This window comes from Moraxella nasovis, assembly GCF_022701215.1.
Classification (GTDB): Bacteria; Pseudomonadota; Gammaproteobacteria; order Pseudomonadales; family Moraxellaceae; genus Moraxella; species Moraxella nasovis.
Genome location: NZ_CP089976.1, coordinates 1,383,110 through 1,440,780, shown reverse-complemented (window position 1 = coordinate 1,440,780; position 57,671 = coordinate 1,383,110). Strand labels below are relative to the sequence as shown.

The 57,671-nt window shown below is 43.1% G+C and carries 48 protein-coding genes, 3 tRNA genes, 3 rRNA genes and 1 pseudogene (2 of these 55 running past the window's edge); 27 read left to right on the top strand and 28 right to left on the bottom strand.

All coding sequences use genetic code 11. The features are described from left to right. The 5 genes from ileS to LU293_RS06995 form a co-directional block, all read left to right on the top strand. Positions 1–2,327, top strand: the 3' portion of a protein-coding gene (ileS, locus tag LU293_RS07015) for an isoleucine--tRNA ligase, N-acetyltransferase domain-containing (protein ID WP_242746743.1). It extends 976 nt beyond the left edge of the window; the window shows 2,327 of its 3,303 coding nt (coding positions 977–3,303); its start codon lies beyond the left edge, outside the window; the stop codon is at positions 2,325–2,327. Continuing rightward, complete coding sequence (gene lspA, locus LU293_RS07010; RefSeq protein WP_242746741.1) at positions 2,320–2,838, top strand: signal peptidase II; 519 nt, start codon at positions 2,320–2,322, stop codon at positions 2,836–2,838. Before ileS ends, lspA begins: the two co-directional genes overlap by 8 nt. A gap of 4 nt (positions 2,839–2,842) precedes the next feature. Continuing rightward, the gene (locus LU293_RS07005) at positions 2,843–3,676 is read left to right on the top strand and encodes an HpcH/HpaI aldolase/citrate lyase family protein (RefSeq protein ID WP_242746738.1); all 834 of its coding nucleotides are present in this window, start codon (positions 2,843–2,845) and stop codon (positions 3,674–3,676) included. A 162-nt stretch (positions 3,677–3,838) separates the two neighbouring features. Then, entirely contained in the window at positions 3,839–4,327 is a 489-nt protein-coding gene (locus LU293_RS07000; RefSeq protein ID WP_242746735.1) for an FKBP-type peptidyl-prolyl cis-trans isomerase, read from the top strand. A gap of 147 nt (positions 4,328–4,474) precedes the next feature. Then, positions 4,475–4,906 (top strand): MliC family protein, encoded by a 432-nt coding sequence (locus tag LU293_RS06995; RefSeq protein ID WP_242746732.1) that lies wholly within the window; start codon positions 4,475–4,477, stop codon positions 4,904–4,906. A gap of 97 nt (positions 4,907–5,003) precedes the next feature. On the opposite strand, the gene LU293_RS06990 is transcribed toward LU293_RS06995, so the two are convergent. The 5 genes from LU293_RS06990 to LU293_RS06970 form a co-directional block, all read right to left on the bottom strand. After that, positions 5,004–5,777, bottom strand: coding sequence for a lysophospholipid acyltransferase family protein (locus LU293_RS06990; RefSeq protein WP_242746729.1), 774 nt, complete (start codon positions 5,775–5,777; stop codon positions 5,004–5,006). 95 nt (positions 5,778–5,872) lie between these two features. Beyond that, positions 5,873–7,717, bottom strand: a complete 1,845-nt coding sequence (gene uvrC, locus LU293_RS06985; RefSeq protein WP_375540325.1) for an excinuclease ABC subunit UvrC — start codon at positions 7,715–7,717, stop codon at positions 5,873–5,875. A 102-nt stretch (positions 7,718–7,819) separates the two neighbouring features. Next, complete coding sequence (rplS, locus tag LU293_RS06980) at positions 7,820–8,188, bottom strand: 50S ribosomal protein L19 (RefSeq protein WP_242746727.1); 369 nt, start codon at positions 8,186–8,188, stop codon at positions 7,820–7,822. 255 nt (positions 8,189–8,443) lie between these two features. Next, positions 8,444–10,078, bottom strand: a complete 1,635-nt coding sequence (groL, locus tag LU293_RS06975; RefSeq protein WP_242749710.1) for a chaperonin GroEL — start codon at positions 10,076–10,078, stop codon at positions 8,444–8,446. A gap of 122 nt (positions 10,079–10,200) precedes the next feature. After that, the gene (locus tag LU293_RS06970) at positions 10,201–10,491 is read right to left on the bottom strand and encodes a co-chaperone GroES (protein ID WP_242749708.1); all 291 of its coding nucleotides are present in this window, start codon (positions 10,489–10,491) and stop codon (positions 10,201–10,203) included. 223 nt (positions 10,492–10,714) lie between these two features. On the opposite strand from LU293_RS06970, the gene LU293_RS06965 reads away from it, so the two are divergent. Continuing rightward, complete coding sequence (locus tag LU293_RS06965; protein ID WP_242746725.1) at positions 10,715–11,392, top strand: DUF3108 domain-containing protein; 678 nt, start codon at positions 10,715–10,717, stop codon at positions 11,390–11,392. A 13-nt stretch (positions 11,393–11,405) separates the two neighbouring features. On the opposite strand, the gene LU293_RS06960 is transcribed toward LU293_RS06965, so the two are convergent. Continuing rightward, positions 11,406–11,843 (bottom strand): hypothetical protein, encoded by a 438-nt coding sequence (locus LU293_RS06960; RefSeq protein ID WP_242746723.1) that lies wholly within the window; start codon positions 11,841–11,843, stop codon positions 11,406–11,408. 172 nt (positions 11,844–12,015) lie between these two features. Here LU293_RS06960 and LU293_RS06955 point away from each other — a divergent pair, with 172 nt between their 5' ends. Then, a complete protein-coding gene (locus LU293_RS06955; protein ID WP_242746721.1) occupies positions 12,016–13,518 on the top strand; it encodes a YihY family inner membrane protein in 1,503 nt (500 codons plus the stop codon). A gap of 61 nt (positions 13,519–13,579) precedes the next feature. On the opposite strand, the gene LU293_RS06950 is transcribed toward LU293_RS06955, so the two are convergent. The 3 genes from LU293_RS06950 to LU293_RS06940 form a co-directional block, all read right to left on the bottom strand. Next, positions 13,580–14,722 (bottom strand): dihydroorotase, encoded by a 1,143-nt coding sequence (locus tag LU293_RS06950; protein ID WP_242746719.1) that lies wholly within the window; start codon positions 14,720–14,722, stop codon positions 13,580–13,582. A gap of 27 nt (positions 14,723–14,749) precedes the next feature. Then, on the bottom strand, positions 14,750–15,724 hold the full coding sequence (locus LU293_RS06945) for an aspartate carbamoyltransferase catalytic subunit (RefSeq protein WP_375540363.1): 975 nt from the start codon (positions 15,722–15,724) through the stop codon (positions 14,750–14,752). A 151-nt stretch (positions 15,725–15,875) separates the two neighbouring features. After that, positions 15,876–16,928, bottom strand: coding sequence for an enoyl-CoA hydratase/isomerase family protein (locus LU293_RS06940; RefSeq protein WP_242746713.1), 1,053 nt, complete (start codon positions 16,926–16,928; stop codon positions 15,876–15,878). 160 nt (positions 16,929–17,088) lie between these two features. On the opposite strand from LU293_RS06940, the gene yaaA reads away from it, so the two are divergent. Next, positions 17,089–17,865 (top strand): peroxide stress protein YaaA, encoded by a 777-nt coding sequence (gene yaaA / locus LU293_RS06935; protein WP_242746711.1) that lies wholly within the window; start codon positions 17,089–17,091, stop codon positions 17,863–17,865. Between the two features lie 65 nt (positions 17,866–17,930). Here yaaA and pta read toward each other — a convergent pair. Both pta and LU293_RS06925 read right to left on the bottom strand, forming a co-directional pair. After that, a pseudogene (gene pta / locus LU293_RS06930) lies at positions 17,931–19,115 on the bottom strand (phosphate acetyltransferase); the annotation flags it as partial. Positions 19,116–19,401: 286 nt separating this feature from the next. Continuing rightward, on the bottom strand, positions 19,402–20,589 hold the full coding sequence (locus LU293_RS06925; protein WP_242746708.1) for an acetate/propionate family kinase: 1,188 nt from the start codon (positions 20,587–20,589) through the stop codon (positions 19,402–19,404). A gap of 181 nt (positions 20,590–20,770) precedes the next feature. Between LU293_RS06925 and lptM the strand changes: the two genes are divergently transcribed. The 4 genes from lptM (at position 20,771) to LU293_RS06905 (ending at position 24,406) form a co-directional block, all read left to right on the top strand. Continuing rightward, positions 20,771–20,971 carry an LPS translocon maturation chaperone LptM gene (gene lptM / locus LU293_RS06920; protein ID WP_242746703.1) on the top strand — a complete coding sequence of 67 codons (201 nt, stop codon included), beginning with the start codon at positions 20,771–20,773 and terminating at the stop codon, positions 20,969–20,971. Positions 20,972–20,975: 4 nt separating this feature from the next. After that, a complete protein-coding gene (gene lysA / locus LU293_RS06915; protein ID WP_375540362.1) occupies positions 20,976–22,277 on the top strand; it encodes a diaminopimelate decarboxylase in 1,302 nt (433 codons plus the stop codon). Between the two features lie 177 nt (positions 22,278–22,454). Next, complete coding sequence (gene dapF, locus LU293_RS06910) at positions 22,455–23,363, top strand: diaminopimelate epimerase (RefSeq protein WP_242746698.1); 909 nt, start codon at positions 22,455–22,457, stop codon at positions 23,361–23,363. 38 nt (positions 23,364–23,401) lie between these two features. Then, a complete protein-coding gene (locus tag LU293_RS06905) occupies positions 23,402–24,406 on the top strand; it encodes a tyrosine recombinase XerC (protein WP_311195305.1) in 1,005 nt (334 codons plus the stop codon). A gap of 91 nt (positions 24,407–24,497) precedes the next feature. Here the strand turns inward: LU293_RS06905 and LU293_RS06900 are convergent, their stop codons facing one another. The 4 genes from LU293_RS06900 to epmB form a co-directional block, all read right to left on the bottom strand. After that, entirely contained in the window at positions 24,498–26,642 is a 2,145-nt protein-coding gene (locus LU293_RS06900; protein WP_242746694.1) for a TonB-dependent siderophore receptor, read from the bottom strand. Between the two features lie 164 nt (positions 26,643–26,806). After that, positions 26,807–27,064 carry a YfhL family 4Fe-4S dicluster ferredoxin gene (locus LU293_RS06895; protein ID WP_242746693.1) on the bottom strand — a complete coding sequence of 86 codons (258 nt, stop codon included), beginning with the start codon at positions 27,062–27,064 and terminating at the stop codon, positions 26,807–26,809. 334 nt (positions 27,065–27,398) lie between these two features. Then, positions 27,399–27,475, bottom strand: a tRNA-Val gene (locus LU293_RS06890). A 50-nt stretch (positions 27,476–27,525) separates the two neighbouring features. Then, positions 27,526–28,569 (bottom strand): EF-P beta-lysylation protein EpmB, encoded by a 1,044-nt coding sequence (epmB, locus tag LU293_RS06885; protein WP_242746690.1) that lies wholly within the window; start codon positions 28,567–28,569, stop codon positions 27,526–27,528. 110 nt (positions 28,570–28,679) lie between these two features. Between epmB and efp the strand changes: the two genes are divergently transcribed. Continuing rightward, on the top strand, positions 28,680–29,249 hold the full coding sequence (gene efp / locus LU293_RS06880; RefSeq protein ID WP_242746688.1) for an elongation factor P: 570 nt from the start codon (positions 28,680–28,682) through the stop codon (positions 29,247–29,249). Between the two features lie 70 nt (positions 29,250–29,319). On the opposite strand, the gene LU293_RS06875 is transcribed toward efp, so the two are convergent. From LU293_RS06875 to LU293_RS06830, 10 genes are all read right to left on the bottom strand, one after another. Continuing rightward, positions 29,320–30,111, bottom strand: coding sequence for a tRNA threonylcarbamoyladenosine dehydratase (locus LU293_RS06875; RefSeq protein WP_242746686.1), 792 nt, complete (start codon positions 30,109–30,111; stop codon positions 29,320–29,322). A 7-nt stretch (positions 30,112–30,118) separates the two neighbouring features. Continuing rightward, a complete protein-coding gene (locus LU293_RS06870) occupies positions 30,119–30,961 on the bottom strand; it encodes a TatD family hydrolase (RefSeq protein WP_242749706.1) in 843 nt (280 codons plus the stop codon). A 4-nt stretch (positions 30,962–30,965) separates the two neighbouring features. Beyond that, positions 30,966–31,490 carry a GspH/FimT family pseudopilin gene (locus tag LU293_RS06865; RefSeq protein WP_242746684.1) on the bottom strand — a complete coding sequence of 175 codons (525 nt, stop codon included), beginning with the start codon at positions 31,488–31,490 and terminating at the stop codon, positions 30,966–30,968. A 94-nt stretch (positions 31,491–31,584) separates the two neighbouring features. Further along, positions 31,585–31,698: ribosomal RNA gene (gene rrf, locus LU293_RS06860) — 5S ribosomal RNA — on the bottom strand. A 157-nt stretch (positions 31,699–31,855) separates the two neighbouring features. Continuing rightward, a 23S ribosomal RNA gene (locus LU293_RS06855) occupies positions 31,856–35,024 on the bottom strand. Positions 35,025–35,290: 266 nt separating this feature from the next. After that, positions 35,291–35,366: transfer RNA gene (locus LU293_RS06850), tRNA-Ala, on the bottom strand. A 9-nt stretch (positions 35,367–35,375) separates the two neighbouring features. Further along, positions 35,376–35,452, bottom strand: a tRNA-Ile gene (locus LU293_RS06845). A 62-nt stretch (positions 35,453–35,514) separates the two neighbouring features. Continuing rightward, a 16S ribosomal RNA gene (locus LU293_RS06840) occupies positions 35,515–37,046 on the bottom strand. Together the 16S, 23S and 5S rRNA genes with 2 tRNA genes alongside form the textbook arrangement of a ribosomal RNA operon. 442 nt (positions 37,047–37,488) lie before the next feature. Next, the gene (gene pssA, locus LU293_RS06835; RefSeq protein ID WP_242746681.1) at positions 37,489–38,331 is read right to left on the bottom strand and encodes a CDP-diacylglycerol--serine O-phosphatidyltransferase; all 843 of its coding nucleotides are present in this window, start codon (positions 38,329–38,331) and stop codon (positions 37,489–37,491) included. Between the two features lie 189 nt (positions 38,332–38,520). Further along, positions 38,521–39,399, bottom strand: a complete 879-nt coding sequence (locus LU293_RS06830) for a 23S rRNA (adenine(2030)-N(6))-methyltransferase RlmJ (protein WP_242746677.1) — start codon at positions 39,397–39,399, stop codon at positions 38,521–38,523. A 70-nt stretch (positions 39,400–39,469) separates the two neighbouring features. On the opposite strand from LU293_RS06830, the gene LU293_RS06825 reads away from it, so the two are divergent. From LU293_RS06825 to dapE, 4 genes are read left to right on the top strand one after another with little or no spacing between them, the layout of a single operon-like run. Continuing rightward, positions 39,470–40,069 carry a 2OG-Fe(II) oxygenase gene (locus LU293_RS06825; RefSeq protein WP_242746675.1) on the top strand — a complete coding sequence of 200 codons (600 nt, stop codon included), beginning with the start codon at positions 39,470–39,472 and terminating at the stop codon, positions 40,067–40,069. Beyond that, positions 40,069–40,215: a type II toxin -antitoxin system TacA 1-like antitoxin gene (locus LU293_RS06820; protein ID WP_242746674.1), complete on the top strand. Its 147-nt coding sequence runs from the start codon at positions 40,069–40,071 to the stop codon at positions 40,213–40,215. The genes LU293_RS06825 and LU293_RS06820 overlap by 1 nt, the downstream gene beginning before the upstream one ends. Continuing rightward, positions 40,215–40,682, top strand: coding sequence for a GNAT family N-acetyltransferase (locus tag LU293_RS06815; RefSeq protein ID WP_242746673.1), 468 nt, complete (start codon positions 40,215–40,217; stop codon positions 40,680–40,682). Before LU293_RS06820 ends, LU293_RS06815 begins: the two co-directional genes overlap by 1 nt. A gap of 48 nt (positions 40,683–40,730) precedes the next feature. Further along, a complete protein-coding gene (gene dapE / locus LU293_RS06810; RefSeq protein ID WP_242746672.1) occupies positions 40,731–41,909 on the top strand; it encodes a succinyl-diaminopimelate desuccinylase in 1,179 nt (392 codons plus the stop codon). 162 nt (positions 41,910–42,071) lie between these two features. Here dapE and iscX read toward each other — a convergent pair whose 3' ends face one another. Further along, a complete protein-coding gene (gene iscX / locus LU293_RS06805) occupies positions 42,072–42,272 on the bottom strand; it encodes a Fe-S cluster assembly protein IscX (protein ID WP_242746671.1) in 201 nt (66 codons plus the stop codon). Positions 42,273–42,563: 291 nt separating this feature from the next. Between iscX and LU293_RS06800 the strand changes: the two genes are divergently transcribed. The 10 genes from LU293_RS06800 to LU293_RS06755 all read left to right on the top strand — a co-directional run bounded on the left by LU293_RS06800 (position 42,564) and on the right by LU293_RS06755 (position 56,135). Next, complete coding sequence (locus LU293_RS06800) at positions 42,564–43,199, top strand: hypothetical protein (RefSeq protein ID WP_242746669.1); 636 nt, start codon at positions 42,564–42,566, stop codon at positions 43,197–43,199. Positions 43,200–43,362: 163 nt separating this feature from the next. Continuing rightward, a complete protein-coding gene (locus LU293_RS06795; protein ID WP_242746666.1) occupies positions 43,363–43,935 on the top strand; it encodes a cellulose biosynthesis cyclic di-GMP-binding regulatory protein BcsB in 573 nt (190 codons plus the stop codon). A 20-nt stretch (positions 43,936–43,955) separates the two neighbouring features. Then, positions 43,956–46,547, top strand: a complete 2,592-nt coding sequence (locus tag LU293_RS06790) for a hypothetical protein (protein WP_242746663.1) — start codon at positions 43,956–43,958, stop codon at positions 46,545–46,547. Between the two features lie 42 nt (positions 46,548–46,589). Then, positions 46,590–47,420 carry a hypothetical protein gene (locus LU293_RS06785; RefSeq protein WP_242746662.1) on the top strand — a complete coding sequence of 277 codons (831 nt, stop codon included), beginning with the start codon at positions 46,590–46,592 and terminating at the stop codon, positions 47,418–47,420. Between the two features lie 338 nt (positions 47,421–47,758). Next, entirely contained in the window at positions 47,759–50,002 is a 2,244-nt protein-coding gene (katG, locus tag LU293_RS06780; protein WP_256462102.1) for a catalase/peroxidase HPI, read from the top strand. A 310-nt stretch (positions 50,003–50,312) separates the two neighbouring features. After that, positions 50,313–51,851 carry a catalase gene (locus LU293_RS06775; RefSeq protein ID WP_242746660.1) on the top strand — a complete coding sequence of 513 codons (1,539 nt, stop codon included), beginning with the start codon at positions 50,313–50,315 and terminating at the stop codon, positions 51,849–51,851. 262 nt (positions 51,852–52,113) lie between these two features. Then, positions 52,114–53,220: a cytochrome-c peroxidase gene (locus LU293_RS06770; protein WP_242746658.1), complete on the top strand. Its 1,107-nt coding sequence runs from the start codon at positions 52,114–52,116 to the stop codon at positions 53,218–53,220. Between the two features lie 542 nt (positions 53,221–53,762). Continuing rightward, the gene (locus LU293_RS06765; protein ID WP_242746656.1) at positions 53,763–54,761 is read left to right on the top strand and encodes a class 1 fructose-bisphosphatase; all 999 of its coding nucleotides are present in this window, start codon (positions 53,763–53,765) and stop codon (positions 54,759–54,761) included. Beyond that, complete coding sequence (locus LU293_RS06760; RefSeq protein WP_242746654.1) at positions 54,706–55,347, top strand: hypothetical protein; 642 nt, start codon at positions 54,706–54,708, stop codon at positions 55,345–55,347. The genes LU293_RS06765 and LU293_RS06760 overlap by 56 nt, the downstream gene beginning before the upstream one ends. Positions 55,348–55,358: 11 nt before the next feature. After that, positions 55,359–56,135, top strand: coding sequence for a TrmH family RNA methyltransferase (locus tag LU293_RS06755; protein WP_242746653.1), 777 nt, complete (start codon positions 55,359–55,361; stop codon positions 56,133–56,135). A 199-nt stretch (positions 56,136–56,334) separates the two neighbouring features. Here LU293_RS06755 and LU293_RS06750 read toward each other — a convergent pair whose 3' ends face one another. Beyond that, positions 56,335–57,264 carry an electron transfer flavoprotein subunit alpha/FixB family protein gene (locus LU293_RS06750; RefSeq protein ID WP_242746650.1) on the bottom strand — a complete coding sequence of 310 codons (930 nt, stop codon included), beginning with the start codon at positions 57,262–57,264 and terminating at the stop codon, positions 56,335–56,337. Between the two features lie 145 nt (positions 57,265–57,409). After that, positions 57,410–57,671 carry the final stretch of an electron transfer flavoprotein subunit beta/FixA family protein gene (locus LU293_RS06745; protein WP_242746647.1) on the bottom strand. 488 nt of this gene lie beyond the right edge of the window, so only the last 262 of its 750 coding nucleotides appear in the window; its start codon lies off the right edge, out of view — the gene reads right to left on this strand; its stop codon occupies positions 57,410–57,412.

Below are 57,671 nucleotides of genomic sequence, written 5' to 3'. Positions count from 1 at the left end.
CGTTTTTTGATAAAGCGGTGAAAGAAAAAGCTTTTGCCATTATCCATAAAGCCACAGGCGAGATTGTCGGCACGACCCGTTTTTATGATGACAATCCTGCCACAAGCACCGTTGGCATTGGCTTTACCTTTATCACGCCTGCATTTTGGGGAACAGGGGCAAATGGCGAAATCAAACAAGCCCTGCTTAATTACGCCTTTAAACACCGCAACACGGTGCGTTTTCAAATTCATCAAGGTAACGAACGCTCCAAAAAAGCCGTACAAAACATCGGTGGCGTGTATCAAAAAGACGTAGAAAATGAACATGGCAAAAAGTGGCATTATACGATTGATAATCCTATGCCAATCGCTCAAACGGCAAGTTTTATCGTGGCTCATGACTTGGTGGATGATTTTGCCAAAAATATCGGTTTGCAAAATGTAGAAATTTTGGCGACTGTTAAGGGGAGCGATTTAAGCACCCTAAAAGCCCAGCACCCACTTATTAACGAACGTCAAGTACCAATCATCACAGGCGACCACGTTACCGCCGACAGCGGTACAGGGCTTGTGCATACCGCCCCTGCACACGGTGTGGACGATTATAACGTGGGGCGTGCCAACAATCTACCGACCGAAAATCCCGTTGGTGGTAATGGCGTGTATCTGGACGAGGCGAAAGTCTTTGTCGGTGAGCATATTTATAAGGCACAGCCAAAAATCATTGAAACGCTGGCACAGAGCGGACACCTACTCAATCACACCAAAATCACTCACAGCTATCCGCACTGCTGGCGACATAAGACACCAATTATCTTTCGTGCCACGCCACAGTGGTTTATCAGCATGGAAAAATTAGGACTTCGCCAAAACGCCCTAGACGACATTAAAAATGTTAAATGGACGCCCGCTTGGGGACAAAACCGCATTGAAGCGATGGTTTGCGACAGACCAGACTGGTGTATTAGTCGTCAGCGTACATGGGGTGTGCCAATCGCATTTTTCACCCATAAAGACACTCATGAACTACACCCACGCACAAGCGAACTCATCGAAAAAGCCGCGTGCATGATTGAAAAAGGCGGGGTTGAAGCATGGTTTGAAGCCACTGCCGAAGATTTCTTAGGTGAAGAAGCTGCCAACTACCATAAGGTGACCGACACGCTTGATGTGTGGTTTGACTCAGGGACGACGCATTTTGCTGTATTAGAACAAAACAACGATCTGCAAAGCCCTGCTGATCTATATCTAGAAGGTAGCGATCAGCATCGTGGCTGGTTTCAGACATCACTACTTACAAGCGAAGCTATTCATGGCAGAGCTCCATTTAAGCAAGTCTTAACGCATGGCTTTGTGGTGGACGAAAAAGGTCGCAAGATGAGTAAGTCGCTCGGTAACATCATCGAGCCACAGCGTGAAATCGATAAAACAGGAGCGGATATGCTCCGCTTATGGATTGCTTCTGCTGATTATCGCTATGAGATGAGTGCTGGCGAGAAAGTATTTAAAGGGGCGGTTGATAGCTACCGCCGTATCCGTAATACAGTGCGTTTCTTATTAGCAAATACGAGCGACTTTAACCCTGCAACTGACAGCATTGCCTTTGACGAGCTGGTCAGCCTTGATAAGTTTATCCTAAAACAAGCCAAAGACACCCAAAATACCATCATCGCCGCTTATGATGAGATGGAATTTCACCAAGTCGTACAGGCGATTGGTATGTTTTGCTCACAGTCTTTGGGCGGGTTTTATCTTGACATCATCAAAGACCGCACTTACACCACTCGATCTGATGGTAAAGCACGCCGTTCTGCACAGACTGCTCTTTACCATATCGCCCAAGCCCTAGTGCGTTGGATTGCTCCAATTTTGCCATTTACCGCCCAAGAAATGTGGGAATTCATTCGTGATAATGACGCTGATCAAGAGTACATTTTTACCCAAAACTGGTATGACATTCCAGCACCTGCCTTAACTGATGTTACCGAAAGCGATTGGCAAGCGATTTTGGCGGTAAAAGACCTAGTCAATAAAGCAATAGAAGACGCACGCTCTGATGGCATTGTCACCAGCAATCTTACCGCACATGCCACCATTCATGCTGATGGCGATACCTTTAACGCCCTAGCTAAGCTTGGCGATGAAGCAAAATTTGTATTCATCACCAGTGGCGTAAGCCTAGCCCAAGGTAAAGCAGCCATCAGTATCACGCCTGCTGACGGCAGTAAGTGCGTACGCTGCTGGCACATCACGGACACCGTTGGGACAGATAGCGAACACAGCGACATTTGCACCCGCTGTGCTACGAATGCCTTTGGTGATGGGGAATTGCGTTATTATGCCTAATGTTACACCAAGTCTAACACTAAATGGCAACCGAGCAGTAAGCTACTATGTGCTTGCTGCTGTGGTCTTTGTCATCGATCAGCTAACCAAGTATTTTTTTAATCACAGCTTTGAGCTTGGTGAGACAGTGAGCGTCATTAGCCCCATACTAAACTGGACGCTGGCTTATAATTATGGAGCGGCATTTAGCTTTCTAGCTGATCAAGGCGGTTGGCAGAAATATTTTTTTGCAGGACTAAGTGTAATTGTCTCCATCTTTATTATCATCTATCTGCGTAAAGTCCCAAAAGTCGCCACATGGCTATCGCTTGGATTAGCCTTAGTTCTTGGCGGCGCGATTGGCAATATGGTTGATCGATTCATACATGGCTATGTGATTGATTTTATTCATGTTCATTATGCAGATGTGTGGCATTATCCGATATTTAATATAGCAGACATGGCAATCATGGGCGGCATGGGGCTTGTGCTAATAGATATGCTGTTTTTTGAGAACAAGCGAAAGCCGTAAAGCCATGATGAAATTTAACCCCCATCAAAGTTATTTATTCGTGCCTGCCACGCACTTAGATCGCATGACTAAGGCTGCAGGCAGTGGTGCTGATGCAATAATCATCGATCTAGAAGATGCGGTCAGTCATGACATAAAAGACGATACTCGCAAAAAACTTTTGGCGTTCTTAGATAACTGGGATTGGGATAGTTTTTCTAGCATTTATCTACGCATTAATGCACCAAACCATGCAGATGATTTGTCATTTGCTAAAGACATCACCCTGCTAAATAAGCTACCACTGTTTGGCGTTATCTTACCAAAGGTAAAGAACGCCGACATGGTAGCACAGCTCGCCAAACAGACCGACAAGCCCATCATTGCGATGATTGAATCTGCGACAGGCATCCTAAACCTATCCAAGATTGCTGGCGTACAGGGGGTTTTTGCGTTAAGCTATGGCTGCCTGGATTTGCTAAATTCACTTGACATAAGCTTTGGCACTTGTGCTGGACAAGTTATGATGGATAAGATTCGTTGCGATCTTATCTTACATTCTGCCGCTAATAACCTACACGCTCCAATAGAAACCATCTATCCTAATTTTCATGATGAAGCGGGCTTTATAAAGTTTAGTCGTCATGCTTGGGCGTTTGGCTTTGGCGGTCAGCTACTCATTCACCCAAGGCAAGTAACTGCCATCAAGGACTTAGCAATCAATCCAAAACAGCTTGATTTTGCCAAAAAGGTGTACGATACTTACCTTAAAACAGGGCAAGTGGTCTTTGCCGTTGATGGTCAGATGGTGGATATGCCTGTTATCACATGGGCAAAAAAACTACTTGGCTTGCAATAATACAACTTAGATGTCGGTGTATGGCTGGCTATATATCAGTCGCTTTAGATTAACAACCACCCACTACTTACTCATCACAGCATCATTTATTAATGCCTTACAATCTTGTCATAAAATTATGCTAAACTATTGCCTATTAATTGTTTAACTTAGGAAAATGACATGAACCCAATTCTACCAAATGAAGAAATCCGCATCACAGACGGCAGTCATGTTGCTTTACATTTTGAAGTTTCTTTAATGAGTGGCGAAGTAATTGACTCCACCTTTGGACTTGATACGCCCGTTACACTAACCATCGGCGATGGCAGCCTACTAGAAGGCTTTGAGAAAGTGCTAATTAACCTAAAAGCAGGTGACACACGCACCGCTCATCTACCACCCGAGCAAGCATTTGGGGTGTGGAATGCCGATAATGTGCAAAGTTTTGCTAAAGCCCAGTTTGCCCTATCTGAACCAAACCCCACCAAAGGAATGATGATGGAGTTTACTGATAAAGGTAAAAACACGCTCACAGGCGTGATTAGCGAAGTAAATGAAGACACCGTCAAGGTGGATTTTAATCATCCACTTGCAGGACAAGATGTACTATTTAAGGTGCAAATTTTCAAGGTAACGCCAAAAGGTGAACACGCATTACAACTTCGCTAATGGCTGCATAAGAAACATTGGGGTAATTATTTAAGCCTAAGTTGAAAAATATTAACAATTTTATAATAAAAATCAATTTGCCTTATACGTTTCTTTTAGTTATAGTATAACTATAAATCACAACCCCCCCCCTAGTTAGAGTAACTTATGAGAGCAGTATTGTTAGCAACCTTAGCAGCTGGTGTAGCTCTTACTGGTTGTCAAGCGGTTCAAGATGTCGCCCAAAAAACCAAAGAAGTCGTCGTAAAGCCTGTTGTAAATGCTGTAAAAAACGATGGCGATTACACAGGTTCTTATCAGTGCTTTTTAAATGGCGACCATCTTGGCGATAAAGCACATGTGGTAACCACCTACAAGCCTAATGCAAATATTGCATTCACCCAAATTAGTGCTGAAAGCTTAGGTTTAGACAGATATAACGCTAAGCTTAAAAGCAAGTCTGCTGCATCAGGTGAGCGTTATGCGAACGATAAAATTGATTGGCACGCCAAAGGTCACGAAGCCGTCTTAACCTTAAAAGTTGGCAAACAAAAACACTTACAGTACGCCTGTGGTCTCGACGGTCAAGTAAAAAAATAAACCATTATTACTGATTAAAACACGCTTTTTATTGAGCGTGTTTTTTTATGGCTGGCAATCCTAATCAAGCAACCAAATCATAATGGTAATGACCCTTTTACCGCTTTAGTACGATGTCATGCAGTCGCTGCAATCCAAGCTCCATGTTTTTTTGGAGCGTCTCTGTCAGATCTTTTCGTGTCATACCATTAGGATAAATCGGATCAAGCGGTAAGACATAAGCAGTAATCTTCCCGTTATCCATCACCCTAAGCAAGCTATCTGCCATCGTTCGTTTGCCATAATATGCCGCATCATCAGACAGCTTACCATCACGATCCACATAAGCGATCACAAGCGGGCAAACTGGCAGCCCTGTATCTAGCGATGATTGCAGTAGCTTACCATGGATTTTCTTAATCGCCTTGCCATCTGTTGTGGTCGCCTCTGGAAAAAACACCACAGAAGATCCACTCTGTAAGAATTCAGTAATCTGATCAGAGACAGAATTGGCATCACCTGATCCACGCTTAATGAACAGCGTTCCGCCTGCTCGCGCTAGACGTCCAAAGATGAACCAGTTAGCAATCTCTGCTTTTGATAAGAAAAACACAGGAGCGACACTTCCCACCACAGGAATATCCAGCCAGCTGATGTGATTAGATACCCACAGCCCATGCTTTTGTGGCACAGGTTCAACTTGCACGACATTCACACCAAACGAATTTGCCATTTTACGACAAAAGGTCTGAATGTACTTTGGTAGAATCTCTCTTTGTGGCTGTGTGAATGCACCAATCTTATAAGCGGCACGAAATCCGCCGACGATAGATTGACCCATGCCGAAGATTGTCTTAGCTCGACCATATTGTTTACTGATGAAATTTGCCATACTCATTTTCACACTTGGCTAAAAATATGTACAAGCGTACTCTGAAAATCAAAAAAAATCAAGCACTACATCACCAAAGTGGCGATGTTAGTTCACTAAGCGTGCAATGCTTGGTAAATTGTGCGTGCTAAGACCCTGCCAATACCCTTGACATTAGCAATCTCATCTTCTGATGCACCGAGCAACTGACTGATACCACCAAAATGCGTCAATAAATCTCGCCTACGTTTTGGACCAAGATTGGGAATAACTTCTAGCACAGATGAGCTTCTTGCCCTATCCCGCTTTTTGCGGTGTGCCGTGATGGCAAAACGATGAGCCTCATCTCGTACCTGCATGATCAAATGCAACGCCTTATGGTCTGGCGGTAAATCAATCGGCTCGTGGTTTATAAAATGCAATACCTCAAGCCCTGCCTTTCGCCCCTCGCCTTTTGCCACTCCGACAAGCAAGGTCTCATCTAGTTTGCCAAGCTCGCTAAGCACTTCTTTGGCGATATTTAGCTGCCCCCTGCCGCCATCAATCAGTAGCAAATCTGGCAAGGTATGCTTGCTGTAACGGCGTGTTAGCACCTGTCTCATGGCTGCATAATCATCACCACCTGTAATGCCAGATATGGCATACTGACGATAATCTCGTCGCCTAGATCCACCTGCATCAAACACCACACAGCTACCTACTGCCATCTCCCCCATCGTATGACTAATATCAAAGCACTCTATGCGATTTACTGCTCGACTGCTGACTTTAGCTAAGACGTCCTGTAAAGCGGTGAATCGGCTTTGTAATTCATAAAAATCATAAAGCTTAGCATGTACCGCATTTTTACTGTTTAGCCTAGCAAGCGATAACCATTCCGCTCTGTGGGTCTGTACAACATCCTTAATGGCGACTTTTTTGCCAAAATGCTCATCTAGCAAGGCGATAATCGCTGTCTTATTTGGCAACTTCTCACTGACGATAATCTCGCTTGGCACATCATCGCTCACTTGAAAATAAAACGACGCCAAAAACTCTGCTAAGCGTTCGGCATTTGTTTTATCCTCGATCATAATCTCATCGATAAAATAATTCTTACCGCCCAAAACTTGCCCGCCACGCACCGTCAACACATGCACACATACCACGCCTGCCTCTATATTTATGGCAAAAACATCCGCCTCACCGCTTAGGCGATACACAGCTTGGCGTGCCTGCATCTCAGTTAGCATGGCTATCTTATCACGATAAAAAATTGCTCGCTCAAAGTCCATCGCCTCACTGCTTTCTTCCATCTTCTTAGCCAAAGAATTTTGCACTTGCCCTGTCTTGCCATTTAAAAAGTCAATGGCATTTTGTACATCGCCTTGGTATTCTTCTTTTGTCACAAATCCCACGCAAGGTGCTTTACAGCGTTTGATTTGGTATTCTAGGCACGGTCTTTTACGACTGGCAAAATTACCATTTGAGCAGTCTCGTATCATAAACAGTTGCTTAATCAATTCAATTGACTGCTTAGCACCATAAGCTGAAGGATAAGGGCCAAAAAACCGCCCTTCGGCATGATTCCCCTTACCTCGACCGACACTAATTTTTGGGAATTTATCAGTAGAAACATACACATACAGATAAGATTTATCATCTCTTAAAATGATATTATAAGGCGGTCTGTTCGCCTTAATGAGATTTTGCTCAAGTAAAAGTGCCTCTGTCTCACCACGCACGACGATAATCTCAATGTCATAAATCCGCTGTACCAACGCCTTAGTCTTTGGGTGATCAATGGTTTTTATAAAATAACTAGACACTCTGCTTTTAAGCGATTTTGCCTTACCGACATATAAAATCTCGCCATGCTTGCCAAGCATTTTATACACACCCGGTAAATTTGGCAGTGATTTTAAGATGTGAGCAAGGTGCTCTTTTTTATGGCTTGAGTGCATGTCGTTAATATCTATCATCGTATATTTGTAGTCACTTAAAACATCTGTTTATTTAAATAAAACCCCACCGATAGGCAAGCTGTCGGCGGGGTTTTATTGACTATTTGGGAAAGTCGCAACTTATGCGTCTTTTTTTGCACCCAATTTTTCTTTAATACGTGCTGATTTACCAGAACGGTCACGCAAGTAGTAAAGTTTGGCACGACGTACATCACCACGACGCTTAACAGAAATGCTGTCAATTAGTGGTGAGTGTAGCTGGAATGCACGCTCAACGCCAACGCCGCTTGAAATTTTACGCACAGTAAAAGCAGAGTTTAGACCACGGTTACGCTTAGCGATAACCACGCCTTCAAATGCTTGCAGACGCTCACGGTCGCCTTCACGAACTTTCACTTGCACAACAACAGTATCACCTGGTGCGAATGCAGGGTGGTCTTTTAGTTGTGAAGTTTCAACAGCTTGAACTAAAGGGTGTTTGTTGCTCATGGATTTTCTCCGATAAATGACATAGGCTATTATGCAAAGGCAACCTTTGTTATGTGGTTTAAAGGACGCTTGTCATTGTTATTTTGGGCAGTTTATCTTTTGACAAAACTGCTAACCTGAACCACACAGGCAAATAAAAACTTGCGTATTTTATATAAAATTTAACAAAAAATCAAGTTATTTTCATACTTAGCATATCAAAGCCACAATCCCCCAAGCTTTCACTTGAGGGATTGTGTGCGTCAGGCTGACAAATTACATCATGCCGCCCATACCACCCATGCCAGCACCCATTGGCATGGCAGGCTCTTCTTTTGGCAAGTCAGTAATCATCACTTCTGTGGTGAGCATAAGACCTGCTACGCTTGCTGCGTGTTCTAACGCTGAGCGAGTAACTTTAGCAGGGTCTAAGATACCCATCTCAATCATGTCGCCATACTCGCCTGTAGCAGCGTTATAGCCATAGTTGCCTGTGCCGTTTTTCACCGCATTGATAATAACACTTGCTTCATCGCCAGCGTTCGTTACGATTTGACGAAGTGGGGCTTCGATGGCACGTTTTAGGATGTTAATGCCTGCTGTTTGGTCGTCATTATCACCTTTTACGTCATTTAGTGATGATAATGCACGCACCAAGGCAACGCCACCACCTGCAACCACGCCTTCTTCTACTGCTGCACGAGTAGCATGTAAAGCATCATCCACACGGTCTTTTTTCTCTTTCATTTCAGTTTCAGTAGCCGCACCAACTTTAATGACTGCCACACCACCTGAAAGTTTCGCAACACGCTCTTGTAGCTTTTCTTTGTCATAATCTGATGTAGATTCTTCTACTTGGCGACGGATAGATTCAACACGTGCATCAATCTCAGATTTTTCACCCGCACCATCTACAATCACGGTGTTTTCTTTACCGACAGTCACTCGCTTAGCTGTACCAAGATGAGCAACTTCTGCTGTTTCTAGCGATAGACCTACCTCTTCAGAGATAACCGTACCGCCTGTTAGGACAGCGATGTCTTGCAACATGGCTTTACGTCTGTCACCAAAGCCTGGAGCTTTTACAGCACACACTTTTAGACCGCCACGCAAGTTATTCACCACAAGCGTTGCTAAAGCTTCGTTTTCTACGTCTTCTGCAATGATAAGCAGCGGACGACTCGTTTGCATGACTTTTTCTAATAGTGGCACGATTTCACGGATGTTGCTGATTTTTTTATCCACAAGCAAAATTGATGGATTGTCAAATTCACAAGTTAGGCTATCAGGCTTATTTGCAAAGTATGGGCTGATATAGCCACGATCAAACTGCATACCTTCAACAACTTCTAACGCATCTTCAAAGCCTGAGCCTTCTTCTACGGTGATAACGCCTTTTTTGCCGACTCTTTGCATGGCTTCAGAGATAAGCTCGCCAATTTTTACGTCAGAGTTAGCAGAGATTGAGCCAACTTGAGCGATGGCTTTATCGTCGTTAGCTGGTGTTGAGATGGCGTGGATTTCATCTACCACAAGACGGGTGGCTTTATCAATGCCACGCTTAAGATCCATCGGATTCATGCCAGCAGCCACTGACTTCATGCCTTCAGTTAGGATAGCTTGAGCAAGTACGGTCGCTGTCGTTGTGCCGTCACCTGCCACATCGTTTGTCTTAGACGCAACTTCACGCACAAGCTGTGCACCCATATTCTCAAACTTATCTTCAAGCTCAATTTCTTTGGCGACAGACACACCATCTTTGGTAATGGTAGGTGCACCAAATGACTTATCAATCACTACATTACGACCCTTAGGTCCAAGCGTCACCTTAACAGCATTTGCAAGAACGTTTACGCCATTGATCATCTTTTCACGAGCAGTTGCTCCAAAATTGACATCTTTTGCCATGATTTTTCTCCAGTTATTGTGTCTATGTTAGTAAAGTTGCCACCAACTCTAGGCGGACTTTTGCAATTTTAAAACCAAACAATATTGGCGATAATTAACTTTTAAAATTTAATAGCTTTTAAAATTTAAGCTTCTAAAACGCCAAACACATCGCTTTCTTTCATGATAAGCAGCTCTTCGCCATCAACCTTGATCGTCTGACCTGCATATTGACCAAATAATACGATATCGCCAACTTTAACATCTAATTCACGCACGCCATTATCGGTAACTTGACCACCACCGACTGCAAGCACTTTACCTTGTTGTGGTTTTTCTTGGGCAGAACCTGGTAATAAAATACCACCTGCGGTCTTTTGCTCTTCTTCAGTGCGGCGAACGACGATACGATCGTGTAGGGGACGAATTTTCATGATAACTCCATTAATTTGTTAATAAATTATAAAAATCTATGAACCCAACAAGGGGTTGGCTTAAAAGTGGTGCTTTTGGGGGAAAATTTCAAGCAGTTTTTATGAAAAATTTTTAGACAGTATCAAAAAACAATATTACAGCTTTGTTGATTTTTGCAACTTTGCCTTGAAAAAGCAGCTATTGTTGGTCATTATGAAATAGTATTCATCACAAAAGTTTTTAATTATGAAATTAACAACCCTACTAAAAGTTGCTGCCACTACCACGCTAATCAGCACAGCTGCCGCTCACGCTGCTGGCGACTTAGATTTTAATGCCACTTACGTACTAAATGCTGATGGCAAAAAAGGCGTAGCAACTCGTACACTAAGCCACCATAAAAACGACTATCACTACACTGTATCTGCTAAGGCCGCCTTGATTGCAAAGTTAAACCAAAAATCAAACTTTACTGTCATCAATGATGTCATTACGCCAAAAACTGCGACCATGTCGGTAAAATTTGCTGGCATTGGCAACACTCATGATGTTAGATTCATCGGAAAAACAGTCGTCAGCACCTATAAGGACAAATCTGCTTCTTTACAAATGAATGGGCAAGCCTATGATGATCTTAGCCTTGAAACTAAGATTCGTCAGGAATTAATGAATAATAAATTTACGGGCAGTTATAACCTAGTCAAAAAAGACAGCATTGAGAAAACTAAGTTTAAAAAGGCAGGAGCAAGCAAACTGACTGTGCCTGCTGGAACGTATGATGTGGTGCGTATCGACCGCATACACGAAGATAAAGATCGTGCGACCAGTTTTTACTTAGCGCCTAGCCTAAACTACCTACCCATCAAAGTTAGTCAAAAAAATGATGGCAAGGTTATCATGATGGAATTAACTAAGATTAACTAATCGTTATTTTTAGTTAGTTATCTGTTAATTGTCTATTAGCTTGATGCATGGGTGGCAATCTTCTTAGAAGAATAAATAGCCATGCATTAATCATCAATAATAATACAAATTCTACCACAAAAAACGCTTGCACTCCTAGCGGTGCGTAAGCGTAAATCTTAGTCAGCATATCTAAGCCTGCATTCCCCAAATAAATCAGCGTCAGCATACTTATAAAAATCAGCGGATATGGCGACTTGCCACGCATGACGATGCCACTAAGTAGTAACACTGGCAATAAGACGACTAATTGCCAAGCCATACCTGCCATGATGACCTTTACATAAGGCATACCCACAATAATCGGCAGCACGAGTAGCCGACAAATAATCCATACAATCCAAGTGATCCACAGTTTTTGGCGGATAGGCTTGATGGGTTTTGGGGTAGATTGTGCTTTTGGTTTTGGCATGATATGGGCTTATTATAAGTGATATATCACAGCATTATAACCAAAACCCCTAAAAAACGCCACGATTTACACTTAAGCCTTCTTGTGTTTCACAAAACATACAAGTTTTTATTTTAAAAATTGCTCAAGATTTGCTACACTAGACATACCAAGAAGCAACCAAATTATTCTTATGACAAATTTTTTAAACAAACTTCCTTTTGCTCACCATAGCTGGTTTATGTACCTTCGGCTATTAGTTCGTCATTTCTTAGAAGATAATTGTACCCAAAAAGCAGCCAGCTTAACTTATACTACGCTGCTTTCTCTTGTGCCGATTTTAACGGTTATCTTAGTCATGCTATCAAGCGTACCTGCCTTTGAAGGTGTACGCGGACAGATGGAGCACCTGATTTACGACAATCTTTTACCATCATCAAGTGCTCAAATCGGCGGATATATCCAAAATTTCGCTGAAAAATCGAGCAATTTAGGTATTGTGGGTGTGCTTGGTGTTTTTGTTACCACCATCATCACACTTGTCACGATTGAAACAGCATTTAACGACATTTGGCGTGTCCAAGAACGTTCAGGTGGCATGAAAAGTGTCATTCGTTACTGGGCGATGATTACGCTTGGTCCTATTATTTTGGCGGTCGCATTCGGTGCATCTAGTGCCATACAAAGTGCTGATTTCTTTAATCGTCAAGTGGCAGGTTATGGCATTGATTGGGGTATTTGGGCATACTTAGTATCTTTATTGATAGCCGTATCAGGCTTTGTGGGTATGTACTGGTTTATTCCTAAAGTTCAAGTGCCATTTAAGAATGCTGCCATTGCAGGGATAATTGTTGCCATTTTGTTTGAGACACTCAAGCAAATTTTTGGGACAGTCATGACCAACTTCACCAGTTATGAAGCCATTTATGGTGCGTTTGCTGCGATTCCTATTTTCTTGATGTGGCTGTATTTGTCTTGGAATATCATCTTGCTTGGGGTAGAGATAAGCTACACGCTTTCCATCTTTGATACCAAAGAAGTGCCAGTACGCCACCCACTATTAAGCTTGCTTGATATGCTAAATTTGGCGTATAAGCGTCATAAAGACAGCAGCACAGTTAGCGAGCATGAATTGCGCCGAGTGCTTGGTCGCAAAGAATTACCAAAATGGAGTACCTACATCGCTCAACTTGTTGATAGCAGACTTATCACACGTACCAAAGATGATGAATACATCCTAAAAACTGACCTAAGTACGCTTAATCTTTGGCAGTTTTATAAGAATTTACCTTACCCCTTACCTATTAAAGATGAGCTTGATGGTCTAAAATCAGCTGATTACGACCCTTGGTTTGTTGAGCTGTATGGGCATTTGGTACGCATCGAACGCACTGCAAAAAACGAGCTAAATATGCCGCTATCGTATCTACTAGATACAACACCTTTGCGTGAAAAGCAAGAAATCGTTCGTATTGTCGCTGAAGATACAGGTGAACACGGCGATAGCTCAATCGGCTTTGATCACGATGCAGGACTGACGACAGACGCTAATAATAACACAATCGTTATCCCACATGGTCAGGCAGCATTCACCGAAAGCAATCTAACTAAAACCCTTCGCTTGGTTCGTAAGTTGCGTCACTTTTTTGGTAAAAGTAAAAAAACCATAAACGATATTAAGCGTGGCTTTAATTAATACCGCCACCAAAAAAGCCACTCGTTACGGGTGGCTTTTTCATATCTAACATTTGCCAAACTTAAAAAAAAGTCTGTACAACCTTACCAAATAATTCATCACCTAAAAATGGCGTGTTCTTACCCTTAGATAATATAGACTGCTTGGTAACTTGCCACGCTTGATTTGGGTCGATAAGCACCGCTCCACCAATCTGCTCATAATCAGTAATTCCTGCAATGTTAGCAGGATTTAGGCAGATTTTTTCCACAAGCTGTGTATCGGTCAAAACGCCATCTGCCACAAGCTGACAAGCAAGCGATACAAAAGTATCAAAGTTACTAATGCCTGCCACACTCTCAGCAAATGGCATTAGCTTATCTGTGCTTGATAATGGTTCATGATGGCTACAGATAGCGTCAATCGTTCCATCTGCCAAGCCCTGTCGCAAAGCCCTTTGGTCGGTATTAGAGCGAAGTGGCGGATACACATGGGCGTTGGCGTTATAGCCTTCAATATCATCATCAGTTAAAAACAGCTGGTGCATGGCAACATCACAGGTAATCGGTAAGCCCCTAGCCTTGCCAAACCGCACCAAATCCACAGAAGTTCGGCAAGTCAGCTGGCTAAAATGAGCACAAATTCCCGTCTCTTCTACCATCAAAATTTGCTTAGCAAGTGCGACGGTCTCAGCAAGCCAAGGAATACCTGCCAATCCATGATAGCTTGCGATGTAACCATCATGTGCCACTCCTTTTGATAAACTTGGCTCATCTGGGTAGAAGAACACCTTAATATCAAAGGCTTTAGCATATTCTAATGCTCTTAACAATACTTCGTCATTTGCAAAAGCAAAGCGGGCATTGCTAACACCAATTGCCCCGCCTGCCTTAATGTCAGCGATGTTAGCAAGCTTTTCGCCTTTTAGACCTTGGGTTAGTGCCCCTAACATATGTAAATTTAGTCCATGATTGGCAGCTTTTTCACGAACCTCTTTAAGCAGTGAGCTAGACTCTCGCACCGCACCATCATCAGGCGGTGTGCACACGTGCAAAATGCCATTTTTAATCGCTGTCTGACATTCATGGGTAAATGATGTGCCATCACCAAACTTATTTAGGCGTGCACACAGATCTACGATGGGCGGTATAAGCCACTTTTCATTCGTGTCTGTCGTTATGTTTTTGGTATCAAATTGCCAAGTTTTAGGAAGTAAATTTTTCATAGTATCGCCTTAAATTTAAAGAATCAATTACCCTTTGGACTGTTCTTGCCCACGCATTGCCATTGCCATCACCGCCATACGCACAGCAATGCCGTTATTGACTTGCTTTAAGATAACCGACTGCTCACCATCTGCCACATCAGATGCAATCTCTACACCTCGATTCATCGGTCCTGGGTGCATAACGATGGCATTTGGCTTGGCAAGGTTTAGCCTATGCTCATTAATGCCATAGTGCTTAAAGTATTCGCTTGTTGATGGCAGTAGTGGCGAGCCGATACGCTCATTTTGAATACGAAGACCGATAATCACATCACAATCTACCACGCCTTGATTAATGTTGTCACATACATTTACGCCATAACGCTCTATGCCTTTAGGTAATAATGTGCGTGGAGCAATAACCCTTAAATCCTTAACGCCAAGCGTCTGCAAAGCACAAATATCCGAGCGTGCCACACGGCTATGCTTAATATCCCCCACGATAGCCACACTTAAGTCATCAAACGCCTTGCCTTTTTGTACCACTTCACGGTGAATGGTCAGCATATCTAGCATGGCTTGGGTTGGGTGGGCATGCCAGCCATCGCCTGCATTGATGATGGCGACATTTGGCGTTACTTGAGTTGCCATAAAATGTGCTGCACCACTCGACGAATGACGCACGACAAACATATCACTGCTCATCGCCTCAAGATTCCACAACGTATCAGATAGACTTTCTCCTTTGCTCGTTGAAGAGCGTGCAATATCAAGATTAAGTACATTGGCACCTAGACGTTTTTGGGCAGCCTCAAAAGTTGTGCGTGTGCGAGTTGAGTTTTCAAAAAATAAATTCATCACCGTCTTGCCAGCAAGTTCATCGGTATTTATCAGCCGTCCATCAGCGTCAAAATAGCCCATCGCCTTATCGATGATATTCTCAAGCTGTGTGCGTCCAAGCCCTTCGACACCCAAAAAGTGGCGGATACCACCGCTGGCTGTGATTTGGGGCTTAGACATGGCATGATCGAGACGAGATTTTATAGGGTTAGAGTGGTTCATAATACGACCTTTGACTTAGTATTTATTAGCTTGTGCATTTTAGCGGATTTTCTTAAAATGAAAAAGCCTTAATGAAAAAAAGGTGCGTTAATAGCACCTTTTAAATCAACTAAAACGGAACATACTGACGAATGCACGCTTCATTAATCTGACTTAAAGAAAACTGCCATTTAGGGTTTTTGTCTTTATCAACCAATAAGGCTCTCACGCCTTCTTTAAAATCGCCTTGCTGTACGCACTGGATAGCGACGGCTTTTTCTATCTTAAAGATGTCATCAAGCGATAAATCGTGTGTTTTTAGATGGTGGTAAATATGCCAAGTGATGGCTTTAGTGAGTGCTGAGCCATTTTGATAGCTATCAATAGCCGTCTGGATAAAGCTACTGTCGCCTGCATATTCTTGAAGGGCTTTATCCACAAGCAATAGATCGCCTGCGTTCATCAATGCATTAATCTTAGCAAAATTTGGCAATATTTCACCTTGTGCTAAAATATCAGTGCGGTGAAACTGCTGCAAAAAGGCGGTCAGTCGATGATGATTTAAGTCATCATCAGCAAAGCTGACCTTGGTTAGCCCATCAAGCACCGCTTCAAACTGCTCATGCTCGATGGCAAAATCTGCCAAACCCAAGTAAAGAGCGTCATCGCCATTAAATCTAGCTCCTGTCAAGCCCAAAAACAGCCCCACTTTTTCCATCATACGATTTAAAAAATAAGACGCTCCCGCATCAGGAAATAGCCCAATGGATACTTCAGGCATTGCCATTAGTGTGCTTTGGGTGACAACCTTATGACTTGATGCTGCATGCAGCCCTAAGCCGCCGCCCATAACAATGCCGTTACCCCACGATAACACAGGCTTACAATAGGTATGCATATTATACATTAGCCCATACTCACACCCAAAAAATTCCTCCGCCTCATCAGCATTGGTATAAAGCGACTTAATATCGCCTCCTGCACACAAACTCTTATCACCTGCACCATGCAGCACGACCATTGCTACGTTGTCATCGTTTGCCCAGTCGTCTAAGGTCTGTGCGGTAAATTTCACCATCTCAAGATTTTGGGCGTTTAACGCTTTTGGTCTATTTATGGTGATAACACCAATGCTTTTATCGCCATTTGTAGGCATCAAGCGTGCTTGCATTAAGTCTGTCATGGTCAATCCTTGTTCGTTTTATGTATTCACTAATCGTTTAATCACTTGTTGATTATACAAAAACCACACCAAAAAACCAACCACTTTACCAATTGAGTTTTGGCAAAAGTCGTATTTTTGATTATAATAATAAGCGAACCCATCAATATGTGCTTATCTTATGTATTTTTTATTATCACCCGCCAAAAACTTAGACGAAAAAACGCCCGTGCCACTTGATATAACCACAGGCACGCCTGCTTTAATTGATGATGCAATCACCTTAATGCAAACACTAAAAAGCTGCGACGTTATTGATATTCAAGAGCTTATGGGGGTGTCTGCTAAGATTGCCGAGCTTAACGTCGTTCGTAATCAGCATTGGTGCTATCCGTTTGATGAAAATGCCAAGCCAGCTGCTTATTTATTTGACGGCGATGTCTATACAGGGCTTGACGCCTATCAGCTTAACCTAGATGAAATGAACTACCTAAACTGCCACTTGGGCATCTTATCAGGTCTATACGGACTGCTAAAACCACTAGATATGATGTTGCCTTATCGCCTTGAAATGGGTACAAAATTTAAAACGCCACATGCTGATGATTTATATCAATATTGGGGAGATAAAATCACCACGCTCATCAATCAGCACATGCAACATAACAAGCAAAGCACGCTCATCAATCTGGCTTCTAACGAATACTATAAAGCAGTGCAGCCCAAGAAAATTAAAGCACGCATTATTACGCCACGCTTTGAAGATGAGAAAAATGGCAAATATAAAGTAGTTAGTTTTTATGCCAAGAAAGCTCGCGGACTTATGGTAAATTTTGCCGCTAAAAATCAAATTACCAACCCTGATGACTTAAAGCAATTTAACACCGATGGCTATTATTTTAAGCCTAATCTTAGCGATGATAAAACATGGGTATTCCAACGTAACGAACAGCTGTAACTAAACTCCATTAAAAAAACGCCCAACTCATATCGGTTGGGCGTTTTTATAGATGATGATTAAACTTAATCATCCACTGCCTGAATGGCGGTCAGTGCAATCGTATATATAATATCATCCACCAAGCAACCACGAGACAAGTCATTCACAGGCTTGTTTAGACCTTGGAGCATTGGACCAACACTAATCACGCCTGCGGTACGTTGTACCGCCTTATACGTGGTGTTACCTGTGTTTAGATCTGGGAAGATAAATACATTTGCTTCACCTGCAACTTTTGAGTTTGGTGCTTTTGACTTGCCCACACTTGGCACGCTTGCTGCATCAAACTGCAACGGGCCATCTACTGCCAGCTGTGGTGCTTTTTCACGCACGATTTGTACAGCAGCTTTGACTGTATCGACATCTTCACCTGAACCTGAATTCATGGTAGAGTAACTAATCATAGCAACTTTAGGCTCAATCCCAAAGGCACGGGCAGACTGAGCTGACTGAATAGCAATCTCTGCCAACTGTTCGGCTGTTGGGTTTGGATTGACAGCACAGTCACCATAAACAACCACTTGCTCAGGTAGCAACATAAAAAATACAGACGACACTAAAGAGTATTCTGGGGCAGTCTTGATCAGCTGAAATGCAGGGCGAATCGTATCGGCTGTCGTGTGTACCGCACCTGACACCAGCCCATCGACATCACCCACATAAAGCATCATCGTTCCTAACACGACAGTATCTTCTAGGGCTTGTTTAGCACCTGCTTCATCAAGCTTACCCTTGCGGCGTTCTACCATGGGTGCGATATATTTGTCAGCGATACTGCTTGGGCAGATGATTTCGATGCCTTCTGGCAGGCTAACACCACGCTCAGCTGCTACGCTTGCAATCTTCTTGGGATCGCCAAGTAACACGCACTGGGCGATACCACGCTCTTGGCAGATGGCAGCCGCAGTGATGGTGCGTGGCTCTTCACCTTCTGGCAGTACGATACGCTTTTTGGCAGCTTTGGCTTTTTCTACGACAGCGTGGCGAAATGCCGATGGTGATAAGCGAGCAGGACGATCATTTACTTTGATAAATTCATTAGCATCGCCGTCTTCACTCACCTTTGCCACGACACGCTCACCAAAGGTTTGCTCAGCAATGGCAAAAAGATTTTCGTTGTCACCCACTAAGATTACATCTGCATCTAAGGCATAAGCTAAGCGAACGTTGACAGTATCAGCATATGTATGTGTTGTACTAACCCCCTGAACAAGCTTAATGTCATCATCAGCTGCATTCACTTGAGCAAATACCACTTCTAGTAAATCGCCCAACTTACCCTTTGCCAACACCTCTTCAAACCGATCTTGTCCAAGCGACTTGATGGGATCAAAGACGGCTTTATTGGTCTTATTTACAACGTTTGTCACATCCGCTTGTCCGACTGGCACAAATAAAAAAGTTGTCATGATTTTACCTTTTGTGTTTTAAATTAGACATAAATGACAAATGCCAAAAGCCCTTTTATAAAGACTTCTAGCATTTGCATAAATCTTATAGACCTAAAATCTCACGAGTTTCACTCATGATTTGGTATTCTTCATCAGTTGGAATTACCCAAAGCTCAATGGCAGAATCATCAGCATGAAAGCTACCTTCTGCACCACGGATTAGTGCATCATTCTTGGCTGTGTCAATTTTTGCACCCAAGTGTTTTAGATGGGCGACGATTTTACCACGCATGTCTGCACCGTTCTCACCAATACCGCCTGTGAAAGCCACACCAGTCAATACTGGCAAGCCAGCTGTCAGACTTAGTAAATATTTAGCGACACGATAGGCGAACATCTCAAGAGAAAGGATAGCGTCCTGATTGCCTTCTGCAGCAGCTTGCTCAAGGATTCTCATGTCATTTGAGACGCCCGACACGCCCAAAAGACCGCTCTTTTTATTTAATAAAGTATCCACTTCTTCAAGCGATAAGCCAAGTGTGCGATGAATGTGCAAATGAAAACTTGGGTCGATATCGCCTGAGCGTGTACCCATCATCAAACCTTCAAGCGGTGTAATACCCATGCTTGTGTCCATGCTTTTCCCATTATAGACAGCAGTCGCTGAGCAGCCATTACCTAAGTGTGCCACAAGCCAGCCTTTATCGCCGTCTTGGGTGGTTAGCTTACTGGCACGGTTTGATACATAGTTATGGCTTGTGCCATGAAAGCCGTAACGGCGGATTTGATGGTCAGTGTATAGCTGTTTTGGCACAGCATAGCGATACGCATGAGCGGGCATAGTTTGATGAAATGCAGTATCAAAAATCGCAACTTGTGGTAACTTAGGATAGATGTCATTAATCGCTTTAATGCCAAGGGCGTTGGCAGGATTATGTAAAGGAGCAAGGGTTGCCAATTCTTCGATGGTCGCCAAGACTTCTTCATTAATCACAGTCGCTTTAGTAAACTTATCGCCACCATGAACCACACGATGCCCTACAGCCACAGGCTGGTATTCTTTGATAAGATCGCCTAAGATGATTTGCAAAGCTTCAGTGTGAGCACCGCTATTTGGGATATTAATGTCAACTTTAGAGCCGTCTAGGTTCTTATGCTTAATGCGAGCGTCTGTATTGCCTAGTGCTTCGGCAAGCCCTTCGATACGAGTTTCGCCATCTTCGCTAATTAGGGCGTATTTAAGTGATGATGAACCACAGTTTAAAACTAACGTTGGGTTGATTAATGACATGAATTATCCTTTAAATTGGAAAGAAAGATGAAATTATTATAACATAAGTAAAAACCGTAACAAGTCTTTATATTTGACATTAGTTCAATGAAAATATTTAAAAATAGGCTAAATTTAGTCCAATTTCCCGCCTAAAACCAACACTTATGATACAATAATATCTTTTATAATGGATATGATAATGAAAACTTTAGTTTATGCTTTTAGCGGCTTAGTTGCCATCATTTGCCTAACAAGTTGTGGTCAAAAAGGGGCGTTATACCTGCCAGCTGATCATACCACCAAAAAAGACAATTTTTTATTACCAAAATTCACAAAGCACCTTGACAAAAAAGCCCATCAAGACGACATCGACAAACAAAGCGCAGACCAAAGCTACTAACAACATAGACTTAAATCCAAACGAGACGACCATGACAGACAGCCTAACCATCGACCCCATCACTCTTACCGACGCTCTGCCGTTTATTGAGTATCGCAACAACCATCTGCACATCGATGGCGTGAATGCTCATGACTTAGCAAGCACTTATCAGACACCGCTTTATGTCTATAGCAAAAACGCCATTTTAGGGCAACTAAACGCCTATAAATCTGCCTTTAGTGCCATCAATCATCAGATATGCTTTGCGGTAAAATCCTGCTCAAACCTAGCTGTGCTAAAGCTACTTGCCAAACATGGGGCAGGCTTTGATATCGTCTCAAAAGGAGAGCTTGCTCGTGTATTACAAGTTACCGATGGCAAAAAAGTCGTGTATTCTGGCGTTGGTAAAACCAGCGATGACATTGCCTTTGCGTTACAGGCTGATATTGACTGCTTTAATGTAGAAGCGATGAGCGAGCTTGATTTGATTGATTCAGTTGCCAAGCAGCTAAACAAAAAGGCTCGTATCTCTATTCGTGTCAATCCTGATGTCGATGCCAAGACACACCCCTACATTTCAACAGGAATGCGTGATAATAAATTTGGCATTTATAACGCCATACATGCTTATCAATACGCCAAAAGTCTAACCAACCTTGAGATTGTCGGCATTGATTGTCATATCGGCTCACAGATTCTTGAAATATCGCCCTTTAAAGACGCTTTAGATAAAATCATCGAGCTAATTGACGAACTTTCCAAGATTGGTATCAAGCTGCATCACATTGACCTTGGTGGTGGCTTAGGCGTGCGTTATATTGATGAAAACCCAGCTAGCATCCAAGACTTAGCTGATGAGCTTATGCCAAAACTGAAAGCACTTGGGCTAACGGTCTATTTAGAACCTGGGCGTAATATCGTTGCTAATGCTGGCGTGCTACTCACCAAAGTAGATGTATTAAAACCAACCGAATTTAAGAACTTCGCTGTGACTGACGCTTCTATGTGCGAACTACTTCGCCCTGCTTTATATCAGTCGGTGATGGCAATCATTCCTGCAACACTCACCGATGCTGCTACACAAACTTGGACGCTTGTCGGCTCAGTGTGTGAATCGAGCGATGTTCTTGGCGATAATCGCAACCTAGCTTTATCCGTTGGCGATTTACTTGCTATTACAGGAGCAGGGGCGTATGGTTTTAGCATGGCAAGCAACTATAATAGCCGTCCACGTCCAGCTGAGATACTTTGTGATAACGGCACACATCGCACCATCAGACAGCGTGAAACGCTAGAAGACCTATGGCGTGGGGAATGTGCATAATAACGCCACCATTAAGCTTATCTTTACCGCCCCCAGATACAATAAGTGCGTGAAATATCGCACTTTTTTAATCATAAGAACACTAAGATAATTTTAGGGCTGTTTGTCAAACATTAGCTAAAATCATGAAGGCGTGATAAGATAGCTATACAAAAATAGCAAAAAGGAGATGAATAAATGTTGATTGAATTTACAAAAATGCACGGGCTTGGCAATGATTTTATGGTGATTGACCTTGTAACCCAAAGAATGGATTTAAACACTGACTTGGTGCGTCTGCTTGCCGATCGTCACTTAGGCGTGGGGTTTGATCAGCTTTTAATCGTTGAGCCGCCAAGTCGTCCCGATGTTGATTTTAAATACCGCATTTTTAACAGTGATGGCACAGAAGTTGAGCAATGTGGCAATGGGGCTCGCTGCTTTATGTCGTTCGTGCAAGCTCGCAAACTCACCTTTAAACAACGCCTAAAAGTCGAAACTGCAAGCGGTATTATCACGCTTGCCACCGATCGTCACGGCTGGGTTCAAGTTCAGATGGGTAAGCCTAAGTTTGAACCACGGGATATTCCATTTGCACCGACTGCCATCACCAAAGTAGGTAACGCCTATCGTCTAAATGTTGATGGCGAACCAATTCAACTGTATGTTGCCAACATGGGTAATCCGCACGCCATCATCAAAGTAGATGACGTTATGGCTGTAGATGTGGCGCGAATCGGCAAAGCTATTGAAAGCCATGAAGCCTTCCCAGATCGTGTAAATGTCGGCTTTATGCAAGTGGTGAATCAGCGTCATATCCGCCTGCGTGTCTATGAGCGTGGCGTCGGTGAGACCCAAGCGTGTGGCACTGGGGCTTGTGCAGCTGTCGTTACTGGCATTCGTGAAGACTGGCTTGATGAAGGAGAAGATATTAGAGCTCAGCTGTATGGTGGCAGCATGGCAATTCGCTGGCAAGAAGGCTATTCAGTACTTATGACAGGTCCGACAGCCTTTGTCTATGAAGGGGTATTTAGCCCAAATGGTCTAGCAGCTCGTGCAGGTATTGAACTAACACCAAACCCAAGCGATCATGACGTCACATCATAACACGCCTAGACACCATAGGCAGATGGGTAACCTAAGATATGTCTAATGCCATGCGACTGTCGCACGCTCTTACTGCGTTGCCTCAAGATTTACCAGCAAAAGACATTCCGCCCAAGCATTGGGCGGTGGCAGAAGCTTGGCTTGATAAGCTTAGCTTACAAAACTATTCTGCACACACAGTAGATGCTTATCGTGCCACACTTTGGCGTTTTTTGAGCTTTATTGATGACAGTCGCCGACTTAAAGGCGATTATTTGGCATGTGATAAAAAAGATTTAGCCACTTTCTTAAGCATACGCCTTGAACGAGACGGCATTAAGCCTATCAGTGCCAAGCAAGAAATCAGTGCCATACGTAAATTTTATGCCCATCTCATTGAAAATGGTAAAGCTGCCACCAACCCCACCACAGGTTATCGCCTAAAATCAGACCCTAGGGCGTTGCCCAAAATCGTTGATGTGGATTTAATGGCACATCTACTTGATCAGCCTATGCCAGATGATGCAAGCCAAGCACGACTGTGGGTGCGAGATAGAGCCATGTTTGAGCTGATGTACAGTAGTGGGCTAAGACTGTCTGAGCTTGTCGGTCTTGATACCCACGACATTAACCTAAAACAAGGCATTGTGAGAGTGCTTGGCAAAGGCAATAAACAGCGTATCGTCCCTATTGGTCAAAAGGCAATTGATGCACTAACTTTATACCTACCTCACCGAGATCTATGGCAAGAAAGCACAAACGCCTTATTCGTCAGCGAACGCCATGGCACAAGGCTATCTACTCGTGCCGTGCAGTTACGTCTAAAAACGCTGGCTAAAAACGCTGGTATCGATCACAATCTATACCCCCATCTTTTGCGTCATTGCTTTGCCTCTCACCTTCTATCTTCTAGTGGTGATCTGCGTGCAGTACAAGAAATGCTTGGGCATAGCGACATCAGCACCACACAAATCTACACTCAGGTGGATTTTAAAGCACTCACACAAGTGTATGACAAGACCCACCCAAGAGCCATCGCCCATAAGCTCAATACTAAAAAATAAATCCTACCCATCATCTAAATAGCACCTAAAAAAAGCCCAGCTCAAGCTTTGAACTGGGCGGTGGAGAAATTGTTTTAAAAATTATAGCGCATTAGAACTTATAGTTCACACCAACACGGAAATCACGTCCTACAGCTGGTAGTGTCGTGCCACGCTGACTGTGCGGATAGTACAATTTATTAGCAATGTTATTTACCGCAAAGTTTACATTTAGCGTATCATTACCGTATGGCTTCCAGTTAGCAAAAATATCACCCGTATTATAAGCATCGCGAATTGTTGGGGCAGTATCACGTGCAAGCACACTTTCAGAAGCACCTTCAACTACACGCACTCTAGCACCTAGCTCTAAGTTTGGTTCATTAAACTGATATGCCAAAGACCCCGTCCAAGTGCGTCCAGTCTGCACTGCAAACTCAGGATTGGCACTAAGCAGCTTATCTTTATGCGTGTCATAAAGACGTGGTTTGCTCTGTGCCACGCCTGCACGAGCCGTCCAGTTACGATCTTTATACGATACGCCAAGCTCATAACCGTGGTTTTTAATGTAACCTGCATTTGTAATTTGCTTAATCACAAGCTTATCGTCTTGACCTTCATGACGATTTTGCGGATTGGCAAGAGCATCGTCAATTTTTTGCCAGAAGTAACTGCCATCAACGGTTACATTTCCTGCTTTATAATTAAAGCCAATCTCGGTATTTTTTGCTTTTTCAGCAACTGTGCCATCAGCAATCGTAGTTACACCACGATTTGGCTTACTGTGTGCCAAAAGAGCGTCGTATAGACGTGGGCTACGGCTAGCATAGTTATGTGTCGCACTTAGACTAAGCTCAGGTGTTGCTTGATAAATCACACCAAAACTTGGGTTGATTGCACTATCTGAAACTTTTTTACCATCAACTGCTTCAAAATCAAAGCGGTCATAACGCAAGCCTGCCGTTAATGTCAGATTACCAATGTCTTTGATTGCTTCAGCATAAACGCCCACATCAGTCTTATTCGGATTTCTAAGCTCAATGCGTCCATCGTACTTATGTTTTTTATTTGGATTTCTTGCCAAATCCGCCTGATAAGCAGCATTAACGTCATTTTCAAAGAAAGTATGTGGCTGCACTTCTTGATTGCGATAGTTAATACCATATTTAACCAGAGTATCTTGCACTGTACTGTCTAAATTTAGGTTTAAGCCCTTAGTTTTAATGGTGGTTGTAGTCTCACCTGCAATGTTGCCACAGTAACCACAGCCTGAATCATCTGCTGAATAACGTTTATTGTTCATGACATAAGCATTGGCTTTTGCTGTGTCAGCGAATCCTAAATTACTTGCCGTCCATTCAAGGTTGGTGTTATCGACACTTATCTCACGATAGGCAGGTACTTGTCGTTTTGCACTAGTGCGGTTATCTTCCCATATTTTCTTTTGTGCATTCCAAACCTTGCGGTCATCGACAGTGAACTCTTCACGTACCGTACGCACACCTTTATTGGTATTTTTCATATGACTTAGTACGAAACGGTGATTGTCTAAATTAACACCCACTTTTGCCAGCAAGCCCACTTTATCAAGTCCGCTATACGGCACATACGACTTATCGTCTATACCATTTTTAAAGGCACCGCCTGCATCGTAGTTCTTAGAATTAACACGATTATACGCCACCAAGGCATCAACATTACCTGTCTTGCCAAATACACTTGCTTTATAAGAATGCTCATTATTGCTAGCATAGCCAAAACCTACTTTCGCTCCATAATTCTTATCTGAACCTACTAACAAATCTTGAGCTTCAACCGTCTTGGCAACAATCGCACCATTGGTCGCTCCAATACCTGCCGATGCTGAGCCTGCACCTTTTTGCACAGAGACAATTTTTACTAGTTCAGGGTCTAACATGTGGCGACCTTGATGGTATAGAATTTGACTATCGGAATACGCATCATCTATCTTTAAATCCACTGAGTTTTGACCCATGCCGCGAATGGCAATGAATTGCGATGTGCCATTACCGCCACCAAACTCAATAGCGGGTTCATCAGATAACAAACCTCGTAAATCTGTCTCGGTGCGTGCATCTTTTTCTTTGAGTGTAACCACGTTGGTTTGCACCTTTGTACCCTGACGGTTAACCACAAAGTGATCTGACGCCAACTGAACCACAGGAGTGGTCTCAGCATGTGCAACGCTTGCCATAACAGCAGCCAGCGGTAATAAGACGAAGGGGTGTTTTTTCATGAATATTTCCTTTTGTTAGCATAAGTAGTACAACCTTTGCATATATTAAACAATTCTTTCATGAATATCAATAAAAATAATAGTCATTTTCATTTTTATTTGTAATTATTGTCTTGCCAATAAAAAAACGCCTGATTTAAGGCGTTATACGTTACTACTTTGGCTTACTTTCTCCAAATGCGTTTATACTTATCTAGTAGCTCGCTATCACTTTCTAGGCGACTTTCATCCTTAATGATACAGTCAACTGGACAAACCTTATCGCACGTCGGCTCATCATAAAATCCTACACATTCAGTGCAAAGATCAGGGTTAATCACATAAGTTTTTTTAACCTTTGGGTCATAGCTGATGGCATCATTTGGGCATTCAGGTTCGCAGATGTCGCAGTTGATGCAGTCAGTGGTGATTTTTAATGCCATAATATTGATTTTATATCTGTATTAGAGCGTAAGCTTACTCATTTGTCATGCATAATTTTTATAAATTTTGCCGTTATTTTAGCATATTCTGTAATTGAACGCATGGCTAATGTCTTTATGCAAAAAAAAATAATAGTCATTATCCAATCCATTAATGCTACACCTAACGGGTATGTTTGTTTAATTGTCTTAGCTGCTTTGTTTTGGCGTAAATTTTTTCCTGTTTTGCGTATTTTATACGAAATAGGAAAAATAACTGGTTTAATTTTAACCAAAAATTTATTACCGTTAAAACAAAACCCCTTGAAACCATTACGTTTCAAGGGGTTGTATATGGTAGGCGTAAACGGACTCGAACCATCGACCCCCACCATGTCAAGGTGGTGCTCTAACCAACTGAGCTATACGCCTAAAGTGCAACTATTCTACCAAATTTTTACCAAAAATCAAGTACTTTTTTATCATCTGTTAAATTGATACACATCAACAGGCATTTTATGTGGCTTATTTGGCAATTCTTGCACTAATTTTGGCACAAGATACCCCGGCAATCGCTCCAACAGCTGCCAATACAGCTCAACTGCTCGCTCTATCGGCACATCAAAGTGAGCCGCCCCCACAACTTTATCTAAGATATGCAAATAGTATGGCAAAACCCCTGCATCAAAAGCAGTATGACTTAATTTAGCCAATACATCCGCATCATCATTGATATCTTTTAATAGCACCGTTTGGCTAAGCAGTGTGACACCAACTCTTTTAAGCTGTGCAAGTTGCACTTTTAACGTCTCATCAATCTCATTGGCATGATTAATATGCAGCACCATCACGATGTGCTTAGATAATCCAGCTATCAACTCAATCAACGGCTCATCAATACGACTTGGCAGCACCACAGGCGTTCTGGTATGAATGCGAATGGTGTGAATATTGGGTAAGGCATCCAGTGCAGTTAGCCAAGCAGTCAGACGGCGATGGCTTAAGCTTAATGGATCGCCGCCGCTTAAGAGCACTTCATCGATACTTTTATCATGGCGAATATAGCTTAGAATTTGTGCCATATCATCATGATTTGGCGTGTTTGCCTGATAATCAAAATGTTGGCGAAAACAATAGCGACAATGCACCGCACACGCTCCTGTGACTGTCACTAACGCCCGACTTTTATATTTATGCAAAAGTCCCTTTATCGGGCTTTGTCCGTTTTCTGCCAAAGGGTCATGCGTATAGCCTGCTGCTGCATTTAACTCTTGAGCTTGGGGCAGAATCTGCAATAACAAAGGATCTTTAGGATTTGCTTTTTCAATCTTATCCACGAACGCTTTTGGGACACGCAGCCCAAAACTTTTAGGACGATAACTATTTTCGCACTCAGGCAAGCCTACCAAACGATATAAAGTTTGCAAATCTTGTACCGAATTTGCCAAATCACGTTGCCAAGCTGCCATCGAATCAGCCGCATCGGTTATCTTGATGATATTTGTCTGAGATTTTAAATTTAGCATCGTATTTTTTTGACAAATTTTAGGAAAAGTAGCTATAATATAGTGTTTTATTGATAAAATGCATTATAACACATTTTATTTCTTTATTTTACTTTAACACAGGTAACCCCATGGCTAGTTTTTCTACTAACGATTTTAAAGCAGGCTTAAAAGTCATGCTTGACGGCAATCCATGTTCTATCATTGAAAACGAATATGTTAAACCAGGTAAAGGGCAGGCTTTTAACCGTGTCAAACTTCGCAACCTTAAAACAGGTAAAGTACTAGAGCAGACTTTCAAATCAGGCGACAGCCTTGAAGGTGCAGACGTTGTTGATACTGAGATGGACTATCTATACAATGATGGCGAATTTTGGCATTTTATGGATCCTGAGACATTTGATCAGCTACAAGCTGATAAAAATGCCATGGGCGATGCCGCTCAGTGGCTAAAAGAAAACTCAAATGCACGCTGCACGATTACACTATTTAACGGTGCTCCGCTATCAGTTACCGCACCAAACTTTGTAGAACTACAAATTGTAGAAACTGATCCAGGTGTGCGTGGCGATACGTCTGGCGGCGGCGGCAAGCCTGCACGACTAGAGACTGGTGCTGTCGTGCGTGTACCGCTATTTGTCCAGCAAGAAGAGATTGTTAAAGTAGATACACGTACTGGCGAATATTTATCTCGTGTATAACTCTTAATCAAAAATAAATAAAAAAGCCAAAGTATGTACTTTTGGCTTTTTTATTGCTTATTAATATCAATTAACGTTCAATGGATTTAGTAGATTTAGCAATCAACGACAAACATTCTGACGCCATCACCATGCCTACTGTACTTGTCACAACGACAGCAGAGCCGTACCCACCACAGTTTAAGCCACTTTCACAGGCAGTTGCCATTTTAAGTTGTTCGGTCGAATAAACGCATTTAAGCCCAAATTTTTCTTTTAGTGCTTTATTAATACCCTTTTCTCGCAATTTGCTTCGCAACCTTGCCAATAAAGGGTCTTGACTCACGTACTTTAAATCATCTACTTTGATTTGCAATGGATCTAACTTGCCGCCAGCCCCACCAGAAATCACAAGCCCAATTTTATTAAATCGGCAATGCAGAGCAATTGCAAGCTTTGCACCCATATCATCAGTACAATCTAACACAATGGGTGTAATGCCTTGTTGTTTTAGGAGATCTACCGTTTGTTTATCTGGCAAAATATCACTTACATTATTGACCGTCAAAAAATCATCAACGATATTTACTGTAGCATCAGGATTAATACTTAAAATACGCTGAGCCATAACATCTGCCTTGCCATCGCCAAGTGTCTCAGTCAATGCTGGCAACTGCCTATTTACATTGCTTTCTGCAAGCACATCCAAATCAACCAAAGTCATCATGCCAATGCCTGTGCGCGCCAATGCCTCTGCCGCCCATGAACCAACACCACCGATTCCAATAATGAAAACGTGAGCTTTATTAAACCCATAAAAATCATCACCGTACAATGTGCGAGTACCCATAAATCTACGACTGTCTTGCTGATTTTGAAGCATGATTCACCTAACTTATAGTCCAGTTTTGGCATAGGGCATCGTTACTGTTTTGCCATAAAATATCTGCCAATTTAGCTTGATCCATCTTAAACATAATCGACAATTCTTGTAATACATAAAATAAATTAGCAGGCTCATTCAATCGAGACTGACCAGTTTGGCACGGCAAAGGCAACATATCAGGGCTGTCCGTCTCTATCACAAATGCCTGCGCCCCATATCGATTAAACACCGCCATAACTGCATTTCTTAGCTTTTTAGCATTGGGATTGGTGATTTGACCTGTAATGCCAAGCTTAAACCCCATTTTAACGAAAGCTATCGCTTCTTGCTCTCCGCCGCTAAAACTGTGGGCTATTCCGCCTTGCACATTGGCACGATATTTTTGTTCTTTTAAAATCTTCAAAACTTGAGCATGAGCCTTACGAATGTGTAAAATAATCGGCAAATTATATTTTTTTGCCAAGTGAATTTGCTCAATAAAAAAATGCTGTTGTTTTTTAAGTATATCACCTGCAAAATGCTTAGGGTAAGTATCTAGTCCAATCTCGCTAATGGCAATGCTACGATAATTCACAATATATTCTTCAAGTTTAGCCAAGTCACACTCATCATGATCAGCGATATATAATGGGTGCAGACCAAACGCACAATGAGCTTTTGGTGAATCTTTCAAGCGATTAAGCTCATGCTCTACACGCACCATGTCGCTAAAGTTTTTTGCCAAAACACCAATTAACAGTAAATGTCGAACACCTTCACGATATGCATTATTTGCAAACTCGGCTCGGTTACGATCATATTCATCAACATCAAAATGCGTATGCGTATCAATCATGGCATATTGCATCCGATTACTCACATCCGATATTCTCATACTTACCCCATTTATAAGATACTATGCCGTGTGCATTAATCACGACTTGGTAACTGTATTTATCATTGGCAAATGAGCAGTACTTGATATGCCCAAAATGCCCTCTTGGCTTAGCATTATCACCCATAAACTTGATAAAGTCACGCCTCAAAGATACATTCATCTGAATTCTACCGTATGACAGCCCAAGATACTCTCGACTTACCAAATAATCTTTTTTATCTAGCTTGTTATTTCTATTTTTATCCACAAAAACAATTATATATTCTTGAGCATTTTTTCTACAAATATCGCCATCAGGGGAATAGCAAACTATAACATCACTTTTTTGGAGCAATGCCTCAACTTTAGCAAGTCTTAATGCTTCTTGAGCATGGTGTTGCACATTTTGAGCCTCCACTTTAGCCATTATGCCATCGTAGGCTGGATAAGCAAATAATGCAATAATGGCAATAACAAACAATACAACCATAATCTCTAATAAGCTGTACCCACGCTCCATAAGCAACCTTTCCCCCTAAATGATAGCCCTTTTTCACCTTTCACCCCTCTCCCAAAACAAAAACCCCCGCATTTGCGGGGGTCTTAAATAAGGGTGCTGACGATGACCTACTCTCACATGGGCGAACCACACTACCATCGGCGCTAAGACGTTTCACTTCTGAGTTCGGGAAGGGATCAGGTGGTTCCATCTTGCTATTGTCGTCAGCGTAAAAGGATTAACAACGATTATGAGTCTGTTTTTATTTAAATTTAATTTATTAAATTGATTTAATCTTTATTAAATTTACTTCAAGATATATTCTTTATCAAGCTTGTTAGGTAAAATCTTTACACTTTAATCATACAAAACCACTTGGGTGTTGTATGGTCAAGCCAAACGAGCAATTAGTATTGGTTAGCTACACATGTCACCATGCTTCCACACCCAACCTATCAACGTCGTAGTCTACAACGGCTCTTTAGGGAAATCTTATCTTGAGGTGGGCTTCCCGCTTAGATGCTTTCAGCGGTTATCCCATCCGAACGTAGCTACCCGGCAATGCTTCTGGCGAAACAACCGGAACACCAGAGGTTCGTCCACTCTGGTCCTCTCGTACTAGGAGCAGATCCTCTCAAATTTCCAACGCCCACGGTAGATAGGGACCGAACTGTCTCACGACGTTCTAAACCCAGCTCGCGTACCTCTTTAAATGGCGAACAGCCATACCCTTGGGACCTGCTTCAGCCCCAGGATGAGATGAGCCGACATCGAGGTGCCAAACACCGCCGTCGATATGAACTCTTGGGCGGTATCAGCCTGTTATCCCCAGAGTACCTTTTATCCGTTGAGCGATGGCCCTTCCATACAGAACCACCGGATCACTAAGACCTACTTTCGTACCTGCTCGACTTGTGGGTCTCGCAGTTAAGCGCGCTTTTGCCTTTATACTCTTTGAACGATTTCCGACCGTTCTGAGCGCACCTTCGTACTCCTCCGTTACTCTTTAGGAGGAGACCGCCCCAGTCAAACTACCCACCATACATTGTCCTTGATGTTGTTACATCTAAGTTAGAACCCCAACATAACCAGGGTGGTATTTCAAGGTTGGCTCCATGCAAACTGGCGTTCACACTTCAAAGCCTCCCACCTATCCTACACAAGTTAGGTCAAAGTTCAATGTAAAGCTGTAGTAAAGGTTCACGGGGTCTTTCCGTCTAGCCGCGGGTACACAGCATCTTCACTGCGATTTCGATTTCACTGAGTCTCTGCTGGAGACAGCGCTGCCATCATTATGCCATTCGTGCAGGTCGGAACTTACCCGACAAGGAATTTCGCTACCTTAGGACCGTTATAGTTACGGCCGCCGTTTACTGGGGCTTCGATCAAGAGCTTCGCTTACGCTAACCCCATCAATTAACCTTCCAGCACCGGGCAGGCATCACACCCTATACGTCCACTTTCGTGTTTGCAGAGTGCTGTGTTTTTAATAAACAGTTGCAGCAGCCTGGTATCTGCGACTGCCAATAGCTCAAAGAGCAAGTCTTATCACCATCAGCAGCGTACCTTCTCCCGAAGTTACGGTACCATTTTGCCTAGTTCCTTCAGCAGAGTTCTCTCAAGCGCCTTGGTATTCTCTACCTGACCACCTGTGTCGGTTTCGGGTACGATTTGTTTAAGACTATCGCTTAGAAGCTTTTCCTGGAAGCATGGTATTTGCCACTTCGCCAATAAATTGGCTTGCTGTCAGATCTCAGTAATAGTCTAGCGGATTTGCCTACTAAACCTACCTACATCCTTTCACCTGGACAACCAACGCCAGGCTGACATAACCTTCTCCGTCCCTCCATCGCATCATAAACAAGTATTGGAATATTAACCAATTTCCCATCGACTACGCCTTTCGGCCTCGCCTTAGGGGTCGACTCACCCAGCCCCGATTAACGTTGGACTGGAACCCTTGGTCTTCCGGCGAACGGGCTTTTCACCCGTTTTGTCGTTACTCACGTCAGCATTCGCTCTTGTGATACCTCCAGCATACCTTACGATACACCTTCACAGGCTTACACAACGCTCCCCTACCACTTAATTGAAACAATTAAATCCGCAGCTTCGGCTCCTAGTTTGAGCCCCGTTACATCTTCCGCGCAGGCCGACTCGACTAGTGAGCTATTACGCTTTCTTTAAAGGGTGGCTGCTTCTAAGCCAACCTCCTAGCTGTCTGTGCCTTCCCACATCGTTTCCCACTTAACTAGGAATTTGGGGCCTTAGCTGGCGGTCTGGGTTGTTTCCCTCTTGACGACGGACGTTAGCACCCGCCGTCTGTCTCCCGGATATCACTCATCGGTATTCGGAGTTTGCATCGGTTTGGTAAGTCGGTATGACCCCCTAGCCGAAACAGTGCTCTACCCCCAATGGTGTTCGTCCGAGGCGCTACCTAAATAGCTTTCGGGGAGAACCAGCTATCACCGAGTTTGATTAGCCTTTCACCCCTATCCACAAGTCATCCCCTGGCTTTTCAACGACAGTGGGTTCGGTCCTCCGGTGCCTGTTACGGCACTTTCAACCTGCTCATGGATAGATCACTCGGTTTCGGGTCTATACCCTGCAACTTAAGTCGCCCTATTAAGACTCGGTTTCCCTACGCCTCCCCTAAACGGTTAAGCTTGCTACAGAATATAAGTCGCTGACCCATTATACAAAAGGTACGCCGTCACCCGACCACTTAATCGTTCTGTGTTGATACATCAGTATCAAACTGCGATTTAATGCGGTTCATTAAGAAAGTTCTTGTGCGACCATTATTTTTAATGTCTCGCTCTCGCTTTCTTGCCACTTGCTCATTTATATAGGCTTCACAATAAACAATACGCCATGTTCTACTTCTGGTTGAGTAGGTATTGTCACCATTATGTGAATCAATTCTTTGTTTTAAGTTGGTAGTAAAACCAGTATAAAACTCATCATGATTATTCACATTTTGTATGACATAGACGTAGTAAAAGTTCATGCTATCCTCAAAACGATTAAGTGGTCGGGCTCCGACTGCTTGTATGCACACGGTTTCAGGTTCTATTTCACTCCCCTAACAGGGGTTCTTTTCGCCTTTCCCTCACGGTACTGGTTCACTATCGGTCAGTCAGGAGTATTTAGCCTTGGAGGATGGTCCCCCCATCTTCAGACAAGATTTCACGTGTCTCGCCCTACTTAATATGTCGTATAAACAGTTTCGCATACAGGACTATCACCTACTATGGTTGGCTTTCCCACGCCATTTTGCTACTGTAAATTTGATCGGCTCCTCCGTGTTCGCTCGCCGCTACTTACGGAATCTCTATTGATGTCTTTTCCTCGGGGTACTGAGATGTTTCACTTCTCCCGGTTTGCCTTCTATCCAAAGGATAGAATACCTATCTTATGATAAGTGGGTTTCCCCATTCAGAAATCGCCGGGTCACAGGATATTGCCACCTCACCGACGCTTATCGCAGGCTATCACGTCTTTCATCGCCTCTGACTGCCAAGGCATCCACCATGTGCACTTCATTACTTGACCATACAACCCCAAGTAGTTTTACTTACTTGTGATGTATGAGAATGATTGTAACGATTTACCTATGTTTACGCTTGATTCAGTTCTCTTTACTTTTAGGTGATTATATTGGGTATAATCACCATGGTTAATTATTTGTTGGAATAAATAATTAACCCAGACTCATAATATGTTGTTAAATAATGATATAAACTTCGTCAGTTTATAAAGTTAAAGCATAAATAAGAAATCTTATTTAAATTGCTTATGTATGCTTATTGATGTTTTAATGGTGGAGTTAAGGAGAGTCGAACTCCTGACCTCCTGCGTGCAAGGCAGGCGCTCTACCAACTGAGCTATAACCCCATGTGTTAATGGTGGGTCTAATAAGACTTGAACTTATGACCCCCGCGTTATCAACACGGTGCTCTAACCAACTGAGCTATAGACCCGTTTTAAAACATCTTTCCAAAGAACAACTTGTTGTGAATTCTTGCCAATCAGATAATATCGTTAAGGAGGTGATCCAGCCGCAGGTTCCCCTACGGCTACCTTGTTACGACTTCACCCCAGTCATCGACCCCACCGTGGTGATCGCCCTCTTGCGTTAGGCTAACCACTTCTGGTGAGATCAACTCCCATGGTGTGACGGGCGGTGTGTACAAGGCCCGGGAACGTATTCACCGCAGCATTCTGATCTGCGATTACTAGCGATTCCGACTTCATGGAGTCGAGTTGCAGACTCCAATCCGGACTACGATTGGCTTTTTGAGATTAGCATCACATCGCTGTGTAGCAACCCTTTGTACCAACCATTGTAGCACGTGTGTAGCCCTGGTCGTAAGGGCCATGATGACTTGACGTCGTCCCCGCCTTCCTCCAGTTTGTCACTGGCAGTATCCTTAGAGTTCCCGACTTAACTCGCTGGTAACTAAGGAAAAGGGTTGCGCTCGTTGCGGGACTTAACCCAACATCTCACGACACGAGCTGACGACAGCCATGCAGCACCTGTATTCTAATTCCCGAAGGCACTCCGAAATCTCTTTCGGATTCTAGATATGTCAAGACCAGGTAAGGTTCTTCGCGTTGCATCGAATTAAACCACATGCTCCACCGCTTGTGCGGGCCCCCGTCAATTCATTTGAGTTTTAACCTTGCGGCCGTACTCCCCAGGCGGTCTACTTATTGCGTTAACTGCGTCACTAAGTCTTCAAGAGACCCAACGACTGGTAGACATCGTTTACGGCGTGGACTACCAGGGTATCTAATCCTGTTTGCTACCCACGCTTTCGAACCTCAGTGTCAGTATGATGCCAGGGTGCTGCCTTCGCCATCGGTATTCCTCCAGATCTCTACGCATTTCACCGCTACACCTGGAATTCTACACCCCTCTCACCTACTCTAGCTTACCAGTATCAGATGCAATTCCCAGGTTAAGCCCGGGGCTTTCACATCTGACTTAATAAGCCACCTACGCTCGCTTTACGCCCAGTAATTCCGATTAACGCTTGCACCCTCTGTATTACCGCGGCTGCTGGCACAGAGTTAGCCGGTGCTTATTCTGTGGGTAACGTCAGGGTCAATGGGTATTAACCATTGACTTTTCCTCCCCACTTAAAGTGCTTTACAACCAAAAGGCCTTCTTCACACACGCGGCATGGCTGGATCAGGGTTTCCCCCATTGTCCAATATTCCCCACTGCTGCCTCCCGTAGGAGTCTGGGCCGTGTCTCAGTCCCAGTGTGGCTGATCATCCTCTCAGACCAGCTACAGATCGTCGCCTTGGTAGGCCTTTACCCCACCAACTAGCTAATCCGACTTAGGCTCATCTATTAGCGAGAGCTAAAAGCCCCCTTTCTCTCGTAAGACGTATGCGGTATTAGCTATCCTTTCGGATAGTTATCCCCCACTAATAGGCAGATTCCTAAGCATTACTCACCCGTTCGCCACTAATCCTATCTAGCAAGCTAGATAATCATCGTTCGACTTGCATGTGTTAAGCCTGCCGCCAGCGTTCAATCTGAGCCATGATCAAACTCTTCAGTTTAATCTTTGTTTTGCCTAAGGCTTTAAAGTAAATTAAAGATTAAAAAAATTTAAAATAAATTAAAGATTAGGACTTGGCTCATTTATTTTTATTACTAGCAAAATTTGCTCATCGTGTAAATGAATTAACTTTGAGTATTTTTGTCATGATAATAAATAATAAATGATACTTGCATATTTATATTATTTGATTTATCTTGTATTGACAAAAATCCACACAAGTTGTTCTTTGTTTGATTTTAAATAGTGTATTCGTCTGTCGTCCAGCGAATGAGTGCGTATTATACGCTTTTAATATTTGATGTCAAGCTTTTTTTCAAGAATTTTGGAAGATTTTTAAGTTTCTTTATTATCTTATAAAGCTCTTGGTAATTGTTCGCTTGTCAGTGGTGGCTATTATAGCTATTATTTAATGCTTGTCAAGCATTTTTTAGATATTTTTATCATTTTTGCCTGCTGGCTTTTGTCTTGGTTAGTATTGTGGTTACAATTCCTGATAAGGCATACACCATACCAATCGCCAAAATACCCACTGGCAAGTCGTACAATACCGCTCCCATGACAAACACACCGATAATCAATGCCACGAAAGGCACTTTTTGGCGGTCAAATTCTTTGAATGAATAATATTTGACATTACTCACCATCAGCAAACCACACATCACCGTCCACACCGCAAAGATAAATTCTGCCAAGCCAATATGAGTCCCCACACTGCCAAGCCAATTTGTATGGTCAATCGCCATCATCACGCTTGATGCGATGAGTATGGCGGCAAGGGGACTGGCTAAACCGATGAAGTATTTTTTGTCCACCACATCAACTTGTACATTAAAGCGTGCCAAACGAAATGCTGCACACGCACTAAATACAAAAGCACACGCCAGCCCAAAACGCCCAAGCCCATGCAATGCAAATTGATAAACAAGCACGGCAGGGGCAAGCCCAAAGGCAACGCAATCAGCAAGACTGTCAAACTGTTCGCCAAAGGGGCTTTGAGCATCTAGCATACGGGCGGCTCGTCCGTCCATGCCATCAAGCACCGCAGATAAAAAAATCGCCAAAGCAGCTTTATAATAAGCCCCTTCACTACTTGATATGATGGAAAAAAAAGCACAAAGCATAGACGCTGTGGTGATGAGATTTGGCACAAGATACACGCCACGACTTAGCTTGTTGTCGCCTTGTCTTGCATTTTGTGCTGTCTCTAATTCCACCACTTCAAAGGTGATACCACCATCGTCATGGTTTTGGCTTTGATTGGGCTGATTGCTTGGTTTTATCATGGTTTATGAATTGATATTAACTAATTTTGTATTTTCTTATGTTTGTCTTATGAATGACAAGCTCATCGTGGCTGATACATTGTTGGTAAAGATGGCAAAGATTTTTGGTAAACCATTATGATATAAACATCTGAGTATCAACCAATAATAAATCATGCCATCAAAGTATCGTTACTTCAAAACATTGCACTACTCACCAACAAGCCATTTGACCACCGCCATCTCATCAACACTCATGCTAGGTGCGTCTGCTGGTCGTAAAATGGGGGCTAAAAATTGCAAAATATCTTTGGCATGCTCATCAAACTGCCAAGGCGGATTGATAATAAGTAGTCCTGTGCCATTGATACCAACCGCCACGTCATTGGGGTATAGATTTAATTCGCAGACGAGCTGACGGCGAATGTCGGTGCGTTTCATTTTTTTGTAGAATAATTCTACTGCATCAAGGTTTTTGATGGGATACCATAGCACCAACGTGCCTGTGGCGAATTTTTTGTGGCTTGCAACAAGCAAATCCACCAAACGGCTAAAATCTTTATGCTCTTGTTCAAAAGGCGGATCAAGCAGGATAATGCCACGCTTTTCTTTGGGGGGCAGCACCGCAGGCACGCCTTCAAAGGCATCACGATGATGTATGCCGATGGGCAACTGATACAGCTGATAATTTAGTGCGTCGTACTCGTCTGCAACAGCCTCAAACGCCTCGCTACGCATTGGTGCGTCTTTTGAATGATTCAAAGCGTGATTGGCAATCCACCACGGCGAGCCAGGATAAACGTGCTTGTCATAGGTTTTTCTAGCGGTATTCAAATCCATCAAATACTGGGCAACGGCTTTGGGTGGTGTGTCAAGATTTGCGTTTTGGAGTGCATAAATACCCCTGTCCGCCTCGCCCGTTTTGGTAGCTTCAACGCTGTCTAGCGAGTATAAGCCACGCCCACCATAAGCGTCTAGCACATAAAAAGGCTTGGCTTTGGCACTAAATTGGGCAAGTAATTGTAATAGCAAAATATGCTTGACGACATCGGCAAAGTTGCCAGCGTGATAGGCGTGTTTATAATTCATGATAAATATATGCAATTTTAAATGAGTTATGGTAGCATAATCAGCAGTATTTAGCTAATTTTTATTTATTATGACCACTTTTGACACCGATTGGCACGCCTTAATAGACCCCAAATTAGATGAATTTTTGAGCACAGGCACGCTGACACTAGACGATGTGTTTAAGCATCACGCTTTGGCTGCCCTACAAGCTGAGAGTGGATTTATAGACTACAAAGACGCTCATCTAACCCATGGTGAGCGTGCGGTGAATATCCGTGGCGATAGCATTCGTTGGATTGATGATACTTGTCCTATTGGGTCAAAATATCTGTCTGCCATTGATGATTTGGGGCGGTATTTTAACGAGACACTCTATATCGGCATTCGCTCATCAGAAGCCCATTACGCCTGCTACCCAGCAGGTTTTGGCTACCAATGGCATACCGATAACCCCATGGGGCGAGACGAGCGAGTGATTTCGGCGGTGTTTTATCTAAATGACGACTGGACGGATACAGACGGCGGTCAAATCACGGTCGTGGATAAACTTGGACAGACAGTACAGCTACTACCCAAACTCAATCGCCTTGTGGTATTTGATAGTAACCTACGCCATCAGGTGGAGATTACCCAAAGACAGCGGTTTTCTATTGCAACGTGGCTTAGACGTGATGATGGGGTGTTGTGATGAATAAAAATGACAATGAACAAGTTTGGTATATTAAAGATAATGATATTGAACTTATTAAACACTTATTGGATAATCCACCCAAAGCCAATGATGAATTAAAAAAGCTACTTACATTAAGTCATGATGTGGCGGATTTGACATAATGAAAGATGTTGTGTTTAAAAAATTGGATAAGCACCATGATAAGCAGAGTTTTGATTGCGGACAAGATGAAATTAACGCTTATCTTAAAACTTTGGCAGGTCAACATATTAAGAAAAATATAGCCAAAGTTCATGTATTAACCAATATAAATAATCCCAATCATATTATTGGTTTTTATACCTTATCCAATACCGAACTTATTATGAAAGTCAAAGGCTATCCTAATAAAATCCCTGCTATTTTAATTGGCAAAATGGGTGTGGATAAAGCGTTTCAAGGACAAGGTTTTTCTAAATTGCTACTGTCTCATGCCTTAAATAAAATTAAATTATTAAGTAATGATACAGGTATTGCATTTGCCATTATTGATGCTAAAAATCATGAATTGGCAAATTACGATGAGCGATTTGGATTTTTACCCAGTGAAGTTAATCCGCTACAATTATTGTTATACAATTATTGTTAAAAGTAAATACCATTACCTATTAACCGATAAAAATTAAGAAGGCAAACCATGACCCCCACCCTATCCTTATCCATAGACCTATTAAAACAGCCATCTGTTACCCCCAATGATTTTGACTGCCAAAATATCTTGGCGGACTTTTTGACCAAATTAGGTTTTGACTGTGAATTTTTGTATTTTGGCGACCCTAATGACACAGGCGACAATGCCCAAATCAAAAACCTATACGCCAAACGAAAAGGGACAGACCCCACCGCCCCCCATCTGTGCTTTGCAGGGCATACCGATGTCGTGCCTGTGGGCGATGAAAATCTGTGGACATACCCGCCATTTGGTGCGACTATCACAGACGGCTATCTGTGGGGGCGTGGTGCGTCCGACATGAAAACTGCCATCGCCTGTTTTTGTGTGGCGTGCGATGAATTCATCAAAAAACACCCAAACCACAAAGGCGACATCTCGCTACTCATCACATCAGACGAAGAAGGCGTGGCAATCAACGGCACCAAAAAAGTCGCAGAAACCTTGGCCAGTCGTGGCGAGCGTATGGATTATTGTTTGGTGGGTGAGCCATCTAGCACAAGCACACTTGGCGATGTTATCAAAAACGGACGGCGTGGCTCACTAAGCGGACAGCTTAGTATCACAGGCAAGCAAGGACACATCGCTTATCCGCATTTGGCAGTCAATCCGATACACGAATTTGCTCCTGCCATGAATGAGCTTGTGGGGACACAGTGGGATAATGGCAATGAGTATTTTCCTGCGACCAGTTTTCAGATTTCTAATATCAATGGCGGTACAGGGGCGGGTAATGTCATACCCAATAGCGTAGATATTTGGTTTAATTTTCGTTTTTGTAATGAAAACACCGCCCAAACTTTAAAGGCAAAAACGCACGACATCTTAGATAGGCACTTTGCCAATTCTCAGGCGACTTATGAAATAAAATGGAGCTTGTCAGGCGAGCCGTTTTTGACACCCAAAGGCGACTTTGTAGATACGGTGGTATCTGCCATCAAAGAAATTACAGGCACAGACAGCACACTTTCTACATCAGGCGGTACGTCAGATGGCAGATTCATCGCCCCAATCATGTCCGCCCAAGTGGTGGAATTGGGCGTGCTAAATGATACCATTCATCAGATTGATGAAAAGGTAAAGACAGATGATTTGGAGCAATTAACCAAAATCTATGAAACTATTTTAATCAATCTCATACAATAACCCCTTTAAACTTTAATTTAAAAAGCTTAAAGGGGTTTTGTTAGGTTAATTTTGACTAAGTTTGGAGGCTAAGTGCAAGTTAAGTTTAGCTAAGTTTTGGTTAAGGTTAGACCAACTTAGCCCCAAACCCCTAAGCTAAGCCAAACACAAGAAAGCTATGAACTAATCCAACTCATCAAGCCACGCCATCTGAATGGCTTCTAATATCGCTTCGTTAGATTTGGTTGGGTCATCGTCAAACTCATCAAGTTCGGTGATAAACTTGTGCAAATCGGTAAAGCGAATATACTGCACATCTATCATTGGGTGCTTTTCGGACAAGGCGATGGCGATGTCGGTGGTGTCTTGCCAAGTAAGTTTCATAACATTATCCTTTGGATTGAATATTTTGGGTGGTGATTGGTGGCGTATTTTAGCATAACTCATTACAAAGTCATCATCTAAAAACAAAGTCAATATAAAAACAGGCGACCCAAACCCACAGCTTTATCAGGCAGTTTTGTAAGCTAGTGTATATATTGATGAGTTGTACAGTAGTTTGTATGGTTTTTTGTAATTTTAGGTAATATCACTTGAAATACGACTTTTCCCCTATATAATATACGAGTTACATTATAGACAACTTATTTCTTTTTTCTAACTCTTGGAGTTTATATGCAAAACATCATCAAAAAAATCGCTGTTGCTGCCTCATTGGCAGGTATTGCAAGCGTTGCGTCAGCTGCTACCCCTGACCTATCAAGCTATGACACCCCTGCACAAGCAACACCTGTAACAGGTAATACCCAGCTTTATGTTACCATTCCAGAAGTGTTGGTACTATATCACTGGGATTATGCAGTTATCAATTTAAATAACAATGTTAATCGTGCTATTGTTTCAGGCTCTGGTCAAAAAGACGAAGAAATCAATGCAGGCAGCACCGAAGTGACAGGCGATCTTGATCCTGTATCACCACTTGCCACAGCAGGTAACAAAATGAACGTTACCCTAAAAGATTCATGGGCAGTGCGTTCAATCACAACCAGTGGCAAAGTTGGCATGAAAGTTGAGAATGACAACAGCACACTAAAACACAGAAAAGACGAAGCAAATGGTGGCTCATTAACCACCAGCGAAGTTAAATTAGCCTCAAATGCCACTACATCTACTGCTGCAGAGATTGAACTTCCATCTAAGTGGGAGCCAACCAAAGGCGATATTAAATTTGTGCTAGATTTGTCAAATGCCAAAAAAGCAGGTGTCTATACATCAGCCGACACATTTAAGCTGACTTTATCATCAAAATAAGACGCAGGGCTTACTAAGCACCAACCATACCTAAAATAAGGATATCAGATATGCGTCTGGTATCCTTGTTTAACATAGTTTTATCTTAATTGGTAATTGATTTATCGCACAGCTTAATCAATCACTTTTGAGTTATTTTTTATCATATAAATGGGTAAAGCAGATGAACACAAAATGCACGTCAAATAGACTTTTACATAGCCTACCGCATAAATTATTATTAAGTATGCTACTGCTTGTGTCATCTATGCACAGCCATGCCGATGATTTTGTGCAGACGGTGGATAATGGCAGCCTTATCGTCTCTCATCAAGCTCAGCAGCATGATGAACTACCCCCTGCACAGCTTGGTATCTCACCGCCTAGAATCGTCTCGGATGCCACAACTCGTGCCGACCACGCCATCACATTTTATAATTATGATGACAATCCTAAGACGATGGAACTGACACTCATTGACACCGATGAGCATTTTAATCCTATTGACAGCACTGCCCAAACACTCAAAGCGTGGACGATATTTGCCCCCAAAGACTTTAGCGTACAAGGCTATGGTCATCAGACCATGCGATTATCCTTTCGCTTGCCATCTGACTTCCCAAAAAAGACACATTATGCACTTTTATCCATCAACCAACACATAGACAACCCCATCGTCTCACAGACAGGCGACATGACGACCGTCAAGCTAGGTTCACAGTATTTCATGCCCATCGTCATTAACGTGCATGAATAATAGGTAGATAGGTAGAGTGAATGTCTAATCCATCATACAGCAGTCTTGCCATCTTATGTATCGCCTTGGGCGTACAGGCGAATGTCGCTTTTGCAGATGTGGGCGGTACTTCTACTCGTGCCGATGGCAGTCAGTTGCAGTTGGCAGGGCTTAGTGTCAATGGTCAAGACAAAGGCAATATTGACATACTTAAGTATGATGACGCCTATTATCTAAGCACCCAATCGCTTAGTACACTAGGCATTACTAGCATAAGAACGCAAGCGGACGATTGGCAATTTGACAGCGTACTTGGTCAAAAGACCTTAGACAAAAGCCTTATCATCGCTCATCAAAACGACCACTACATCAGTCTTGATACCCTAAGACAGCTTGGCGTATTTGCACGCTATGTGCCAGCGGATTTAAAAATTGATGTGCTAATGTATGCCAAAAGCCCAAATGACACCGACACTAACACCACCCACCAAGACATCATCACCCACAAGCCTGCTGTATTTGGCATACAAGGTATGTCCTTTGATGGGGGTGTCTATGGCAATCGCAATAGTACAAGCGACCACCCAAACACACACATTAACACCAATAGCACCCTAAGTGCTTTTGGCTATGCCAAAAATGGCAACTGGGGCGTGCAAGTCAGTAAAGATGATAAACAAAAGGCAACCATCAATAACGCCTACTGGACAACTGCCAATGACAAATTCGCCCTTCGCTTGGGCAACACCCAAACTGCCTTTGATGAAATAACAGGCATTGCGGTGGCATATAGCAATGCCAACATCAAACGTCATCTTAGCGACATTATGGACGGCACAACCAAATCACTGCTAGAGACTGCCAACCAAGATTTCGTACACGTCAAAGGCGTGGGTATCGCAGGTGGCGTGGCAGAGCTTTTGGTAGATGGTCGCCCTATTGCCAAAGTGCAGACCTTGCTAGATGGTCGTTATGAATTTTTAAATTTAGACATGACGCAAATCAACCGCCAAAGTCTGATACAAGTTGCCATCTATGAACACCCATTTTCACCGATTGCCGTACGCACAGACACCATCTCACTAGCGAAACGCACAAGCCGAGTTGCAACCGATGAGCTACTGCTTGGGGCAGGCATAGGTCAGCTTGGCGTATTTGATGATTTGGATAAATTTGGTAAAAATAAAGACAGCAATATGGCTTATGGTCATTTTGCTTATGGTCTAAACAATCACATCGCCCTAACTGGCGGTGTTCGCTACGCCCCAAATGATAATAACAGCACAAGGTCTGATACGCTTTGGCGACTTGGCACGAACATCGCCCCCAACCAATACAGCAACATCGATGTCAGCTACCAAAGCAATGGCAATCATCAGCTAGATATGAGCTATTATCGTCAAAACTGGCATGCCAATTACCGCCTAAACCGCACACAAGGGCAGACACACCACTCATCAAACATCTATTACCAGCCCAAGCCAAATCTAAATGTCTCTATCCACCAAAGCGATAAGAAAGTAAGTCTATTTGCCAATGCCAAGCCAAACCCACGCTTTACGCATGGCACAGAGCTACGCAATGACGGCTATTGGCGGTATCATGCCAACTACACAGACGCAGGCGGTATCATCAAAAACAGCTACCGATATAGCATTGACCCAAACAGACAGATATTCTCCATATCAGAACATCTTAACGCCAAGACCGCCTTAGAACAAAGCATTGAGTATATCTATCGCCCCAAAAACCAAGAGCCACATCGCTTATCGCTTAGTGCGAGCGTCCGCCATCACTTTGCCAACAGGCAAGACTTGACACTAAAAGCAACATGGCAAAACAAACCAAATCGCCTTGGCATAGAAGGCTATTGGCAATACCACATCAAAGACGGTGTGGAGCTAAATGCAGGCTATCACCAAAACCGCCACAGCCAACGCACAGATTATGCCTATCACACAGCAGATTATCAAAAGACCACCCAAGACAACGGCTGGTTCATACGAGTGCGACTAGACGGCTACAAACTCCCTGCCAAACCCCCAAAATTTGGCAGATACACAGGTTCATCATCAGGGCAAGCCATCATCACCATCAACCACGATAATGACCTACATCAGTACATGCAGCCAGACCCTGACTTATTAGACGCTCGTTGGCTGCATCTAAATCAACGCCAAGGCTATTTTTATGTAGGTGATGATTTGCGTGTCGCCAATACACTCTCCGAAGGTAAACGCCAAAGCACCTACGCACTAGATTTGCCAGCTGGCGTACACCGCATTGGTCTTGATGGGCGTACATTACCCATTCAGTACAGCCTGCCTGCCAACGCTATCGTCCAAATCCAAGACAAAATACCCACTTATATCAACTGGAAACTTGCCAAAAGCTATGGTATTCGTGGCATAACTGGCAAAAATACCAGCATTCAAGTATGGCAAAACGGTAAACTTATCGCCCAAAGCACTGCCGATGATGATGGTTATTTCTTATTAGATGGTTTGGCAAATGGCGATTATGTCTTACGTGCCAAAGGCTATGATGATAAGCATATTTTTATTCACGATGATTATGTCTTGGGTGTGGTCATGCAGCCTACTAATACACCTAACACCATCACAGACAAGTAGATAAACCACCAAAATAATCAAAAAGCACATACAGGAAACATCATGCACGCACTCATCAAACTGTCTATCACTGCTGCCATCATGGGTGGTACGTCTGTGGCGTGGGCAGGCTGTCCTAGTATCAATCAAACAGCTAGAGAAATAGACCCTGTATTGCAGGTTATCTATACAGCCGACCCAGAGTATCAAAATATCTATTTTTGTAAAGCTGACAATGCCCCTCAAGCACTCATCAAACGATTTACCGAGACAAACATCGTCCCTATGCGTGCCATCTCATTAGGCGGTGCTTCTGCCACTGCCGACATCACAGCCAGCCAAATAGACGTCAGCCAAAGCAGCAATATCCCTGCCATCACAAACAGTGTGCAATACAACAGCAAAACTGATTTTAGACTACCACTTGGTGATGTCTATAATTTTTATAGTTATGGGCTATTTAAAGGCGACATCACAGGTAACGCTAGAAAAGCCCTTAGAGAAAATCTATGTCGCTCCCATCATACTAGAATACGAGATTACCTAAGAAATAATCCGCAAATGTTTATTGTGAATGATAATGCGTCTCTACAATCATCAAACGTGGGTAATGACATTGCCAAAGGCGAGATTATTGATGAACAAGGCAGAAAGGCAACCATTACCTTTTATCGCAGTAATAACACCGCAGGTCAATTTTATTCAAAATTTTTTACTAGCGATCTACCAAGCGACTATGAAAAATATATTGAAAGACAGGACCCTCAAACCAATGTTACAGATGGATATAGCACATTATATTGTATGGTGAGTGTCGGCATTAAAGCAGAATTTGATCTAAATACCGCCAAGGCAGGTGCTCATCGTATTGACATCGGCATACAGCCACAATGATATGCATTTGATGATTTTGGCAACTTGACTGTTTTAACAAAGGCAGGCTTATCATCATTCACCCACATTTATGCCCTGCCATCTGTGCGATGCGTGATAAGCTTGTCAAATTTTATCATTTATGTTCGATCACCTAATTATAATCAAATGCTATATAAACCAGCATGCATTTCACCATAAAATTTATCAATCAAAACATAAAAATTGATTTGCTTTTTTGATTTAAAAAATCAAATAAAAAATTAAAATTTATTAATTTTACTAAATTATAAAACAACCTTATCATACGCTCATGGCAAATCTTGCCATAATCATTTACCGACATCAAAGGAAATACCATGAGCAATTCACATTCACCTGAGCAATCAGGTATCGTACTAGATGAGTTAAACGACAGCCAAAAGCCCTTTGCTCCACAGCACAGCGGCGGTTGTCCATTTCACGGTAGTAATACCAAAGACGGCGAAACGCCAATGGCGTGGTGGCCAAAGGCACTTAACCTTGACATCTTGCACCAACATGACAAAAAAGTAAACCCACTGGGCGAAAACTTCAACTATGCCGAAGAAGTAAAAAAACTAGACGTTGAAGCCCTAAAACAAGACCTGCGTGATTTACTAAGCAACTCACAAGACTGGTGGCCTGCTGACCACGGTTATTATGGTGGCTTGATGGGTCGTTTGGCATGGCACTCGGCAGGTAGCTACCGTGCGGCGGACGGTCGTGGCGGTGCTAACACAGGCAATATCCGCTTTGCTCCCTTAAACAGCTGGCCTGATAACGCAAACCTTGACAAAGCTCGCCGTCTATTACAGCCCATCAAACAAAAATACGGCAACCGCCTATCATGGGCTGACTTAATCATCCTAGCAGGCACCATGGGCTATGAAGCTGCTGGTCTTAAAACTTTTGGCTTTGGCTTTGGACGTGAAGATATTTGGCACCCAGAAAAAGACACATATTGGGGTAGTGAAAAAGAATGGCTTGCCAAAACAGGTACAGAAGGTAACCGCTGGTCTGGCGACCGTGATTTGCAAAACCCTTTGGCAGCGGTAATGATGGGCTTGATTTACATCAACCCAGAAGGCGTGGACGGCAACCCTGACCCACTTGCTACCGCTCGTGATATGAAAATCACCTTTAAGCGCATGGGTGTTACCGTTGAAGAAACCGTTGCCCTTGTGGCAGGTGGACACACCATCGGTAAACAGCACGGTAATGGCGATGCCTCAAAAGTCGGTGCAGAACCAGAAGCAGCAGACATCATCGATCAAGGTCTGGGCTGGAAAACCGACAAAGCATCTGTTGCCAAAATCACCTCAGGTATTGAAGGGGCTTGGACAACCAACCCAAATCGTTGGGATAATGAGTTTTTCAAATTATTGTTCAAATATGAAGACAAATTTGTCAATGTCAAATCGCCTGCTGGTGCTCACCAATGGGAGCCTAGCGAGATGGACATCGAGGATATGCCTTCTGACCAAAACGACCCAAGCATCAAACGCAAAATCACCATGAACGATGGCGACATGGCACTCATCAAAGACCCAGAGTATCGTGCCATTTCTGAAAAATTCTTGAATGACCAAGCAGCATTTGACGACGCCTTTGCTCGTGCATGGTTTAAACTAACCCACCGTGATATGGGTCCAAAAGCTCGCTATCTAGGACCACTTGTTCCCCAAGAAGAGCTGATTTGGCAAGACCCAATCCCTGCGGTCGATTATACATTGACCGACAGCGAAATCACTGAATTAAAAGAGCAAATTTTAAACAGCGGTCTGTCTATCGGTGAGCTTGTGGCAACTGCTTGGGATTCGGCTCGTACTTTCCGTTATTCAGATTATCGTGGCGGTGCAAACGGTGCTAGACTTCGCCTTGCTCCACAAAAAGACTGGATTGGCAACGAACCAGAACGCCTAAATAAAGTCTTGGCAATCTACGAAGACATCAAGGCAAATCACGCCAAAGACATCAGTATCGCTGATTTAATCGTACTTGGCGGAACAGCAGCGGTAGAAAAAGCCATCAAAGATGCAGGGCTTAATATTACTGTACCATTTATTGCAGGTCGTGGCGATGCCACTGCTGAACAAACCGATGTTGAGAGCTTTGAGTACCTAAAACCAATTCACGATGGCTTCCGTAACTTCCAAGAAGCACATTATGTACCACAGCCAGAAGAGCTACTACTTGACCGTGCACAGCTTATGGGCTTGACCGCAGTAGAGATGACCGTACTGATTGGTGGCTTGCGTGTACTCGGTGCTAACCATGGCAACAGCAAGCATGGCGTATTTACTGACCGTGTGGGTGTGCTAAGTACCGATTTCTTCCGTAACTTGGTAGATATGAGCAACACTTGGGAGCCAACAGGTCGCAACAGCTACAACATCAATGACCGTAAGACTGGCGAAACTAAGTTTACCGCCACTCGTGTGGACTTGGTATTCGGCTCAAACTCTATTCTAAGAGCCTATGCTGAACTATACGCCCAAGACGACAGCCATGAAAAATTCGCCCAAGATTTCGTGAATGCGTGGGTAAAAGTGATGAACGCTGACCGTTTTGATGTGAAATAATCTTAGATATTTCATATGAAAATAATAAAAAACCACTTCAAGAAATTGGGGTGGTTTTTTATGAGTTATTTCTGATGATAAAAATATTTGCATCAAATACACGTCAAATACAATGGCAATCAGTCAATTTAATAAAAGAGAAACATACTCCCAAAATACACCATTTCCCAAATAAAAATCACTCCCAACCTTTACATTATCACAACATTTATCCAAACAAATTTATCGCCAAGCATGTTACCATTTTAGTCCAAAATAATAATTTAACAACCAAGAAAATCCAACCCAAAAACTTAATAATAGGTGATTTATGAACGACAATACCCCAAAATGCCCCTACTCAGGCACTCCCCTCACCATGAACAACGGAGCGCCCGTTGCCGATAACCAAAACAGCTTAACCGCAGGGCAGCGTGGTCCACTCCTTGCCCAAGATTTGTGGCTTAACGAAAAATTAGCCGACTTTGCTCGTGAAGTCATTCCAGAACGCCGTATGCACGCCAAAGGTTCTGGTGCCTTTGGTACTTTTACTGTTACCCACGACATCACCAAATACACCAAAGCCAAGATTTTTAGCGAAGTTGGCAAAAAAACCGAAATGTTCGCTCGTTTCACCACCGTAGCAGGTGAGCGTGGGGCGGCGGACGCTGAACGAGATATTCGTGGTTTTGCCTTAAAATTCTACACCGAAGAAGGCAACTGGGACATGGTCGGCAATAACACGCCTGTGTTCTTTTTAAGAGATCCACGCAAATTCCCTGACCTAAACAAAGCGGTCAAAAGAGACCCCAAAACCAATATGCGGTCAGCAACCAATAACTGGGATTTTTGGACACTACTGCCAGAGGCTTTTCATCAAGTAACCATCGTGATGAGCGACCGTGGCATTCCAAAATCATTTCGTCATATGCACGGTTTTAGCTCGCACACATACAGCTTCATTAATAGCGACAATGAGCGTTTTTGGGTAAAAATGCATTTTCGCACCCAACAAGGCATTGAGAATTTGACAGATAGCGAAGCTGAAGCGGTAATTGCCAAAGACCGTGAAAGCAACCAGCGTGATTTGTTTGAAGCGATTGAGCGTGGCGATTATCCAAAATGGAAAATGTATATCCAAGTCATGCCAGAAGAACAAGCGAACGAAGTGGATTTTCACCCCTTTGATTTGACAAAAGTTTGGTCAAAAAAACAATTTCCACTCATTGAAGTGGGCGAATTTGAATTAAATCGCAACCCAGAAAACTTCTTCTTAGACGTAGAACAAGCCGCTTTCGCCCCAAGCAACCTAGTGCCAGGTATTAGTGTTTCTCCTGACAAAATGCTCCAAGCTCGCTTATTTAACTATGCTGATGCACAGCGTTATCGCCTTGGCGTGAATCGCCATCAGATTCCTGTTAATGCCCCACGCTGCCCTGTATACTCCAACCACAGAGACGGACAAGGGCGTGTTGGCGACAACTATGGCGGTCGTCCGCATTATGAGCCAAACAGTTTTAGTCAATGGCAAGAGCAGCCACAATATGCCGAGCCGCCACTCAAAATCAATGGCGATGCCAAACACTGGGATTTTCGTGAAGATGACAGCGACTATTTTAGCCAGCCACGAGCGTTGTTCAACCTAATGGACGACACCCAAAAACAAGCCTTGTTTGACAACACCGCAGCAGCGATGGGCGATGCGTTAGACTTTATCAAATACCGCCATATCCGCAACTGCCATGCCTGCCACGAAGACTATGGACAAGGCGTTGCCAAAGCGTTGGGGCTTACGGTAGAAGATGCGATTAAGGCGTATGACACCGACCCTGCCAAGCATTTAAAGAGCTGTTTGCCACCAAAAATGTAATGCAAGCTCAATTTAAAAACCGTCCTATTAGGGCGGTTTTTGTGCTTTAGGCAAATATATTTTTAATATGGCAGTTTATCAAATCCACATAAATTTTAATGAATTCCTACTATAATGGTCAGTTATAAATAAATTTAATACGACTCATTAATTTTATTTAATAGCAAAACCTGACAAATCATTTTATATTAAAACCACACAAAAATTGTGTATTTAATTATAAAGCAGCAATATTTATGATTATTATCGTCAGGAGGCATCAATGAAAAATACTGGTCTATCTTTAGTTGGTATATCTGCCTTGCTAGCGGTTCTAGGGGTTGTCTTTTTAGGCATGCTTACCTTGACTGAGTTTGCTAGCACCCCCTCCCAAAACACCACTAGTAGTGACAACGCTCCCAACGTACCAGTTGAGTCCTTAGTCAGTACACGCCCTGATGAACCTATCAAACCCATCGCCCTTGCTCACGTGGACAATCCTGCAATGGTAGAGCTTGGCAAAAAGCTATGGTTTGATACCCGCCTATCTAAGTCGGGCGGTATGTCGTGCAACTCTTGTCATAACCTTGCGATGGGTGGTACAGACAACATGACCACCTCCATCGGTCATAAATGGGCAGAAGGACCGATTAATTCTCCCACCGTACTAAACAGCGGTCTTGCCATCGCTCAATTTTGGGACGGACGCGCAAAAACTCTACAAGAGCAAGCAGGTGGACCGATTGAAAACCCCTTAGAGATGGCATCCAGCCACGAATACGTCGTACAGGTACTAAACAGCATTCCTGCCTATAAACAAGAGTTTCAAAGAGCGTTTGACGATCATCAAGGCAGTATCACAATTGAACAAGTTACCCAAGCCTTAGCCAGCTTTGAAGATACACTAGTCACACCAAATTCTCGCTTTGATAAGTGGCTTGCTGGTGATGATAACGCCATCAATGAGCAAGAATTGCGCGGCTATCAGACCTTTAAACAGTCAGGCTGCGTGGCATGTCACAATGGCGAGTTGCTCGGGGGTGGCTCATTTCAAAAATTTGGCGTCTTTGAACAGTATACCACCAAAAATCTATCGCAAGGACGCTTTGCGGTTACTGGCAAGCCTGAAGATAAAATGCTCTTTAAAGTTCCTACACTCAGAAATATCGAGCTGACATATCCTTATTTTCATGACGGTCAAGTTAATTCATTAGAAGAAGCAGTGCGTATCATGGGTAAGATTCAGCTCAACAAAGAATTTACCAACGAAGAAACCGCAGACATCGTGGCATTTTTAAAAACCTTGACAGGAGATCAACCTAATATCCAACTACCCAACTTACCACCTTCCAATACCAGCACACCAAAACCCAACCCTTTTGGTGAATAGGCAAACAGCCAAAATAAAAAGCAAGGTTATCCTTGCTTTTTTTCATTCATTCAAAAAGCTCATCTATATAGCCTTGTGGTATCTCATCTAGCATATATCACCACTTAGGTTTTTATCTTTATCAATGAGTAATGCTCACACACTTTTTTAAAATCGCCTTGGATACGCAATTTACCGCCACTGTTACTTTTATCTTAAAAATATTTTTTTAACGTGATGGTTTTGCCTACTGTTTTTAGGTTGTGATAAAGCCACCATTTCAAATCTTTGGTAATTGCAAACCTTATAGCAATTATTCATACTATTTTTGACAAACTTGCATCGCCTTGATAGTCATTTAGCGTCTTGCCCACCGCAAGTAAGGTCTTTTACATTAAATCTAATATGATTAAGATAAAGCAATAAAGTCTTACATATCCTAACCAACATATCACGACACCATCAAAATCACCGTACGCTGCCGCAGCCGTTTACACAGACGCATTAAAAAAGTATAATAACGAAATGATACCACCCCACTTATCTTATGTTTAAGGCACATTATGACCACATTATCCGACTACTTAGCCACACACGCCGCACCCAATTTGGCAAGCACCATGAACACCCTTGCCACTGCCAGCATCTCCATTAGCCATCTACTGAGCAAAGGGGCATTGGCAGGCATTCATGGGGAAGCAGGCGGACAAAATATCCAAGGCGAAACCCAAAAAAAGCTAGACGTGATTGCCAATGACCTATTATTAAATACCCTAACTCACAACCCCCATTGTGCAGGGGTTGCCAGTGAAGAATTGGACGAGATTAGCCTTGCTCACGATGACGGCACGCTACTGGTTACTTTTGACCCACTAGACGGCTCTTCTAATATTGATATTAACATGACCGTTGGGACGATTTTTTCTATTTTGCCTTATCATAACAGCGGACAAACAGCGTGTGAACAAGACTTCCTACAAAAAGGCAGTCAGCAAGTGGCGGCAGGGTATTTTATCTATGGTACGTCTACCATGCTCGCTTTTACACTGGGGGCAGGCGTGGTGATGTTTAGCTTTGACCCCACCACCCAGACCTATGTGCTGATCAATGATGATGTCAAAATCAGCGATACGACTGCCGAATACGCCATCAATGCGTCCAATTACCGCTACTGGCTGACACCCATGAAACGCTATATTGATGAGCTTGTTGCAGGGGATATGGGCATACGTAACAAAGACTATAATATGCGTTGGGTGGCGGCAATGATAGCAGATGTGCATCGCATTTTGATGCGTGGTGGGGTATTTATGTATCCTTTTGATACCAAAATTGAAGGTAAAGCGGGCAAATTACGCCTAATGTATGAAGCCAATCCCATGAGCTTTATTATTGAGCAAGCAGGCGGTGCCAGCACAGACGCTGTGGGGCGAATCATGGACATCACACCCACCCATATCCATCAGCGTGTGCCTGTGGTCTTGGGGGCAAGGCAGGAAGTTGAATATGTCGCAGATTTGCATAAAGAGCATGGGATTTTGGCAGATGGCACAGCTGTTTAACCTAGCAATCCAAAGCCGTCAAATTGGCGGTTTTATTTATCTTAATTCTATGAATATTTGTCTGACCAATCCCCAATATCACATCGCTATCCATATTTGTCTTTTGCAATTAGATTTACTAGATGGCGATGAGATGATGGCGTTTGTCCATGATTTGATGAATTTGGGATTTTATGATGATTTAATGCTTGATATACTTGATGATGATTTGGTAAAAATAGAAATTCGTGAGTTACTATTAACAATTTGTAAAAATTTAAATTTTTATAAATTTGATGATGATGAATTGATATTGATTTATACCTTAGACATTTTATTATTGATTTTTACTCTACCAACCAATTTCATGCTTTTTGATGATTATTATATTTGGGATTATTTTGGAGTAGGCTTAGAAAATAATAAATGTCATCATGAACTCATTGAGCCAATTTATAATTTCTATTATGAAATAGAATATTGTCATGACAAACCGAAAAATCATCATGTTTATTCATTTGTCCAGTATTGCCAAGATTGGCTAAATCGCCATGAAACGCAAATTTGCCAAATTTTAACCCCATTTACCAAAATCCAAACCTTATAAATAAAATCCCTATGAACCCAATCACCTCCCCCACCAATCCCACCATCCGCCACGCCCACACCCTACTCACCAATCACCGCCACCGCAAAAAAAGCGGTCAGACAGTGATTGAAGGCGTGCATTTATTAGACGCATTATTAAAGCAAGGCTTGACACCCCATCAGGTCATCGTCAGCCAAAGTGCGTGTAATTACATAGAAGTCATTGATTTACTTAATAAAATTCCAACACACGCCATCATCACAATCACAGACAGCCTGTATAAACAAATCCGCACCCTAGGCGATGGCGTGGACATCATGGCAGTCATTGATACCCCTACACCCCCACTTGGGACAGTTACAGATGACTGCATGATACTAGACGGCTTACAAGATGCGGGCAATATCGGCACGCTACTTCGCACGGCATCGGCTGTTGGCATTACTACAATTATTACCACACCGCACACCGCCCATCTGTGGTCGCCCAAGTGTCTGCGTGCTGGCATGGGGGCGAATTTTGCCTTATCTATCCATGAGCAGGTCAGCACCGATGAGATTTTGGCTAAGGTCAAAACACCGCTATACGCCACAAGCTCGCACACCAACAAGGTCATCTATCATCATGATTTGCGTAAGCCGATTGCATGGGTACTAGGACATGAAGGACAAGGCGTGCGTGATGAATTTTTGAGCCTTGCCACCGCCATCGCCCTACCCCAACCAAACGGTCAAGAAAGCCTAAATGTGGGTGTGGCAGGGTCGGTGTGTTTATATGAAATGCTACGCCAAAGAAATTTTACTTAATTATCAAACCATAATTATCAAACCATAATTACACACCTTAATTATCAAACCTTAATTTCTAAAAAATCCATCTACACAAAATCAAGCCCCCAAAGCAACACCTGCCAGATCATCACCCACAAAAAACGCACCGTTTTTAAGTGCGTCTTTTATACTAAATTTAATAGCAACTCATAAAGCTTAGGTCATGGTTTTTAGGTCATAGCTTTTGGGTCAGCTCTGGCAGTGCGGTAAAAATATCCGCTTCCAAGAAATAATCTGCCACCTGTGCAATCGGTGCTTCTGGGTCGTTGTTAATCGCCACGATGACTTTTGAGTCTTTCATACCCGCCAAATGCTGAATCGCCCCTGAGATACCACAAGCGATGTATAGGTTTGGTGCGACAATCTTACCAGTTTGCCCCACTTGTAGGTCATTGGGGACAAATCCTGCATCGACTGCCGCACGGCTTGCTCCCACCGCAGCACCCAATTTGTCAGCAAGCGGTTCAATGTATTTGGTGAAATTCTCACCACTTGCCAACGCACGACCACCAGATACCACAATGTCCGCTGATGTCAATTCAGGACGGTCAGATTTGGCAAGCTCTTCTTTAACAAAAGATGATTTGCCTGTATCGCCACCCAATGACACACGCTCAATGCTGGCATTACCGCCTATGACTGCCATATCAAAGGCAGTGGCACGCACCGTCAGTATCACTTTATCTTCGGCAGTCTTGACGGTTGCAATGGCATTGCCTGCATAAATCGGACGCTCAAAGGTCGTAGCATCAATCACCGCTGTGATGTCTGATATCATGCTCACGTCCAATAACGCCGCCACACGTGGCAAAAAGTTCTTGCCAGTGGTTGTGGCAGGGGCGATGATGTGCGTATAATTATCCGCAAGATTAACAACCACAGGGGCAATATTCTCCGCAAGCTGATTGGCAAACGCTGTGTTATCCGCCAACAAAACCTTGCTCACAAAAGCGACCTGAGCGACACTATCTGCGACAGCTTGGGCATTCTCCCCTGCCACCAAAACGTGTACATCGCCATCAATTTGGCTTGCTGCGGTAATGGCAGACAACGTGGCAGGTTTTAGTTCAGTATTATCATGTTCGGCATACACCAGTACAGTCATTGTATTATCCTTTTATTTGGTTTATTTTTATGTGGTTTTGCTTGATGTGGCTCATTGGGCTGTCTCAACAGACGACTTCATATTCAAATCAATATTCATGTCATCAAATACGCCTAGTCTCAAACACCATTCGCCTAAGCAGGCATCAAATCACTTTTGCTTCATTGCGTAGTTTGTCAATCAGCTCATCAACGCTTGCCACTTTCACGCCAGCACCACGTTCGGCAGGTGCTTTGACTGTTAATGTAGTCAATTTAGAGCTCATGTCCACACCAAAGTCGGCAGGCGTTTTGATGTCTAATGGTTTTTTCTTGGCAGCCATGATGTTTGGTAATTTTGGAAAACGTGGCTCATTTAGGCGTAAATCGGTGGTAATCACCGCAGGCAAGGTCAGTTCAACCGTCTGC

Coding starts and splice junctions, on each gene's coding strand:
- lspA (WP_242746741.1), top strand. CDS start 2,320: ATGCCTAATGTTACACCAAGTCTAACACTAAATGGCAACCGAGCAGTA.
- LU293_RS07005 (WP_242746738.1), top strand. CDS start 2,843: ATGATGAAATTTAACCCCCATCAAAGTTATTTATTCGTGCCTGCCACG.
- LU293_RS07000 (WP_242746735.1), top strand. CDS start 3,839: ATGAACCCAATTCTACCAAATGAAGAAATCCGCATCACAGACGGCAGT.
- LU293_RS06995 (WP_242746732.1), top strand. CDS start 4,475: ATGAGAGCAGTATTGTTAGCAACCTTAGCAGCTGGTGTAGCTCTTACT.
- LU293_RS06990 (WP_242746729.1), bottom strand. CDS start 5,777: ATGGCAAATTTCATCAGTAAACAATATGGTCGAGCTAAGACAATCTTC.
- uvrC (WP_375540325.1), bottom strand. CDS start 7,717: ATGATAGATATTAACGACATGCACTCAAGCCATAAAAAAGAGCACCTT.
- rplS (WP_242746727.1), bottom strand. CDS start 8,188: ATGAGCAACAAACACCCTTTAGTTCAAGCTGTTGAAACTTCACAACTA.
- LU293_RS06965 (WP_242746725.1), top strand. CDS start 10,715: ATGAAATTAACAACCCTACTAAAAGTTGCTGCCACTACCACGCTAATC.
- LU293_RS06960 (WP_242746723.1), bottom strand. CDS start 11,843: ATGCCAAAACCAAAAGCACAATCTACCCCAAAACCCATCAAGCCTATC.
- LU293_RS06955 (WP_242746721.1), top strand. CDS start 12,016: ATGACAAATTTTTTAAACAAACTTCCTTTTGCTCACCATAGCTGGTTT.
- LU293_RS06950 (WP_242746719.1), bottom strand. CDS start 14,722: ATGAAAAATTTACTTCCTAAAACTTGGCAATTTGATACCAAAAACATA.
- LU293_RS06945 (WP_375540363.1), bottom strand. CDS start 15,724: ATGTCTAAGCCCCAAATCACAGCCAGCGGTGGTATCCGCCACTTTTTG.
- LU293_RS06940 (WP_242746713.1), bottom strand. CDS start 16,928: ATGACAGACTTAATGCAAGCACGCTTGATGCCTACAAATGGCGATAAA.
- yaaA (WP_242746711.1), top strand. CDS start 17,089: ATGTATTTTTTATTATCACCCGCCAAAAACTTAGACGAAAAAACGCCC.
- LU293_RS06925 (WP_242746708.1), bottom strand. CDS start 20,589: ATGTCATTAATCAACCCAACGTTAGTTTTAAACTGTGGTTCATCATCA.
- lptM (WP_242746703.1), top strand. CDS start 20,771: ATGAAAACTTTAGTTTATGCTTTTAGCGGCTTAGTTGCCATCATTTGC.
- dapF (WP_242746698.1), top strand. CDS start 22,455: ATGTTGATTGAATTTACAAAAATGCACGGGCTTGGCAATGATTTTATG.
- LU293_RS06905 (WP_311195305.1), top strand. CDS start 23,402: ATGTCTAATGCCATGCGACTGTCGCACGCTCTTACTGCGTTGCCTCAA.
- LU293_RS06900 (WP_242746694.1), bottom strand. CDS start 26,642: ATGAAAAAACACCCCTTCGTCTTATTACCGCTGGCTGCTGTTATGGCA.
- LU293_RS06895 (WP_242746693.1), bottom strand. CDS start 27,064: ATGGCATTAAAAATCACCACTGACTGCATCAACTGCGACATCTGCGAA.
- epmB (WP_242746690.1), bottom strand. CDS start 28,569: ATGCTAAATTTAAAATCTCAGACAAATATCATCAAGATAACCGATGCG.
- efp (WP_242746688.1), top strand. CDS start 28,680: ATGGCTAGTTTTTCTACTAACGATTTTAAAGCAGGCTTAAAAGTCATG.
- LU293_RS06875 (WP_242746686.1), bottom strand. CDS start 30,111: ATGCTTCAAAATCAGCAAGACAGTCGTAGATTTATGGGTACTCGCACA.
- LU293_RS06870 (WP_242749706.1), bottom strand. CDS start 30,961: ATGCAATATGCCATGATTGATACGCATACGCATTTTGATGTTGATGAA.
- LU293_RS06865 (WP_242746684.1), bottom strand. CDS start 31,490: ATGGAGCGTGGGTACAGCTTATTAGAGATTATGGTTGTATTGTTTGTT.
- pssA (WP_242746681.1), bottom strand. CDS start 38,331: ATGATAAAACCAAGCAATCAGCCCAATCAAAGCCAAAACCATGACGAT.
- LU293_RS06830 (WP_242746677.1), bottom strand. CDS start 39,399: ATGAATTATAAACACGCCTATCACGCTGGCAACTTTGCCGATGTCGTC.
- LU293_RS06825 (WP_242746675.1), top strand. CDS start 39,470: ATGACCACTTTTGACACCGATTGGCACGCCTTAATAGACCCCAAATTA.
- LU293_RS06820 (WP_242746674.1), top strand. CDS start 40,069: ATGAATAAAAATGACAATGAACAAGTTTGGTATATTAAAGATAATGAT.
- LU293_RS06815 (WP_242746673.1), top strand. CDS start 40,215: ATGAAAGATGTTGTGTTTAAAAAATTGGATAAGCACCATGATAAGCAG.
- dapE (WP_242746672.1), top strand. CDS start 40,731: ATGACCCCCACCCTATCCTTATCCATAGACCTATTAAAACAGCCATCT.
- iscX (WP_242746671.1), bottom strand. CDS start 42,272: ATGAAACTTACTTGGCAAGACACCACCGACATCGCCATCGCCTTGTCC.
- LU293_RS06800 (WP_242746669.1), top strand. CDS start 42,564: ATGCAAAACATCATCAAAAAAATCGCTGTTGCTGCCTCATTGGCAGGT.
- LU293_RS06795 (WP_242746666.1), top strand. CDS start 43,363: ATGAACACAAAATGCACGTCAAATAGACTTTTACATAGCCTACCGCAT.
- LU293_RS06790 (WP_242746663.1), top strand. CDS start 43,956: ATGTCTAATCCATCATACAGCAGTCTTGCCATCTTATGTATCGCCTTG.
- LU293_RS06785 (WP_242746662.1), top strand. CDS start 46,590: ATGCACGCACTCATCAAACTGTCTATCACTGCTGCCATCATGGGTGGT.
- katG (WP_256462102.1), top strand. CDS start 47,759: ATGAGCAATTCACATTCACCTGAGCAATCAGGTATCGTACTAGATGAG.
- LU293_RS06775 (WP_242746660.1), top strand. CDS start 50,313: ATGAACGACAATACCCCAAAATGCCCCTACTCAGGCACTCCCCTCACC.
- LU293_RS06770 (WP_242746658.1), top strand. CDS start 52,114: ATGAAAAATACTGGTCTATCTTTAGTTGGTATATCTGCCTTGCTAGCG.
- LU293_RS06765 (WP_242746656.1), top strand. CDS start 53,763: ATGACCACATTATCCGACTACTTAGCCACACACGCCGCACCCAATTTG.
- LU293_RS06760 (WP_242746654.1), top strand. CDS start 54,706: ATGTCGCAGATTTGCATAAAGAGCATGGGATTTTGGCAGATGGCACAG.
- LU293_RS06755 (WP_242746653.1), top strand. CDS start 55,359: ATGAACCCAATCACCTCCCCCACCAATCCCACCATCCGCCACGCCCAC.
- LU293_RS06750 (WP_242746650.1), bottom strand. CDS start 57,264: ATGACTGTACTGGTGTATGCCGAACATGATAATACTGAACTAAAACCT.